The sequence below is a fragment of the Alsobacter sp. SYSU BS001988 genome (assembly GCF_054796215.1).
Genome location: NZ_JBTAMK010000014.1, coordinates 1 through 53563 on the forward strand (window position 1 = coordinate 1; position 53563 = coordinate 53563).

Genomic DNA, 53563 nt, shown 5'->3' on the forward strand with positions numbered 1-53563 from the left:
GGAGCTGTGCCCCTCCAGAACGCTCGTCCCCGCGAAACTCGTGCTCGCGCCGGCGGAGTACTCCTTGGCGGAATTCGGAATGGTGAGACCGCTCCCCGCAAAAGACGTGCTTGCCCCGCCGGGCGCGTACTCTTTGGCAGCGCTGGGGATGTCCAGTGCGCTCGCTCCCGCGAACGATGTGCTCGCGCCTGACGAGTAACCCTTGATGAACGGGGGATCCAGAGCGCTCGCCCCTGCGAATGATGTGCTCAGTCCGGGCGAGTAATCCTGGTGGCCGACCCCCGGGCGAAGATGGTCGTTTTCCAAGATCCACTTCTGCAGCTGGTCCCACTCGCCATCAATCCGATTGAATGCGCCGGCGGTCGACAACACGCCAACGACATAGCCATCGCGGTCGACCAATGGTCCCCCGCTCATGCCCTTGCCGATCGTATAGCCCCCGGTAGCGAAGTTTCCTGCACCAGTCAGAGATGTGCCGCCCCCGAACTCGGGGTAACTTTCAACCAGATGATCATTCCCCCACTGGCCAGGGTAGCCCAGCGCGTGATTGTAAGACGACGGCTCCGCCCACGGCCGAATTTGGTATGTCCCGACAACATCTCCCATGTCTTTGGAAATCCCGATCAGGGCGAGATCCCAGGCAGATTCGTTATCATTGAAAGTGGTCTTAGCTGGAATGCCGAAGAAATCCACCTGCAGCGAATCTTCGGTGAAGCTGAAAGCGGGATCGCTTGAAGGGCCATCGCGATAGGCAGCATAGATGTCAACGTCGATTGGCTCGTTATCCACGACATGGGCAGCAGTTAGAATGTCGTTCGGGCCAACAAAGACACCACTGCCTGATGTGCTCGAGCCATCGGCGTACGTCGCCACGATTTTGACTACAGGCCAATAGGACGGGTCATTCTGGCCGGGATATCCGACGCTCATCTTACCCTCCTGCTTCATTGCCCCCTTGGAAATCTGTCCCTAACCTTGCCCCCTTGCGGTGTGAGAACACACTTCCTCCACCTCCTTGGACCCGATTAGATCCTTCATTGCCGGTTCCGGCGTCCCCGCGCCGCTACCGGGTTCAGACCTGGTTTCCCAGACCGCAGCGGTACTGCCGGCCGGTGTACCCTGAACTAGGCCTAGCCTTCCTCGGTCACCGCGCGAACGGAAAGGCCAGAGCCTTGCGAGAAGTCGGCTTCGCCAGCCAGAAAGTCGCAGCGACCTGTGCGGGCGAGGTTTCTCGCTGAAATGCTGTGACAACGATGACCGGGATGCAGCGCCGAATTAGCTCCTCGGCCAGGGCGGACGTGCTGTCTCCGTCTGACTCCGGCAATGGCTTAAAAGCCGCCGAGCTAGGCCCAGCGTGTCGAAGATCTATAACGACGAAGAGCCCTCACGCACGGCTGCATGAGGGCTCTTTCGCGCAGTAGCTGCCGTTGCGCCCTGGGCGGCCTAAGCTGCCTTTCGCGGACGGCCTCTTTTCGCCTTCGGAGCAGGCGACTCGACTGGCGCAACGACGGCGCGCTTGCGCCCGAAGCCTATGCCCTTGGCAAGCGCCGAGCGCGACGCCGTGTAGTTTGGCGCCACCATTGGATAGTCGTTCGGGAGGCCCCACTTGGCGCGGTACTCCGCGGGCGTCATGCCATACTTGATTTGTAAGTGGCGCTTCAGAGATTTAAAGCTCCTGCCATCTTCCAGGCAGATGATCGCGTCAGGCGTCACCGACTTTTTGATCGAAACGGCGGGTTTTTGCTCGGGCTGGGGCTCTTCGACTTCGCCTTTCAGCGCAGAATTCAGAGCGCCGTGAACGCTGGCGATCAGGATAGGTACTTCGCTAGCCGGAACTGAATTATTGGCCAGGTACGCCGCAACGATGTCCGCAACGAGATCAAGGGTGTTTTCGGGAAGCTCCGCCACGTTGGTCTCCTGTTTCTTGTGCAGAGCTAAAGGTAAGAGGCGGCAATATCAAGGGTACTGGAATGTGGGCTTAAGGTTGGCGGAACGCGCCCGCCGAGGCTGAGGCGGCCAGGGGAACTCGCAGCACTGGCCGACGTTCTCCCGGCGCAACTGAAAGATTGCCCCCTCCAAGTTGCACCTAGGCCCCGCGGCCACGGAACTCCGCGGGGCCTTTTCATTTGGACGTGCATGCGCCCTCCTGTCCCAGCCCACAAGCGCCGTACCCCGCCAGGCTTCATTGCGCCGTGTCTCGCCTGTCCCGCCGATCGCGTCCCAAAGGGTCCGCTCTGGATCTACCAGCCGAAGCACGACGGCTTCCGGATGATCTGCCGACGCGAAGGGCCACAAGCGCGTCTGTGGAGCCGCAATGCCCTGAACTGGACCCAGCGGCTGCCGAGGATTGCCGGCGGCCTCCTGGAGCTTCCCTGTCACTCCTGCGTGCTCGACGGCGAGGCAGTCATTCAACTGCCGGACGGCCGCGACGACTTCCACGCGCTGAGGTCCAAGACCGGCGCCACGCACGCCATCCTGATGGCGTTCGATCTCCTCGAACTGGACGGGCGCGATCTCCGACCCCTTCCGCTAGACGAGCGCCGGGCCGAGCTACGGAAGCTGGTCGAGGCTGGGCCGGTCGATGGCGTCGCATTCGTCGAGGCGATGGACGACGACGGAGAGGCCCTGTTCAGCCATGCCTGTAAGCTCGGGTTCGAGGGCATTATCTCAAAGCGTCGGGACAGCCCATATCGATCGGGCCGCTCGCCGAACTGGCTGAAGTCGAAGTGTCCGGACTACGTGCGCCATGGCTGAGAACCGCCGGTTTCCGCCGCCCTGGACCGTCCACCCCATGCCGGCCGGCTTCCGCGTCGCCGACGCGAACGGCGTATGGCTCGCCTACTGCTACGGCGACACCACGGGCTATCGGAGCACGGGCAGCGTGATGATGTCGCCCGACCAGGCGAAGGCCATGGCGGAGATGATCGCCAGCATGCCGGACCTCATGCACGGCGTCGGATCGGCGGCATTCCCGCCCGGGACGCAGGGGCCGTTCTTCGTTGAGGACCGGAAAACCTGGTTCTCGGTCACCGACGCGAGCGGCATCAGGCTGGCGGTCATCTACCACAGCGACCCTGAAGCAGGCGACCTAACGCACGACGAGGCGCGGCGGACGCGCTATGGGGAGATCATCGGGTGTTGGTTCTGGGACTGCTCGTCAGGGCACATGCCGGAGGATAGTTGGAAAAACATGGCGTAACTAATCCGAAACAAGGCGCGTTGTTCCAAGATCGGCGATGAAATAAATGTGATGCGATCTACTAACGTCTGAGTCAGTTTGTTCGCCGCTTGGAACAGGAGAACGCCGATGCCTATGAATCATTTCGCCCAGAGCCTCCAGCAACGGCACCGTGAACTTGACTTAGAAATTCAGCGACTTTCAACCCGGCCCAGCGTCGATGACGTGCAGCTCAAGCTACTTAAGCTCAAGAAGCTTCATCTGAAAGATCAGCTCGATCAGATCAGAGCCGAGGCTCAGAGGACGGGATCGCACTAAAAGGCCCGCCGGGAGGGGGCCGCTCCCGAGGGGCTGACGCTCTGCAGAGGGGCCCGGTTATCCGGGCGTCTCGCACACAGCATCCTGAGCCATTGCTCGCCTCCAATCTTCAAGAGAGGCTTTCACCAGACGGACGTTCTGCCGTTCTATCCCGGATCGCCTATGCGAAGGCGCTGGCTACGCCAGCGCCGATGGGATGGGAGCCGGACCGCCGATCCATCTGTCAGGTCAGGATACACCCGATCCGCAAGCCGACGGTCGGCATGGTGTCTATCTCGGCTGGGCTACCGACGGCTTTCGCGCCACCCTGTGCGGTCGCTGAGGGCCGAGCGGACCAACGTAGTGGAACATCCACCTGCGGCGCCTCTCGCACGAGGTCCCCGCATTCGCAAACGAGGACACAGCCCGGTCCCCTCAAATGTAGAATTTGGTCTCCTCGGCGCGGATATGGAACCCCGGGGTATGTAGGTTCCCGTGGCTGAATTTCCTTGTAGAACACCCTCGCATGGACCGAGTGTGAGCATACTGCCCCGCTGATCACCTCACCCTTGCCCTCGGACCGCGCACCTTGGCTGGAGAGCTTAACGTTGGGACAGCCCACATTCGACGACGCATTCCGAGAGCGCCTGTACGACCTTTTAACGTGGCGGCGCGATGTGCGGAGATTTCGGCCGGACCGCGTGTCAGAATCTGTGCTTCAAAACCTCTTAGGTGCAGCCTGCCTAGCCCCGTCTGTGGGTTTGAGCCAGCCTTGGCGCTTTGTGCTTGTGAACGATCCGGCGCGGCGTCGCTCCATTGAAGACAACTTCGAAAGATGCAACGCGGCCGCCCTTGCCGCAGAACGCCCCGACCGAGCCGCGCTATACGCCCAGCTCAAATTATCCGGCCTGAGGGAGGCGCCGGTTCATCTCGGCGTCTTCGCCGACCCCAGCACCAAACAGGGCCATGGCCTCGGAAGGGGGACCATGCCGGAAACAATCACGCACTCTGTCGTGATCGCCATACACACGCTCTGGCTGGCGGCGAGAGCTGCGGGCATCGGACTTGGCTGGGTGTCCATTCTGAATCCAGAATGCGTGTCGGCAGCGCTCGACGTGCCACGTGAGTGGACGTTTGTGGCCTATCTCTGCCTTGGCTATCCGGAGCGCAACGCAGCAGTTCCGGAGTTGGAAGACGCCGGCTGGGAAACCCGGCAAAGAGACGTCGCTGGCTTTGTGCGGCAGCGGTGATCGAGCGGGCACCTGAGGGTTCCCGCCCGGGGCATGAGCAGGGCCCTATGTTTGTCCGGCCGACCTGTGCCGCCTGTGCAAGGCCGGCTCAATGACGGGGGCTTGGCGATAGAGGTCTTTCAGAATGGTCGTCGCGGATTTCGGGCGAGCTGCGGCCAGCGCGGCTGAAAGCCAGGCCGCTTTGGTCTGGGTGACGCGCCCCTGCGGCTGGATGCCCCAAAGAGCAAACTGCGTGACGGCGTCCACCAGATAGTCGTTCCAGTCACGGTCGGCTCGGACCAGGTCGCCATCGATGGCAAGCAGCAGCTCGGCCTCATCCGTCGTCGTGACCCGCTGTGGAAGCACGTCGCGTTGCAGCCGGCGAAGGTCGGCAAAGCCGATCCGGTTCGTCTCCAGAGCCTTGGTGGCGAAGTCGCGAAGAGCGCTCATGCGTGATCCTCCCGTGGCTTCCATGGATGACGGGCAAACCCTTGCGGGGCCTGAATGCGGATCGCAGACGGCCGGAATGTTGGCGGGGTGGTTAGGGGTTGGTGGACGCCCTGAGGATTGTCTGCGGGGTCGCCCCGGTCAACGGGAACAGACCGCGACAGCGCTGGCCGATGCCTCTTCGCCACAGTCGCGCCGGGGCTTTTGCGCCCGCAAGCCTTTGTGCCGGAAGGGCTCTCGCGAGCAACCTTTCGGGAACCATGCTGACCCAAGCCTCAGGCCACAGGAGTTTCGGTCCCTCTCCTGAATCGGGAAAGTAGGTCGGTCCCGTTTCGCGGCGGGGCCGAACTGCGTCAAGACCGAGGAAAATGGTTGGTTGGCAGGCGCCCTCCAGCGCGGGCCTTTTTCGTCGCTACAAAGGAAGCGGGATTCCGGCTTTTTCGGTTTGTGTGTGTAAGGTGGTCCAAAATACAAAGCTGGGGGCCATCAATGGGGCGATCAGTCCTTCTCCTCGTGGATGACACGGAGGCAAGTCGCTACTCGCGCAAAAGAACGCTGGAAACAGCGGGCTACGACGTGGTCGAAGCGTCCTCGGGTCAGGCCGCTTTGGACGCCTTCGCCGAGCATGACCCGGCGCTCGTCATCCTCGATATCATGCTGCCGGATATCGACGGGGTGGCCGTATGCCGCCAAATCAAAGCCGCCGATCCCTCGGCCCTCGTGCTGCACATTTCGGCCGTAGCGGTCGCCTCAGAGGATCGCATCCGCGGCCTGGACAGCGGCGCTGACGGCTATCTGATCGATCCCGTTCACCCGGAGGAGTTGCTCGCCAATGTGCAAGCGCTGCTGCGTCTGAAGGCGGTCTCCACGGAACTCGCTATCCGCAACCGCGAAGCGGACGAGGCGCAGAACGCCAGAGAAGCCGGCGAACAGCTGCTAAGGCTCGCCGCCGAGGCGGGCGGTATGGGTTACTGGGGGCTCGACGTCCGCACGTGGACCCTGCAGGTCTCGGACCTCTTAAAGGCGACCTTCGGCCGAAAAGCCTCCGCCCAATTCACCTTTGACGACCTGCGCGCGGCCATCCACCCAGAGGACAGGTCAGCCAGGGACAAGGCGATCGCGCGTGCGATGGAAACCGGCGAGCCTTACTGCAGCGAATTTCGGATCCACTGGCCAGACGGCTCCGAGCACTGGCTCGAAGTGCGGGGTCAAGCACATCGCGAGGCCGACGGCCAAGCCCGCCGGCTGGTCGGCGTCTCACTCGACATCACGGATCGGAAACACCGCGAAGAAGGGCGCGAGCTCTTGGTCCAGGAGCTCAGCCATCGGGTTAAGAACACCCTCACGCTGGTCTTGGCCGTCGCCAACGCTACGGCGGGCCATGCGACTTCGCTTCAAGACTACCACGCCAGCCTCGTGGCCCGCGTTTCCGCGATGGCGGACACTCACTGGCTCCTCACCGCCAGCCTCAACGGCGAGGTTACGCTCGGCTCGATCTTCAAGAGCCAATTGGCTCCTTTTGATGGTGACATCAAGCGCATCCATCTGGACGGCCCACCCGTGAGCCTCCCGGCCGGTGTTGCGGTTCCGGTCAGCATGGCCATTCACGAACTCACCACCAACGCGGTGAAATACGGTGCCTTGTCCGTCCCCACAGCCAAGCTCACCGTTTCATGGGATGTCGCGCCAGGCGCGTTCCTCCATCTCGAATGGATCGAAGAGGGTGGCCCGCCTGTGCAAGCAAAGCGCAAGGCTGGCTTCGGCACGCGCCTGCTCGAGCACGGTTTGAAGCATCACGCGGGCGCAAAGCTCCAGATGGACTATCGCCCGGAAGGGTTGCGCTGCGCCATGGTCATCCCGCTGCGGTCCACGTCAGCCGCGTGATCGGCGGCCGAATTCAGCAGCGTGAGCAGCTGCAGCGGCAACCACGGCTTCTGCAGAAACACGGCGGTTTCGGGCAGTTCGCCGCGGCGGCCGGCGGCGTAGCCTGACGTCACGATGATCCGGACCGTAGGCCAGGAGCGAGCGATCTCGCGGGCCAGATCCACGCCATCCAGTCGACCCGGCATTCTCACATCCGTGAACACCGCGACGACGTCCCCGGCGATCGCCGGGTCTTTGAGCAGCGCCAAGGCTTTGTCGGCGTCTTCGGCTTCGAGCGTCCGCAATCCGGTTTCTTCCACCATGGCGACCGCCATCGTGCGAACGAGGTGATCGTCCTCGACAATCAGGACGGCCTTGTGACTTTCGGTCATGTCGCACCTCAGAGGGAGCAACCACCACACCCGCCAGCTGTTCCTGCGCGCAAAGCCATTTGTCTTGAAATTTCACGGCTATGCACCGATGCTCGACGTGGGGGTCCAACAAGGGGCTGCTGACAATCCCTTCCGACGTGCGCCGCCTTGGCGCAGGCGCCTGCGTCATGCAGGCGCCTTCCTACGGGCAGGGCGTCGAAACCAACCCTAAGCCCGGCGCTGCTGCTCGTTGACCAGCCGCTCGAAGACGAGCGACCAGCCGCTCGAAGACGAGGCTCCCGCGCGAGTGGCCGACCAGTTCCCCACCCAAGCTCTCCACGCGGTCACGCACGCCGGACATGGCTGACACAACGCGGGCGCCCTCGTCCGGGTCGTCCCTGTAAAAGTCGAGCACCTGGCGCTCGAAAGCCTCGACCCGGGCCATCATCTCCTGGAGGCGGGCTTGCTCGCCGCCCTGCCCCTCGGCGACCTGGCGCAGTTCGGCCAACAAGGCGTCGATCTTCGGGATCTCACTCATGCTCAGTCTCCGGTCAAGGGGCACTCTACATCGCATGGGAACCGACCGGCCACACAAGGGCCCGGGGACGACTATCTTCAACAGACGGTGCTCCCCACCCACCCCTCTTGTTCGCGTGCATGAGCGGAGGGGGCGGCGCGGACTAATCCGGCTCAATCACAAATGTCCTTGCAAGTGTTTCAAAGATGACCTACACAGCAGCATCGACTTTGGCCGGACAATCGGGCCGTTGCCCTTGGCTTAGCCGGGCGCACGTTCAGACATTTCTCCAAATTTCGACTGCCCGAGAGCAGAAGCGCTTGCGCGTATCCTGCTTTCACGTGCGCTTGCGCTTAAGGATTAACATTATGACCATCGGCACCGTAAAGTTCTACAACGACCAAAAAGGCTTCGGCTTCATCGCTCCCGACGATGGCGGCAAGGACGTGTTCGTTCACGCCACTGCGCTTGAGCGCGCCGGAATGCGTGGTCTCGTTGAAGGCCAGAAGGTGGCTTTCGACACCGAAGCTGATCGCCGCAGCGGCAAAATGGCGGTCGGCAACATCGAAGCCGCGTAAGGCTCAAGACCACCCAGCTCCGGCTGGGCGGTGCTAAGTCCTGAGCCGTTGTCCGACCACGGATGTACTGGCGAGTTGATAGCTCGGGACACTGACCCTAACGGCCGCCGCGGGAAAAACTCACGGCGGCTTTTTCGTGCCCTAGGGCCTAAGATGATTAAGGCGAAAGTGCTTCGATTACGAGGAGGATAGTATGGCTAAGGGCGAACAGCGCGGCAACAAAGAAGCCAAAAAGCCGAAGAAGGAAAAGCCAAAAACACCAGCTGCGGCTCCTTCGCAGAAGGGCGCCACGCCTCCTGCGACGCCCAAGGCATCACCAAAAACAACGAAGTAGCGCGCTCAGGAGAGCGGAAATCTATGACTTACAATTTCCAGTTGCGACAGACCGTGCGTCTGGTCCGTCCTCCTGCCTTGGGCAAGCACGGCAGTGTTCCTAACGAATATGAGATCGTTCGGCTTTTGCCTGCTGACACAAGTGGCGAGATCTCCTATCGCGTGAGGTCCGGACTGAGCGAACTCGTAGTCCGCGAGTACGAGATCAAGGCATGAGTGGGTATAGGGACAGCTTTGATGAAGGGCGAGCGAAGGCCCATCATCTCGTTGGTCATCGGTGATCCTCTGGTCAGGTGCGTGTCCCGCAACCCGACAAACGTGCTCTGGCAGGATTTGTCCAACTGGCTACAACCCAAACGACCTGGACGCGCTCCCGTGCCTGCAGTTCGCTGCTGCTCGATCTGATCGAGTTCGGCGAGGGCGGCCTGACCTGAGGATCGGAACCAGACCTCACGCTCTTCGTTGAAAATGCACTTCACCGACGACAACGGCCCCGCAGCATCAGCCACCCTGCTGCGGGGCTTTTCGTGCCCGGTTTTTTACGGCGAAGATACCCCCGGGCTTCTGGGCCCCACGCCTAAACTTGCGGCCGCCGAATAGGATTGCTGTGCGGGACAAGCTCGCAAGGGCGGGCCCGTCAGTTCGTTGCCTTCAGAGGAGGAGAACGGCTCAAGAACACGGCGGGTTCTGTCCCCCACATAGAACGAAGCAGGCGGCCGCGACATTCTGTCCGCGAGGGGTGCGACGGCGGGGGCTGGGGCGGAGCGGATGGAACCGGACGACGACGTCATGGCTGGCGAGCAGCACACCGTGTTGATCGAGGAGGCCCTCTGGGAGTACTGGCGCGACGGCCGCCGAAGATCCTGATGCTGCTTGCTGAGCTGGCCCGTCGAGAGGGGGAGCAAATCTCGCCGACGACTTCACTGAAACCGTATCGGGATTACGAATGACCAGACTTCACCGGCGGCTGCTCATTCTCGCCGAAAAGGGACGCCTCAGATACGAAGTCGGATCGCATGCCGCAAAGTTCATGGCCCCCTTCGCGGAGGCGCTGGAGCGCAACGGTTGGGTCAAACGGTTCGCGTCGGGTGGTTTCATGGCTTTTCAGATTACTGATGAAGGTGCCCGGCATCTTCGCCGGTTGCTCGAGCTTGAGGGATAGCAGCGCATCGGGGTGCCTGCCCCGTAGGGCCCTGAGTTTCTTAAACCCCTAGGCGCGCGCGTGCACGCACGCGAGCCTACCCGCGCCGCACGTAGTCTGGGCACTTCGACTTAAGCCAGGCTTGCGACCTCCCCGACCGATACGGGCTGTCCCGGCGCTTGCTGATGATCCCTTCCAAGCCCATGGCGCAAGCGTGGCGAAACAACGCCTCGCCCTGCCAGGCACGGGAGCGCGTCGAGGTCGTTCGGATCGTAGCCATCGCGGGCCTCACGCAACTCGTCCTCCTCGGCCGCCCTGGAGGCGCTAATGGCGGCCTTCACAATCAGGCCCTCCGGCGTCGATGCCTTCTCGACCCGCATCCGGAGGGCGACGGCGGCGAGGCGGTCCCAGGCCTGCAGATGGTCGCGCTCAGCCGCAGTCGAGCCCGACAGCTCCCCTGCCCTATTCAGCGCCGCATGGTAGGCCCCGCAACCCTGGTGCTTATTCCCGCATGTGGCGTCCCCCGATCCTCGCCCGCGAGCGTCGAGCGCCGCCGCCGGGCTTCATCCTCCCCTGCCAACCCACGCTCTCGCCCCACGTCCCGACTAGCCCGCAGTGGATCCACGAGATCAAGCACGACGGCTTCCGGATGATCGCCCGCAAGGAAGGGCCGGCGTGCGCCTATGGAGCCGCCAGGCGCTTTCCTGCCGCGCATTGTCGCGGCGTCCTGAGCCTTCCCTGTGGCTCCTGCGTGCTCGAACGCCGAGGCCATCGTGCAGCGGCCCGACGGCCACGCCAAAGCTGTTGCTTAGTTACGTTTCTCATGATCGTCTCCCTTCGTTTGAAGTGAGAGATCCCGTCATGGCGACCGCGTCCACCAATCTTCTGCCGCTTACGCATACCCCACTGGACGCGGCTCTCAGCGGCGCATTTTGGCAACTGGATCAGAGCCGGACCATCACCTGGGCGCTCGGAAATAACGAAGCTTACAGCTGGTCTGATCCAGCCTTCTCAGCAGCGATCATCGGTGCCGCATTGTCCGAATACGAGAAGATTTTGAACGTGAATTTCCAGTACACTGGCCAATCTTATTGGAAAACGTCTGCAGCTGACATCACATTCAATCTTGGTGACAGTTTGCTTTTTGGTTCATCACTTGTGCTGGGTGAGGCGGTATTCCCGAACAAAGGCTTAGCCGACAGAACACTGGCCAGTTTTGGCGTTGATAGATCGACATACCTGTTTCCTGAAGGAGACATATGGCTAAACAACGATTTCTCCACTCAAGCGACATTATACCACGATCGCGGCTCCGCCGTATTCGACACACTCTTGCATGAGATCGGCCATGCGCTCGGGCTGAAACACCCGCACGATGACGGAGGCACTGGGCATCCGACCTTCGCGGAAGTGGGAGAAGTCGACGACCCCTCACTAACCGTGATGACCTACATCTCGCCACGAGGGTCTAATGTGGCCTCGGGTTGGCCGGCTACACCAGGTGCCGACGATATCATTGCGTTGCAGTATCTATATGGGGCAAACCCGTCGACAGGCGCAGGCAACTCATCATATCAAATAACAACGACGTCGGCCTTTCAGACAATCTACGACGTGGGGGGATCTGATAGAGTTGATTTCTCGGCGTTCTCAGGAAATCTTCTCATAGACCTTCGCCCTGGTTTTCTGTCAGGGCAAATAACAAATGATCGAGCTTCAATCAGGATTTCCTACGACACGATCATTGAGGAAACGACCGCAGGATCGGGAGCGGACACGATCAACGGCAACGACGGGCCTAATCGGATCCAAGGAGGCGGAGGAAACGACAGCATATATGGGGGGCCGGGCATCGATACCGCGATCTACCGCGGGCTCAGGAGTCAGTATGTACTGCAGCAATCATCGACCGGTCTGTCGGTCAGCGATGTCAGCAGCGGCCGAGATGGCACAGATACCTTGACAGTCGTTGAGCGCCTTCAGTTCGCCGACGGCATACTCGCTTTCGATACGGCCGGAGACGCCGGCCAGGGATTCCGCCTCTACCAGGCCGCCTTCAACCGCACTCCCGACAAGAGCGGTCTTTCGTTCTGGGTTCACGCGCTCGATACAGGAATGTCTATGCACGACGTTGCCTTGGGGTTCGTGAATTCAGTCGAGTTCAAGGCCGTCTACGGAGCCGGCGCCTCGAACGCGCAGATCGTCGACAGGCTCTATCACAACGTGCTTGGGCGCGCGGGCGAGCAGGGCGGCACGGACTACTGGATCGGAAGGCTGCAGTCCGGGACGAGCGTGGCGGACGTGCTGGCCAGTTTTTCTGAAAGCCCCGAGAACGTGGCTAAGGTCGCCCCACTGATCGGAACCGGAATCTCACTCGAGCCGAAGTTCTTCGCGTAACCGGGCTTCCCGCCACTGTGGCCTGAAATTCGGGAAGCCGGAGTGGCTTCCAGTGGTCTTCGCTGCAAATGCAGGACTGGATACAGCGGTGGACGGCCGCAGAGCGTCGGCGCACCAAGCGCTAGAGCCCCGGAACGCGGCCCTCTCCCTCAGGGGTTGTCGGAGTCCCAAAAGGGTTTTCGGAGCAGTACGCGCGCGCGAGGCTCGGATCCTGAACAGGCGTGAGCGCCCGAAGCCGGGCCTAGAGCCCAGCCATCCCGGCGGCGTTCTGCTTGAAGATCTGTCCCGCCTGGATGTAGCCCGACGTCGTGTCGAACTTCTTGTGGCGGAGCTGCTTCTGGATCGCGTGGCCCGGCGCATCGTTCGCCGCGGCCGACGTCGCCAGCCCGGAGCGCAGGGAGTGACCGGCGAAGCGTGCGGCGCGGGCGTTGGCCTCTTCCAGCGTGGCCCCGTCAGCCAGCGAGGTGGCGACGATCGCGCGCTTGACGATGAGGGCGACCGACTTGTCCGTGATCGCGCCGGCTCCGATCCGGCCATGCTGGCTGATGCTCCGGAACGCGGCGCCCTCGCGGATGCCGGACACCTCGAGCCAGCGCTTCAGCGCCCGGACCGGGCACGTCGCCGGATTGCTCCCGTAGGGGACGCCGATCGTGCTCCCCTCCCCTCCCTGGTCGGTCTTGGAGCGCACCAGGTGGACCAGCAGCCCATCAGCGGTCTCCTCGACATGGGACCGGCCTTCCACCGGAGAGACGAGCAGCGACACTAGTTCGGAGCGGCGCAGCGCGGCGGCGAACCCGACCAGCAGCAGCGCTCGGTCACGGATCCCGGCCAGGGTGTCGGCCGGAAGCGCGGCCACGACCTTGCGCAGGTCCGTCGTCATAACGGGAGCCTTCTTCGCCGGCGGCAGCCCCTTGGTCCGGCAGATGCCCCGCCATGTGTCGCGGAAGCCGACGTGGCCAGTGTCGAGCTGGTGGCCGGCGTAGCGATGAAACTCGCGGATGGCGGACAGGCGGCGTTGCAGGGTCGAGACCTTCACGGTGTCGGCCCGGTCGATCAGATAGGCCAGCACCGTCGCCGAGGCGGCCGGGAGCGCCGAAGCCCCCTTCCCTGCGCACCAGGCCGAGAAGTCGGCCCAGTCGGTCCGATACGCCCGATTGGTGTTCTCGGCCTTGGCGTGGCTGGCGTAGTCCCGGGCGCGATCGGAGAACGCCATGATGGGCGCGGGAAGCGAGGCCCGGACGTCGTCAACGATGGCGGGCAGGTGGTCGCTCATGGGCGGCGGCTCGCTTCCGGTAATCGCTTCTTATCGGAACCAAGAATCGCATGTACGTTGGAATACGGCAAACGGTATTTTGGGGGCTTGGAGCGCCATGTTCGTCACCGTGGGCATACTGCGGGCCGGCGTGTGCCTGCGCAGCGATCCGCCTCCCCGCATCCGGGGTGCGCCATAACCAGAAATTGAAAGGGCCTGAGATGGAGGAGGTTACTATTCGACGGCTCTCGGCCACGGATGTCCGCGATTACGTGGAAATCCGGCTCATGGCGTTGAAAGACTCTCCGGACGCATTCGGGGCGATCCACGGCGAGGAAGCTGCAAGGTCTCTCGAGGAGCACACGCGCCGGCTCGCGACATCGCTCGTGTATGGCGCCTATGCAGGTCACAGGATTGTAGGAGTCGTGGGCCTCAAGCGGGAGATTGGCCCGAAGGAATCCCACAAAGGCTACATCTGGGGCTTGTATGTCGTGGCCGAGAAGCGAGCGAAAGGGATCGGCGCAGCACTCGTGGCCGCCGCCCTTGAAGCCGCGCCGACATTGGTCGAGCAGGTCAGGTTGACCGTTGTCGCGCATAATGCTCAGGCCATTGGTCTTTATGAGCGCCTAGGGTTCTTGCGCTACGGCCTGGAGCCTCGAGCGCTGAAGGACGCTGACGGGTACGCGGACGAACTGTTGATGGTGAAGTTCACCAGCGGATCCCACCCATAGCCCCGGACTTTCGCTGTTTGCATCATGCCGTAAACGGCGAGCGGTACACGGCATGCTGTAGCAGCCGTAGCGAGTGTAGCAGCAACCTTCAGGCCGGCGAACACGGCCAGCCCGCCTGAACCGTAGCAATGTAGCCAGCGTAGCAGCCTACCCCTCCCCTACTGAAGACTGCATGTCGGACGGACACGGGAATTTCTTCGCAGTCGATGCGCGCTGCGTCATGGATGCCACCAACCAGGGCGATGGGGTCGCAACAGCGCTGGCCTATCTGACCCTGGCGCGCTTCACGTCCAAGAACCAATCGAACACCATCGCCGGCGGAGCCGCCCTAGTCCGCAAGCTGGGCCTAACGCGCGGTCGCGCCGAACTCGCCATGAAGGTGCTCGAGCGCGCGTCGCTGATCTCTGCGCCAACGAAGGGGACCGCCAGAGTCCTGCCGAGCTGGGGCGAAGTCGGCGCCCGCCGCGCCAAGGCGACCGACAGGCAGATGGCCGTCCTGAAGCGCGTCAGGAGCAAGCGCGCGCCTATCGCGCTCTCGTCAGACCCTGACTACCAGATCGCCTACACGCTCGCACAGAAGGGAGCGCTGGACCTGGTCGCCGACGCCAAGCCCGGGAAGAGCAAGTTCAAGCTGAAGGAGCCCGACTGGATCTGGCTGCCAAACTCGCTGGTGGATGGCTTCGGGGCGGGCGCCCCTCCCCTTCAGCGCCTGCGCGACATGCAGGATGTGCGAGCGATCCGGATGCTCCTGCAGTGCTACCAGCTGCAGAACCTCGCCGAGGACGGCGGCCTGAACTGGAGCGTCGTCCGGGACAGATATAAGCGCGTGAGTGTCTGCAAGTTCGGCCTTCACACGATCTGGGCGTTCGCCGCCGACGGGTCTGCGGCTGATTGGGAACCCCTAGCTGCTCCCTTCCGGCGCAAGGGGCTCTCGAATGATGAAGCGAGCGCGGAGTTCTGGAAGGTCTGGGGCTCGCTTGGCTCCGCCGGATTCCTTGAGATGGTGGGCCATGTCGTCAACGGGCTCGGAGCGGGCTCGCAAGTCCTCCACGCCTATGCCCTGCCCGGCACCGGCGAGACCGTGGAGCAGGCCGTGGCGACCGCGGCCCACACCGCCGCGCTGTCGCGACTGACCGAGGCGCAGATCGAATGGGCCAAGAACGAGCTGGGCGGAAGACGTCCGATGTTCTGCCCCGTTCCGTCCTACATCGCCAATGTCGAGCTAGTCGGAATCGCTCGTCTGGTTCACCGCCCCCACACGTCCCGGACATCAGCCTGGGCGGCCAACTTCCTGCACCGATGCGAGGCCACTGCCCTCGATTTTGCGGGTTTGGCGAAAACGCCAGTCAGATCAGCATCTTGATATGCAACATCAATGATCTGAACCTCTGCATTCAGCGCCGCGCTAGGCGCGCGTCCGGAAAGGAACAGGAGCGTGAAGCATGAGCAAGGGACAGAGCCAGAACGACTTGGAGACGCTTGCGCCCGGACCGAGCTTCTACGCGGAGACGTGGGGTGCGGATCCGTGGGCGTGGCCGCCGAAGGACGTCTGGCACCCATGGGGGAAGATCCCACCCCTGCTGCCGAACGAGACGGCGCTGGTCCTCGACTTCAGCGCCATCATTGAGAGCGAGCGCCCTGCCCCACTGAAAGGGGCATTCGAAAAGGAGCGGGTCGGCCAGTGCACCGTCTACCGGCCGACGGCGTGGCGCCGCTGATAATGCAGGACCGAATGCAGCGGAGCCCCGATATGGAGAGTTTGGAAGCCGCCCTTCGTGAGCAGTTGTTCGAGTTGACCGAAAGCGGGTCTCCGCCGGAGGAGCATGTCGGCGCCATCGCTCAGCTCAATCAGCGCGCCCCCCACTCAATCCAACTTGAGATTCCGGCCGCGGCACAGGACCCGCGACTGAACTGCTTTGAGTTCGCACTGGGGCTGGACCCGGATGACCTGAAGAAGTGTACGGACCACGTGCTGTTCGTCGGAAAGGAATTCATGTCCGAGTTCATCGCGTCGCTCCGTGAAATCAACGATCGCGATGGCGTCCCTGACGGGGCTCTCGTCATCTACCTCGACGGCGACGGTGCCCCTGTGCACGCAGGAATTTGGAGAAGCGGCCTTGTCGTCTCGAAGTGGGGCAGAGGCAACACCAACACGTGGCGGCATGCGATTTGGGAGGTGCCGGCCAATTACGGATCGAGCGTCGCCTTTTTTGAACGCCCAGCCAGCGACTACTCGCTTCAGACTTATCGGGAGTGGGAAATCGCCATCCGGCGCGCTCTTGGACACGTCTGACCAGCGGCTGCTGCTACACCTGCTACATCTGCTACGCTTCAAAGCGCCCCGCCATGGGGCGCGTGAGGAGCAATGAGGGGCTCCACGCCAGCGAAGGAGAGCCGGGATGGCAAAAGCCTATTGGGTCGCCGCTTATCGTTCAGTCAGCGATCCCGAAGCGTTGGCGGCCTATGCCAAGCTCAGTGGCCCGGCCATCGTCGCTGCAGGCGGTCGCATTTTGGTGCGCGGAACGCCGGCTCATGTCTTTGAGGACGGGCTGATGCAGCGCACGGTCGTGATCGAGTTCGACAGTGTCGAGCAGGCCAAGGCAGCTCACGACAGCCCCGGCTATCAGGAAGCCCTGGCGGCATTGGGCGACGCCGCCGAGCGGGACATCCGCATCGTTGAAGGCGTTTGAACGGCATACAGCATCCCGTTTCCTGCAAGCGGCGTACGGCGAACCGTGGCGCTCATTCCGGGCTGCTCCGATAAAGCTTGTGAACTGCGAAGATGACGGTTCCCGACTCCGGGCTGCAGCTGCACTGTTGGCGGTCATCGTGAGACCGTCGCCATGCCGCACTCCGACCAGCAAGTCATCCTAGACGCTATCGCGACCGAGATGAGAGACGCCTTCCTCGACGTTCCGGCCGAGCCAATCCCTGATAGATGCTGACGCTACTCATCCACTCGACGCCATGCCAGCGGCATTCGACCATCCTGGCCTGTATGGCTTTCGGTCTGCCGCAAACGGCTAGAAATTGGCGTCCGTAGCAGGAAGTGCGGTCCGCCCGCAGTTGTAAGCCGCGGATCGCCAACGCGGATCGATAGTACCCTTTCAGAATGACCCGCCCGTCCTGAACCCGTCCCCGCTGCCGAATGCCCCCCCCGTCGCGAAACCGTCCGGGGGTGGGATGGAGATACCTCCGCCAAAGCCGGAATCCCACGGACTTGGCCCTTGGTGAAAGCCGCCTCGCAGAACCTGCCCCAGGATCGCGCCCCCAATCGCACCCGTCAGCACACTGCCGAGCACGTTCCCGAGGGCGGCTTCGTTGCGGACCGTCCCATAGGGGGTGTCGTATCCCTGCTGCCGAAGCTCCCGCCATTGTCGCTCAATTGCGACGCGGCGCACCGCCGTCTCCTTCATCCGCCGGTGCGCTTCGACCGCGCGCCGGAGCGCTTGGTTCATGGTTGCGTCGGTGGCCTGGATGCGCCGGACGACTTCCTCGTCTCTTGGCGACGGCGTCCGTAGCGCCTCCTCATAGAGTTGATCGAGCTTTTCTTTCTGGTCTGCTGCCGCTAGCACCTCGACGGCGTCGTGGTAGGGAGCGTCTCCCTCCAGGATTGACGCGTCATAGGTGCGGTCGAGCGTCGAAAGGTTGTCCCGCGCATCGGCCAGCCGAGCTTCGGCTTGGCCGACATCCTCCCGGGCCTTGGTAGCGGCTGCCTCGACTGCCTCCATGCCGGCGTTCACCAGCGCCGTGCGCTCCAGCGCCGTCAACGCGTCCTGCGCCGCCTTCAACTCCTCAGCCATTCGCTTGGCGTGCTCGCCAAGCCGCTCGGGAATCTGGTTGAGCAGGGTGTAGTTGGCACCGGCCTTGTCGAAGCCCACAACGCGCGCAACGAGTCGGTCCATGGCGCGCACAAATCCCCGGGCGGTGTAGGTCGCGGTACCGAATCTGCGGTTCCAAAGGTACATGAAAAGCGGGTCGGCTTCATATGGCCGGCGCTTCTCGTCCCTGTCTGCGGCCGCGTCAGAGGCCTTTTTAAGAGCCTGCCGCGCATGCCCGGTCAGCTCGTCGACCCTGGCCCGGGCTGCGGTCCAGGACGGGTCGACGCTGGCCTGAGCCTCGACCCGTTTGCGCAGGTCATCGACCCGGGCCAGGGCCTCCTCGAGCGCGTCCACAGCGGCCTGGCGCGCCACCCCCGCGACTTGCACGCCTTCCTCGGCTTCGCGCCTGCGTTCCGTCAGATGCCGTAGCGCCTCCTGACGCTCGTTCAGCAAGGCGAGCGCTTGTCGTTCCGCGGCGTCCAAAGTGCTGACCACCTTGTGCTGGGTGATTGTGTCCAGCTTCATTCGGGCGAGTTCGCGGAAGGCTTCGGTGCGTTGAATGCGAAGGCGTCCGACCTCCTGCGTCGCGGCCGCGAAATCGCGCTCGAATTGCGCCTCCTGCTTGCGCGCGCTCCCGATGGTCTGCTCAATCTGCGCGAGCGCCTGCCGTCCCGTGATCATGGTTCTACCACTGGGTGATCGCGCCGCCGAGGACCGGCATCTGGTAGTTGACGTCGAGCTGCCCGCGCCGTTTCTCGCCCACGCGGTTGTTTTGCACTATGCCGTCGTCGTCCTTGTCCCGCTGCACCTGGGCGGCCGTGGCGGGGCTCACGCGCACGCCCCACTTTTTGGCTGTAACGGTCCGGCCGTCCTCCTCGCTGGTCACCGGCAGGCTCAGGACGCGGCCATCGGGGGCGACGGGCTCGACGATCAGGTAGTAATTCCGACCCGTCGGGTTCCGTTGCGGGACGCGCCAAACGCCACTGGGCTCGCCCGGGCGGGAGACGATCCGCAACACATATTCACGGCGAAGGTCAGCGCGCAGAACCTCCATGTCGTTCAGGATCTCTCGGGCGGTTTTGGCGTCGCCTTGCGCGATGGCGGCTTTCCCGTCGGCCAGGAGTTGGTCAGCCCGCTCTCGCGCCGCCGGGGTCCTTGCTTCCCTTAATACGTCCTCATGCCCTTGATCCAAGGCGACCGGGAGCCTCTGAGCGAGATCAATCCGGTTTCGTTCGGCCTGTGCCTGTTCTTGGGCGGCCCGCTCCCGAGCGGGCTCGACTACGCCGAGGCGATGAGCGCCCCAGCCGAGTGCCGCGAATGCGGCGACCGCGACGAGCTTGCGACCATGCCGCCTCCGGTTGACCCACACCGTTGCGACACTCCGCGCCAAGCCGGGCGGCGGCGGCGCGTAGACAAAGCGTTGGTCCTTGAGGGCCTTCACGCCTTCCAAGAGAACCCGGTCCGGAACTACGATTCCCTGGCCGCGATAGAGCTGGCGCAGGCGCTCCAGCAGTTCGGCGTCACGATCCTCCTGCCCCAGTTCGCGGCTGACAAGAGCGTCTTGATGGCGGATCGTGTCCACCACGTCCATGGCGAGCATCATCTCGTCAAGGCTCGGCCCAGCCTTGACAGACGCGCCTGCTATGGCGGTCGCTTCAGCCATGGGCAGGGAGCGCCTCTCCTTGTGCCACGAGCCGGGCGATGCGGCGCTTGCCCTCCTCGACCGCATCGCGGATTTCGGCCGAGTTCTGGGTTGCCAGCCGGCGCATGTCGCCGACTATCTCCAACGAGTGCTCCTGGAACGAAACCACAGAGTCGACCAGCTTTTTGACGGCGTCTGCCCGGATTGTGGGACCATAGCCGGCCTTGATGGCGGCCTCGCCCACCTGATCGCCGATCTCGGCGAGCACCTCGAGGCTGCGGGACACGCCCTCCTTCATGGCGTCGAGGCTCTGGGTCGCCTCGTGTAAGCCGAACATGCCAGTGAAAGACGCCTTCAGGGCCGTCAGCACCGAGTCGTTGGTTGAGAAAAACGTGACCGCTTGCGCATAGACGCGTTCCTTAGCATTCGTCATTTGCATCAGCCGGGCCATGATGACCTCGGAAGTGTTGTAGCTGATCGTCAGGTTGTCAGAGAGGTCCTTCGCGATCTGGTAGCGCTTCTCCTCATCCTGCGTCCGGCGAAGCTGTTCGTCCCGGGCGAGTTCGAGGCGGGCCCGGTCGGCGATCTCCTCACCCTTAAAATCGACCACCCGCGCTGAGGTGGCCTGCAGGTCAGTTCTGGCCGCGTCCAGCTTCGCCTGCGCGGTCTTCAGCACCTCCAGGGCCATCACCTCGGCGTGCTTCAGCGCCCCGCGAAAGTCGCGGTAGGCGTCAAGGATAGTCTGCTCGCGGACGATCTGATCCTTTGTCGAGCGCGTCACCTCGACGTAGGTCCGCTTGATTTCGTCAAAGCGATCGGCGACATCGCCGCGTGAGAGCTTCATCCAGACATTCGTGACACGCTCCATCACGTCGATCTTCGCGTCAGCGATCTGATCGACCATGGTCTTGGCGTCATCGCGGATGGAGTTGAAGGCTTCGGCGATCTGTCGGTAGCGCTCGCCGATCTCCATAGCCTGGGTCTGCTCGCGGACGACCTCGTTGAAAACCCCAGCCTGTCCGAGGGTCCGGGCGATCATGACGATCCGGTCCGGATCGAGATCGGATATCTTCTCGAGCAGCCCGGCGATGGGGGCCTCCACCGCCTGTGGGGGCACGATGCCGATGGCCCGCAGCGATTGCGTGGCCCGATCAAGATACTGCATGGGGGTTGTGACGAGCTCGGACATGGGCTTTTCCTTCTAAGCTCGGCGACTGAGCGCACGCCGGGGCGTGGGCCCATAGACGACTAGAGGACCGGGGCCTCAATGTGGAATTTCGGAAGCGGTTCCCCGGTTGCAAGGCAGGGCCTTATCCGACGGGCCCTCAAGGGCACTGGCCGAACGAGGGGTATGCCTTTCCCTGAGTGCTGCCCAGCATTTCCTAAGCCGTCCCAAAAGCCTGACGATTTGGCCGACTTCCGCCGACCGCGTGAGCAGGAAGCGCTTCATTGGCGTCGGTCTGTGGTACGTTGAGGCTCCGCGCTAGTTAGCCGCGACCTGTCCAGGGGCTAACGCGGCTGAGTGATACCAACCCGGACCCACCTGGATGCCGGACGTGATGCTCACGCGCACCGCCCAGCCTTAGCAATAGCTCTGGCCACTGACGCAGGAACGCCTCAGTGGCACATGAGCGGTAGACCAAACCGCATGGGCCGGGCCGAGGAGGTCGCAGAACCCGTCCGAAGGTGGGGAAAAAGATGGGGAAGCTCCGCGCCCTAGCGGAAAATTTGAGGCTGCACCTCAGATCTCAGCGCAACAATGGCGGAGACGGAGGGATTCGAACCCTCGATAGGGCTTTACAACCCTATAACGGTTTAGCAAACCGCCGCCTTCAGCCTCTCGGCCACGTCTCCAGCGCGGGAAGCTCTAGGCGATCATCGCGGTGGGGTCAACGGCGCAAACGCGGCTTGCGCCGGAGGGCCGCCGGGTCAGTGCAGCTGCAGCCACATGCGGGCGGCCCGCTGGGCGTCGGCGATCTCGGCGGAGGTCATTTCGGCGGCCACCTCGGCGCGCAGCGCCAGGGCGTCGCGGCAGCCGCGGACGGCAGCGATGTTGAGCCACTTGTGCGCGGCCACGCGGTCCACCTCCACCGAGCGGCCGGCGGCGTACATCATCCCGAGTTCGAGGAAGGCGACGCCGTCCATCTCGGGCGAGGCGATCGAGGCCATGTCGGCCGTGGACATTTCGAAACGAGCCATGGTCCTGTTTCCCTGTCGGACCCCTTACGGGGGCTGAATACTTGGGGCGCCATCGACGGATGCTCAATGTCGCCTTGAACAATCACAGTTGATCGCTTTTTCTTCAAAAGCGTCCTAATAAGGAGCGTGAATCGTTCCTTCCCGATTCCATTCGAAGTAGTTAAATTCACTCGGCGTTGACGATGGGCATGCGCCGAATCCGAGGAAACGCCTCGGTCCGGCGCATCCGGACGCATCGGCGCGTCCCGCGTCGTTTCACGCTTCATTGACTCTGGATGGCGAAGCCGGCGGCCGCCGCGGCCCATGTCGCCGCGCTCCGCTTCGCTGGAGCATGCTGCGAAAAGGCGGAAACCGGCTTTCGCGCCAGAGCATGCGACCGCCAGGACGCTAGAGCATGCGGTGTTTCCGTCGAAACACAGCATGCTCTAGACTGCCCCCAACGGCGCCGCCGGAGCGCCGGCGGGAGGACGCGGACGATGGCTGGATGGCGCAAGGCGGGATGGATCGGCGTGGCCCTGGCGCTCGGGGGAGCGCCCCTGGCGGCCGAAGCGGCCGACCCCACGGGGCTGTGGCTGCGCGGCACGGGCACGGCCCGGATCAGGATCGTGAATTGCGGCGGCGCGCTGTGCGGCGCGGTCGCCTGGCTGAAGGACCCGAACGGCCCCGACGGCAAGCCCCGCGTCGACGACCAGAATCCCGACCCCGCCAAGCGCGGCCGCCCGGCGCTCGGCCTGCCCGTCATCCTGGGCATGAAGCCCACCGGCAAGGCCGACCAGTGGAAGGGCGAGGTCTACAAGGCCGACGAGGGCAAGACCTATTCGGGCTATCTCACCGTCCTCGGCCCGCGCGAGCTGAAGCTCGAGGGCTGCGTCCTCGGCGGGATGATCTGCAAGGCCGAGACGCTCTCCAGGGTCGAGTGACGCGCCGCCGCGGGCGGAGCGGCCGCGCTCCGCCCGGACCGGCGGCCCGATCAGCGGGCCCGTTGGCCGAACAGCACGGCCTGGGCCTCCTTGTCCTTCGACAGGTCGGTCTGGGCCCGCGCCTCGGCCATCACGGCGACGCCCCGCTGGACGGCGGGACGCGCCATCACGGCTTCGAACCAGCGCTTCAGGTGCGGGAAGTCGTCCATCACCTGCCCCTGCCTTTCCCAGCCCCGCACCCAGCCGATGCAGGCCATGTCGGCGATGGAGTAGTCCCCGGCCAGATAGTCGTGGTCGGCGAGGCGCGTGTTCATCACGCCGTAGAGGCGGTTCACCTCGTTTGTGTAGCGGGCGATGGCGTAGGGCGTCTTCTCCGGGGCGTAGATGCGGAAGTGATGCGCCTGCCCGGCCATGGGCCCGAGGCCGCCGACCTGCCAGAACAGCCACTCCTCGACGGCGACGCGCCGGCGCTCGTCGGCGGGATAGAACTGGCCCGTCTTGCGGCCGAGATATTGCAGGATGGCGCCCGACTCGAAGACCGAGATCGGCTGGCCGTCCGGTCCGTCGGGGTCGACGATCGCCGGCATGCGGTTATTTGGAGAGATCGCCAGGAACTCGGGCTTGAACTGGTCCCCCTTGCCGATGTTCACGGCGTGCACCGTGTAGGGCAGCCCTGTCTCCTCCAGCATGATGCTGATCTTCCAGCCATTGGGGGTCGGCCAGTAATAGAGGTCGATGGGTTTTCCGGCGGCTGCGGCCATGCGCGTGCGCTCCTCGGGAGTGACGATGCGCGGAAGGTAGGACGAACCGGCCGCCGCCGGAAGGCCGGCGCGGGATCACGAATGCGCGCCCGCCGCGGCGCGGACGCGCCATTTCCAAGTTCCAACTTGTAATTGATGTTTTTTGTGATCCGATTGCGGTTGCGCCACGCAGCCGGCGAACCGGCTGCGCCGGCCGGCTCGAAGAACGCCGGGCCGGGAGCGGATCGCCCAGGCGCATGGAGGATTGAAGTCCCATGAAGACTCGCTTGATCGCATTGACGGCCCTGTTCATCGCCTCCGCGCTGCCCGTTTCGGCGCAGACAACCTCCACCAACCCGCTGAAGAAGCCTGCGCCCGCGGCTGCGGCCCCCGCGGCCGCGCCGGCCGCCCCGGCGGCGCCTGCGGCCGCCGCGCCCGCCAGCGAGGCCAAGAAGCCGTCCGAGGCCCAGATGGCCTCGCGCAACCGCATGAAGGAATGCGGCGCCGAATGGCAGACCATGAAGAAGGCCGGCAAGACCGAGGGCAAGACCTGGCGGCAGTTCTCCAGCGAGTGCCTGAAGAAGAAGTGACCTGAGAGGCGGCCAATTCGCCGTCTGGGGCCCCCGAACCCGTTTCGGGGGCCTTCTCGACTCAGGAGCCCGGGACCGGCGCAGCCGCCGCGGGCAGGCGCTTCTTGAAGCCCGCATGGCTCTTGGCGTAGCCGAGCCGCTCGTAGAAGCGGTGCGCGTCGGCGCGCCCGGCGTTCGACATGAGCTCGCAGACGCGCGCGCCGCGGCGCGCCGCCTCGGCCTCCGCGGCGGCCACCATGCGGGCCCCGACGCCGCGCGACCGCTGGTCTCCCCGCACCTGCACGGAGCGCAGCACGGCGTGCAGCGCGCCCCGGCCGGTCAGCCCCGGCATGAAGCTCAGCAGCAGCGAGCCGACCACCTCGCCGGCGTCCTCGGCGACGTAGAGGACGTGGTCCGGATGGTCGGCCAGGTTCTGGAAGGCGCGGCGGTAGTCGGCTTCCGACTCGGGGCTCCACGCGTCGCCCTGGCCGAAGCCGCGGTCCGCCGCGTGCAGGCCCACGATGGCCGGGAGATCGGCGGGGCGCGCCTCCCGGATCACGGCGCCGGCCGCTGCGCTCACGCGGCGGCCCGGGTCTCGGGCGGCAGGATGTCGGCGGGGTCGCCGAAGCCCGGAAGCGCCCGGAAGCGCGCCACCCAGGCGGTCAGGTTCGGGAACGGGGCCAGGTCGAAGCCGGCCTCGCCGACATAGTGGACCACCCCATAGACGTCGATGTCGGCGATGGTCGGCGCCTCCCCCACCAGCCAGTCGCGGCCGGCGAGCGCCTTGTCGAGGAATCCCAGCGCCGCCGTCGCCTCGGCGGCGTACATCTGCAGCGTGGCCTCGTCCAGCGTGCGGAACCCCGCCTTGGCGCCGCGGGTGCGGTACACGGGGGCGGCGAGCTTGTCCCAGACCCAGAACATCCATTCGCGCGCGGCGATGCGCTCCTCCAGCGTGGCGCCGCCGAACTTGCCGGTCTTGTCGGCGACATATTCGAGGATGGAGGCCGACTGGCACAGGTTGCGGCCGTTGGACGTGTCCGTCAGGCAGGGCACCTGGCCGAAGCGGTTCTTGGCCAGGAACTCCGGCGACTTGTGCTCGCCGGCGCGCAAATTGACGTGGTCATAGTCGAACGGCTCGCCCGCGAGCGCGAGCGCCAGCCCAACCTTGTAGGTGGGCCCCGAGAGATAGATGCCGTGAAGGGTGAAACGCGCGGTCATGGACGTCCTCATGCGAGGGGATGAAGCCAAGGCGCGGAGCCTACAGCTTCGCAGGCGCGCCGCAAGACGGCTGCGCGGTTGACTTCAGGCCCACGCTCACCACCTCTGCGCCGAGATCGCAGCCTGCATGCGGTTCGACGGGACGCCTCCCCTTCGTTGATCCATGCTCCGGGAGACGCCCGTTTGAACGTTCCTGACTTCGTCGAGCCCATCCTGTCCTTCATCAAGACGCATGAGGGCTGGGCCATCCCGATCGTCTTCGCGCTGGCCTTCGGCGAGTCGCTGGCCTTCGTGTCGCTGCTGATCCCCGCCACCGTGATCCTGTGGGGCATCGGCGTGATGGTGGGGGCGAGCGGCGCCGCATTCCTGCCGCTCTGGCTCGCCGCCGCCCTCGGCGCGGCCTTGGGCGACTGGCTCTCTTACTGGCTCGGCTACCACTACGCCGATCCCATCTCGCGCATGTGGCCGCTCAACAGGCATCCGGACCTGCTGCCGCGCGGCCATGCGGCCTTCGAGAAGTGGGGCTGGGCCGGCGTGTTCTTCGGCCGCTTCCTCGGCCCCCTGCGCGCCGCCGTGCCGCTGGTGGCCGGCGCATGCAAGATGCCGCAATGGTCCTTCCAGCTCGCCAACTGGCTCTCGGCCTTCGCCTGGGCCACGTGGACGCTTGGGGCGGGAGCGTTCGGAGTGGAAGCGCTGAAGGGCTGGCTCTAAGCGCTGAGGGACGCCGCCAGCCCGCTCTGGCGATCAGCACGTGTCCGTCATCCCCGGCGGCGCGAACCGCCGGGAAGGGGATCCAGGGGCAAGGCGCTCACTCCTGGATCCCTCTTCCCCTCCGCCGCTGCGCGGCTCCGGCCGGGGATGACGGCGAGACTCAAATCCCCAGCTTCGCCTTCAGGATGTCGTTCACCGCCTGCGGGTTGGCCTTGCCGCCCGACTGCTTCATCACCTGCCCGACGAACCAGCCGATCATGGTGGGCTTGGCCTTGGCCTGCTCCACCTTGTCCGGGTTGGCGGCGATCACGGCGTCCACGGCCGCCTCGATCGCGCCCGTGTCGGTGACCTGCTTCATGCCGCGGCTCTCGACCAGCTCGCGCGGGTCGCCGCCCTCGGTCCAGACGATCTCGAACAGGTCCTTGGCGATCTTGCCCGAGATCACGCCCTCGCCGATCAGGTCGATGATGCCGCCGAGCTGCGCCGGCGACACCGGCGAGGTGGTGACGTCCTTGCCTTCCTTGTTGAGCCGGCCGAACAGCTCGTTGATCACCCAGTTCGCCGCCGCCTTGCCGTCGCGGCCCTTGGCGACGGCCTCGAAATAGGCGGCCTGCTCCTGCTCGGCCACCAGCACGCCGGCGTCATAGGGCGAGAGGCCATAGTCGGCGATGAAGCGCGCCTTCTTGGCGTCCGGCAGCTCCGGCAGGTGCTGCGCCAGCGCGTCCACATAGGCCTGGTCGAATTCCAGCGGCAGCAGGTCCGGGTCCGGGAAATAGCGGTAGTCGTGCGCCTCCTCCTTGGAGCGCATCGACCGCGTCTCGCCGCGGCCGGGATCGAACAGCCGCGTCTCCTGGTCGATCACGCCGCCATCCTCCAGGATGCCGATCTGCCGCCGCGCCTCGGTCTCGATCGCCTGGCCGATGAAGCGGATCGAGTTCACGTTCTTGATCTCGCAGCGCGTGCCGAAGGGCTCGCCGGGCCGGCGCACCGAGACGTTCACGTCGGCGCGCAGGCTCCCCTTCTCCATGTCGCCGTCGCAGGTGCCGAGATAGCGCAGGATGGTCCGCAGCTTGGTGACATAGGCGCGCGCCTCCTCGGAGGAGCGGATGTCGGGCTTCGACACGATCTCCATCAGCGCCACGCCGGAGCGGTTCAGGTCCACGAAGCTCATGGTGGGATGCTGGTCGTGCAGCGACTTGCCGGCGTCCTGCTCCAGGTGCAGGCGCTCGATGCCGACCGTGATCTGCCCGCCGCTTTCCGGCAGGTCCACCACCACCTCGCCCTCGCCCACGATGGGGCTCTTGTACTGGCTGATCTGGTAGCCCTGCGGCAGGTCCGGGTAGAAGTAGTTCTTGCGGTCGAAGGTGGAGCGCAGGTTCACCTGCGCCTTGAGGCCCAGCCCGGTGCGGATGGCCTGCCGGACGCACTCCTCGTTGATCACCGGCAGCATGCCCGGCATGGCGGCGTCCACCAGCGACACATGGTCGTTCGGCTCGCCGCCGAACTCAGTCGAGGCGCCCGAGAACAGCTTCGACTTCGACGTCACCTGCGCGTGGATCTCCATGCCCACCACGATCTCCCAGTCGCCGGTGGCGCCCTTGATGAGCTTCTTGGGATCGAGCGTGCGGCTGTCGACGATGGCGTTCATCGGAGATCTCTCGTAACGATCGGACGGGCTTGCGCCCCGCTTTTCAGGTCTGCGACGCGCGGGGTCAAGAGGCGCCCGAGCTCAGCGCCCACTCGCCCGCCTTGCCCCATACCCCACGACGGCCCACCCCACCCCGGCGAAGAACCGCGCCAGGGCGTGCGCGCCGCCGAAGTAATAGCCGCCCTCGAACCAGCTGATCCCGACGAAGCGCAAGAGGAAGCTCACCGCCACGGCCGCGATCACGGCCGCGAAGCCGGCGAGCAGCAGCTTGGCGGCCTGATCGGCCTTCCAGCCGACCCACAGCCCCACCGCGATCACCACCGGGTCGACGAAGGCGAGAAGGATCACCCAGCGATAGGGATCGAGGTCCTGCCAGAAATGCGGGGGCATGGCTTTGTCCTGACGTCAGCGCGCGGTCAGCCGCCGGCCGGCGACGCCGAAGATCCAGCCCAGCAGCACGAAACCCGCCGCCATGGCGACGGTCGCGACCGGCCGCGCGTCAGCGTCGCCCCGCACCGCCTGGACCACGAGCAGCACGACCAGCAGCCCCGCCGTGAACCAGAGCAGCCATCGCAGCACGGTCAGGCACGCGGAGGCGACGACCGTGCTGAACATGGCTCACCACCACGCGTCGGGAAGCCTCGTCCGCCCCGCCGCCTGCTCGATCACCTCGGCGACGGAGAACAGCGTCTCCTCGTCGAAGGGCCGGCCGATCAGCTGCAGCCCGAGCGGCAAGCCCTCGGAGGACAGCCCGGCCGGCACCGCGATGCCGGGCAGGCCCGCCATGTTCACCGTCACGGTGAAGACGTCGTTGAGGTACATCTCCACCGGGTCCGCCCCGCCCTTCTCGCCGATGCCGAAGGCGGCCGACGGCGTCGCGGGCGTCAGGATGGCGTGCACGCCCTGGCCGTAGACCTCCTCGAAGTCGCGCTTGATCAGCGTGCGGATTTTCTGCGCCTTGACGTAGTAGGCGTCGTAGTAGCCCGCCGAGAGCACATAGGCGCCGATCATGATGCGCCGGCGCACTTCCTTGCCGAAGCCCGCCGCGCGGGTCTTCTCGTACATCTCCTGGATGTCCTTGCCGGGCACGCGCAGGCCGTAGCGCACGCCGTCATAGCGGGCGAGGTTGGACGAGGCCTCCGCGGGCGCGACGATGTAGTAGGCCGGCAGGGCGTATTTCGTGTGCGGCAGCGACACGTCGACGAGCTCGGCGCCCGCCGCCTTCAGCCACTCCGCCCCCTTGCCCCAGAGCGCCTCGATCTCGGCCGGCATGCCGTCGACGCGGTATTCCTTGGGAATGCCGATCTTCATGCCCTTGATCGAGCGGCCCACCGCCGCCTCGTAGTCCGGCACCGCGATGTCGACGGAGGTCGTGTCCTTGGGATCGCGCCCCGCCATGGAGCGCAGCAGGATGGCGTTGTCGCGCACCGTGCGGGCGATCGGCCCGGCCTGGTCCAGCGACGACGCGAAAGCCACGATGCCCCAGCGCGAGCAGCGGCCATAGGTGGGCTTGATCCCGACCGTGCCGGTGAAGGCGGCCGGCTGGCGAATGGAACCGCCCGTGTCGGTCGCGGTCGCGCCCAGGCAGAGCCGCGCCGCCACGGCCGAGGACGAGCCGCCCGAGGAGCCGCCCGGCACCAGCGCGGCGTTGGAGCCCTCGCGCCGCCACGGCGACTTCACCGGCCCGAAGGCCGAGGTCTCGTTGGACGAGCCCATCGCGAACTCGTCGTTGTTGAGCTTGCCCAGCATCACCGCGCCGTCGCGCCACAGCTGCGAGGTCACGGTCGACTCGTAGGCCGGCGTGAAGTTGCCCAGGATGTTGGAGCCCGCCGTGGTGCGCACGCCCTTGGTGGCGTAGAGGTCCTTGATGCCGAGCGGCAGGCCTTCCAGCGCGCCGCCCTGCCCTTTCGCGAGCTTCTCGTCCGAGGCCTTCGCCATGGCGAGCGCCTGCTCGGGCGTCTCCAGCACATAGGCGTTGAGGCCGCGCGCGGCCTCCATGGCCTTCAGGAAGGCGCCGGTGATCTCGGCCGAGGAGAACTGCTTCGCCTTCAGCGCGTCGCGCGCTTCGGCCAGGGTGAGGTCGGTGAGGTCGGTCATGGCTGAACTCTGGTTCTCCCGCCCGCGCCTTGGCGCAGCGGGTCGCCGCAGGGCGGCGGAAAGGATGGCGCGGTTATTCGACCACCTTGGGGACCATGAAGTAGTGGTCCTCGGTCATGGGCGCGTTGCCGACGATGATGTCGGCGATGCCGCCATCCGTCACCGCGTCCTGGCGCTTCTTCATCACCATGGGGGTTACGGAGGTCATCGGCTCGACGCCCGACACGTCGACCTCGTCGAGTTGCTCCACGAAGGCCAGGATGGCGTTCAGCTCGCCCTGGAGGTGCGGCACCTCCTCCTCGGTGACGGCCACCCGCGCAAGATGCGCGATGCGCCGGACTGTCGCCTGGTCGACGGACATTCGGACCTCTTGAATGGCTTCGGCCGAGCCCGCGCCCGGCCGCAGCGCGTTCTATCCCGCGCGCTCCCCAGCCGCAACTGGCCCCCTCTCCCCGCAACGGGGAGAGGGCTGGGGTGAGGGGATGAGCAAACGCAACCGATCTCAGCCCTGAGTTCGTTGCCACAACCCGTCGCACCGGCGAACCATCGCGGCATGCGGGGACACTCGACAACGCAGATCGGCCGCGCTCGCCGGCTGAGGCGCGAGATGACGGAAGCGGAGCGAAAGCTCTGGTACGCCGTTCGCGACCGGCGCATGGCGGGCTTCAGGTTCGTTCGCCAGGAACCGATCGGCCCCTTCGTGGCTGATTTCTGCTGCCGGGAAGCGAAGCTGGTCGTCGAGTTGGACGGCTCGCAGCATGCCGAAAGCCGCTGCGACAAGATCCGGGATGAGCAGCTTGCCCGGCTAGGCTACCGCGTCCTGCGCTTCTGGAACCACGAAGCGTTGCTGACGATGGACGTCGTGCTCGAAACGATCTTCGCGCGGCTGACCGGGCGAAGCTGACAGCCAGACACCGTCCCCTCGTCCGACCTCGCTGCGCTCGGCCACCTTCTCCCCATGCTGGGGAGAAGGGTCCGCCCGGCGACGCGGCCGCAGCCGGCTCCCTCTCCCCCGGAACGGGGAGAGGGCTGGGGTGAGGGTCGGCCCAGCCGCTCCCTCATCCGACCTCGCTGCGCTCGGCCACCTTCTCCCCGTCCCGGGGAGAAGGGTCCCTCACACCTCCACCGCCGCGCCCTTCTCCGGCACGAGCACCTTCGTGGCGCTCCCCGCCATGGCCGCCACGAACTTCTCCGCGTTGGGATCGATGATCCCGAACGAGCCGTAGTGGCACGGGATCACGGTCTCGAACTGGAAGAAGCGCTTGCACGCCAGCGCGGCGGAGGCGGCCCCCATGGTGAAGCGGTCGCCGATGGGCACGAGGCCCACCTTGGGCGCGTAGATCTCGTTGATCAGCGCCATGTCGCCGAAGATGTCCGTGTCGCCCATGTGGTAGACGGTGGGCTCGCCCGCCGCCCGCACCACGATCCCGTTGGGGCTGCCCAGCGGGAAGCCGACGCCCGCCTCCACGAGCCCGGCCGAGTGGTCGGCGCGCACCAGCGAGACCTGGAAGCCGCCGGCGTCGATCGTGCCGCCCGTGTTCATGGGGTCGAAATTCTGCACGCCCTGTGAAGCCAGATACATGCACAGGTCGTAGTTGGTGACCACCTTGGCCCCGGTCTCCTTCGCGATCGCGACCGTGTCGCCGACATGGTCGCCATGGCCGTGGGTGACCAGGATATGCGTCACCCCGTCCACGGCCGCCGCGCGGTCGGTCGTGAATGCGGGATTGCCGGTGAAGAACGGATCGATGAGCACGGCCTTGCCGGCGAAATCGAGGCGGAAGGCGGAATGGCCGAACCAGGTGATTTTCATGGTCTTCTCCTCGACGCGTCCCCAAGGGTCGGCTCAGAATGTAGCGGCCGAGCCGCCGCAGGCAATCGCCGCTTCCACCGCCCATCGCTCCCCGTCCCTGCAGGAGTTCGCCATGGCCGTCACGAACATCTTCGATCCCTTCGACATGCTGGGCCGCTTCGGCGGCGGCGTGTCCGTCCCGGTCACGCAAGACATCCGCCCGGTCTGGTTCCCCACCACGATCACCTTCGCGGGCAGCGCGCCCGTGGAGACGCGGGTCGTGTCCGACGTGGCGAGCTATGGCCGGCAGCTCGGGCTCATCACCGAGGTGGTGCTGGCGCTGGCCGAGCAGGCGAGCCTTTCGCCCGAGGCCAGCCGCTCCCGGGACCGGCTGGCCGGGATCGCGAAGCGGATCGAAACCGTCAAGAAGGCGGTCGGCGGCGAACCAAGGGCCGAGGCCGAGCTGGCGCTGGACAGGCTGGAGCGGGCGGACCCGCAGGGGTACTCGGCCTTGCTCAAACGCCGCTCCGGCCCCAAGAGCAGCGGATGACCGAACCCGGCGCCGACATCACCACCCTGCTCTCGCTTCCCCGCCACGCGCGGCTTCTCGGGCTCGACCTCGGCACGAAGACCATCGGTCTGGCGCTGTCGGACGTCGAGCGCCGCATCGCGACGCCCCTGGAGACGATCCGCCGGACGAAGTTCCAGGCGGACGCAGCCGCCCTCCTGGCCCATGCGGGCAAGCATGGCGTCGCCGCGCTGGTGATGGGCATGCCGCTCAACATGGACGGCACCGAGGGCCCCCGGGTGCAGAGCACCCGCGCCTTCGCCCGCAACCTCGCCCGGCTGACGCCCCTGCCGATCCTCTACTGGGACGAGCGCCTGTCGACCGCCGCCGTCACCCGCACCCTGATCGCCGCCGACGCCTCCCGCGCCCGCCGCGACGAGGTCGTCGACAAGCTCGCCGCCGCCTACATCCTGCAAGGCCTGCTCGACCGGCTCGCCGCGATGCAGCGGCAGGCGGCGGCCGACGAGCAGCCCGGCTGGATTCCGGAGCGCTGACGCGCCCTCCCCCGCAGGTTCGCCCGCATCTTCGCTTTCGCAGGACCGCCCGATGCTCTATTCGGCGTGCGCCCCCCGAGAGCGCCCCGCCATGCCCGCCGTCGCCGCCAGCCTGATTCCCGTCTTCCTGCTTCTGCTGACCGGCTGGGCGACGCGGGTGACACGCGTCATTGACGAGGTCCAATGGGCCGGGTTCGAACGCGTGACCTATTTCGTGCTGTTTCCCGCGCTGGTGATCGAGACCCTCGCCAGGACGGACCTCAGGACCGTGCCGCTCCTGCCGGTCGGCGGCACGCTGGTCGCCTCCATCCTGATCGTGGCGGGCATGCTGCTGGCGCTCCGCCCCGTCCTGAAGGAGCGCTGGCGGATCGACGGGCCGGCCTTCACGTCGGTGATGCAGGGCGCGACGCGCTGGAACACCTTCGTGGCGCTGGCGCTGGCGGGCAGCCTCTACGGTCCCGCCGGAACGACGCTGGGCGCCGTGGCTATCGCGGCCATGATCCCGCTTCTCAACGTCATCTCGGTCCTGGTGCTGTCGCGCTACGCCGCCCCCGCCCGGCTCTCGACCGGCGCGCTCCTGGGAACGCTCGCCCGCAATCCCTTCATCTGGTCCTGCGCCATCGGGCTGGCGCTGAACATCCTGCGGCCGCCGATCCCGGCGCCGCTGATGTCCTTCGCCGACATCCTGGGCCGGGCGTCGCTGGCGGCCGGGCTGCTGGTGGTCGGCGCCGGCCTCGACCTGTCGCGGCTGCGCCGCCCCGGGCCGGCGCTTTTCCTCGCCACGGCCCTCAAGCTGATCGTCCTGCCCGTGCTGGCCGCCGGCTTCGCCCGCCTGCTCGGCGTCAGCGGGACCGGCCTCGCCGTGACCGTCCTGTGCACGGCCGTCCCGACGGCGAGCGGGTCCTACATGCTGGCCCGGCAGATGGGCGGCGACTCACCCCTGATGGCCGAGATCCTGACGGTCCAGACCCTGCTGGCGATGCTCACGCTGCCGCTGGCCCTGGCACTCCTGGCCTGACCCCGTGCGGAGACGCGAGCATCTTTGAAAATTGCAACTCGGCGCGGCAAACGGGTTGCACAATCCGAGTTCGCCAACCTAGGAATTGCACTTTTCAACCTGCGTGACCCACTCAGGGGCTATACATTTGATAATTGTTGGGTGATGGTGCGTGCAGTTCGCAAGAACGCACTTGTAGACCCCATCGACCCAACCTGCCCGGGAGCCCGCGATGCCCGCCCTGAAGCCCTCTCCGTCGACCATGCCCAAGCCGACGCCCATCGCCTCGAACGGCCGGGCGCGCGGCTATACGCCCGCCCCTCCCGAGCCGGCCGGGACCGAGGACATCGCCCGCTACATCGCCCAGATGACCACCGAGATGGCCCTGATCGCCCGCTCGGCCAATCTCGACCTGCTCGCCTATTTTCTCGAGATGGCGAAGATCGAAGCGAACGTGACCGCCCGCCGCAGCAGCCTCACGGCGTGACGCCGCCGCCCGGCCGCAAGGACAGCAGCCCGGCGCCGTGCCGCTCGATGGCGCCGGCGACCTCCAGGTCCAGCAGGACCGAGCGCACCGTGGCGACCGGCAGGCCCGAGGCCCGCACGAGGTCGTCGAGGGCGATCGGGGCCGGGCCGAGCAGGTCCGCCACGATCGCGCCGGCGTCCTGTGAAGCCGGAGGCGCCTGAACGGCCGCGGCGCTCTCCTCGAAGGCGTAGCCTTCCACATCGACCTTCGGCGCGGCTCCGGCGGCGCCGAACAGGTCCAGTTCGTCCCAGAGCGATTCCTGGCGGGGCGCATCGTCGCCGCCGTCGCGCATGTCCCGCGGGACAGGTCCCGTCTCGATGAGCGGCAGCAGCGCCGCAATGACGTCTTCGGCCGAGGTCGTGAAGGTGGCGCCCTGGCGCAGCAGGTCGTTCGTCCCGGCCGCGCGCGGGTCCAGCGGCGACCCGGGCACGGCGAAGACCTCCCTGCCCTGCTCCAGCGCGAAGCGCGCCGTGATCAGCGAGCCGGATTTCCGCGCCGCTTCGACCACCACGACGCCGAGCGCGAGCCCGGACACGATGCGGTTGCGCCGCGGGAAGTCCCGCCCGCGCGGCTCCCAGCCCATCGGCATCTCGCTGACGCAGGCGCCGCGCTCCAGCAACCGCTCCAGCAGGGCTGCGTGCTCGGCCGGATAGAGCTTGTCGTGGCCGCCCGCCAGGACCGCGACCGTGCCGGTCTCCAGCGTGTTCTCATGCGCCCGGGCGTCGATGCCCCGGGCCAGCCCGGACACGACCGTGAACCCCGCCGCGCCCAGCTCGCGGGCTAGCCGGATGGCGATCTGCTGGCCGTTGGCCGACGCGTTGCGCGAGCCCACCACGGCCACGCAAGGGCGCAGCAGCGCTTCGGCCCGGCCGCGGACGCCGATCAGCGGCGGCGCCGAATCGGCGGCCGCCAGCGCGGGCGGATAGGCGGCCTCGCCCGAGGCGACGAAGCGCACGCCCATGCGCCGGGCCGCCTCCCATTCGCGTTCGGCCTCCGCCACGGTGCAGAGCCGGATCGGCTTGGCGCCGCGGCTGCGCAGATAGTCCGGCAGGCCGGCGAGCGCCGCGCCGGCGCCGCCGAACAGGTTCACCAGCGCCCGGAAGGTGCGCGGGCCGATGCTCTCGGAGCGGATCAGCCGCAGCCAGTCGAGACGCTGGGCGTCCGTGAGGTCCGGCGCGGCCGCGCGGCCCGGCCCCGGCGTCATCCCTTGCCGCCGATCCGCCCCTCGGTCCCGGCGAGGAGGCGCTGGATGTTGGCCGCGTGCTTCCACCACAGCGCCGCCGCCAGCGCGGCGTAGACCGCGGCGCCGAGCGGCTGGCCGACGAGCAGCATCACCAGCGGCGCAGCCGCGCTGGCCAGCAGCGCGGAGGCGGACGAGTACTTGGTCAGGAAGGCGCAGAGCAGCCACAGGCCCGCGAAGGCCAGCGCCGGAGCCCAGCCCACCGCCGTGAAGCCCAGCCCGATGAGGCCGCCCAGGAAGGTGGCGACGCCCTTGCCGCCCTTGAAGCCCAGCCAGACTGGAGCGATGTGGCCCGCGAAGGCGCCCGCCGCCGCGGCCAGCGCCGGCTCCAGCCCCCAGCGCCAGGCGATCGCGACCGCGGCCGTTCCCTTCAGGGCGTCGCCCAGAAGGGTGGCGGCCGCCAGGCCCTTGCGACCGGTGCGCAGCACGTTGGTCGCCCCGATATTGCCCGAGCCGATCGAGCGGATGTCCTGCGTGCCCGCCGCGCGGGTCAGGATCAGGCCGAACGGGATCGAGCCGAGGAGATAGCCGAAGGCGAGGAAGAGAAGGATGAGGAGCATGCGCGGGACACGGTGGATCGATCAGCCCTGCGACAGTCGCCGTCCCGGCCGCCGCCGTCAATCGCGGTCTGGGCTACGTTCAAATTCGCGAATGAAAGAGAAAATACACGCAAAACGAGAAATGGCCCGGGACTTGCGGTGAAATCTTACCGGCGTTTAACCCTGGTCCATTACATGACGTTTGCGATGCGGGACAAGCTCGAGAACATCCAGATCCTGCGGGCGGTGGCGGCCTGCATGGTCCTGGCGTCTCATATCGGCACGGAGGTCGCGGACCTCGCCGGCCGCCGCGGGGTCACGTCGAGCTTCGAGATCACGCCCTGGGCCACCGGCGTCGACGTCTTCTTCGTCCTCAGCGGCTTCCTGATGCTGGTCACCGCGGGCGACGAGGCGGGGCGGCCGGGCGCGGCGGCCGCCTTCATGGGCCGGCGGATCGCCCGCATCGCGCCGCTCTACTGGCTCCTCACCACCGCGCTCGTCCTGGGCTCGCTGGCGCTGCCCGGCATGCTGCACGTGCCGATCGGCGACGCGCCGCACGTTCTCGCGTCCTACGCCTTCTGGCCGTCGCTGCGCGGCGAGGAGATCCGCCCCGTGCTGGCGCTCGGCTGGACGCTCGAATACGAGATGTTCTTCTACGCCCTGTTCGCGCTCGCCCTGCTGCTGCCGCGGGGCTGGACCGTGCCGTCCCTCGCCGCGCTGATGCTGTGCGTCGTCGCGGCCGGCCAGGTCTGGCGGCCGTCCGGCGTCGCCCTGCAGTTCTGGTCGAGCCCGATCATCCTGGAGTTCCTGCTCGGCGTCGGCTGCGCGGTCGCCTACCGGCGCGGCCTGCGGCTCACGTCGGCCCAAGGCGGCGCGCTGGTGGCGGTGGGGCTCGTGCTGCTGCTCCTGTCGGGCGACGCCGCCGCGCAGAGGGGCTCCTGGCTGCCCCTGGCCAGCGTCGGGTTTCCGGCGCTCCTGGTCGTCGCCGGCGCGGCGCTGTCGCCCTCCGCCCGGGACGGCGCCTTCGCCCGCATCGGCGTGGAGATCGGCGCCGCCTCCTACAGCCTCTATCTGCTGCACCCCTTCGTCCTGCGCACCCTTCGGGTCGTCTGGGACCGGTTCGAGCCGCCGCTCGGCCTGTTCTGGATCGTCTCGGCCGTGCTGGCCGTGATCGGCTCCATCCTGCTCAGGCGCATCGTGGAGGATCCGATCAACCGCTGGGCCAAGGACCTGACGGCCGGCGCGCGCCGCCGCGGCCGGGTTCAGCCGGCCGAATAGACCACCGCGCCCGCCACCACCGTGTGGTGGACGACGCCCTGCAGTCGCGCCTCGTCGAACGGAGTGTTCTTCGACCGCGAATGCAGCGTGGCGGGGTCGAGCACGAAGGGCTCGTCCGGATCGAACACGATGAGGTCCGCCGGCGCTCCCTTGGCGAGCCGCCCCTGCGGCAGGCCGAGGATTTCGGCCGGTCGCGTCGACATGGAGCGCAGCAGCGCCGCCAATTCGAGCTCGCCGGCGTGCACCAGCCTGAGGCCGGCGGCCAGCATGGTCTCCAGCCCGATCGCCCCGTCGGCGCATTCGGCGAAAGGCAGCCGCTTGGTCTCCACGTCCTGCGGATTGTGGTCGGAGACCACGACGTCTACGAGCCCTTCGGCGAGCGCCTCCACCATGGCGAGCCGGTCGTCCTCGTGCCGCAGCGGCGGCGACAGCTTCAGGAAGGTCCGGTAGGGCCCGATGTCGTTCTCGTTCAGGGTCAGCGAATTGATCGAGACCCCGCAGGTCACGTCCAGCCCGTCCGACCGGGCGCGCTCGATGATGGCCAGCGAGTCCGCGCAGGAGATCATGGCGGCGTGGTAGCGCCCGCCGGTCAGCTGCACGAGCCGCAGGTCCCGCTCCAGCATGATGGTCTCCGCCTCGCGCGGAATCCCGTGCAGGCCGAGCCGGCTGGCGAGTTCGCCCTCGTTCATCACGCCGTCGCCGACGAGGTCGGGGTCCTCGCAGTGGTGCACGATGAGGCCGCCGAAGTCGCGCGCATAGGTCAGCGCCCGGCGCATCACCTGGGCGTTGGTGACCGACCGCGCGCCATCGGTCAGGAACACGGCGCCGGCCTCGGTGAGGAGGCGGATCTCCGCCATCTCGGAGCCCTTCAGCCCCTTGGTCAGCGCGGCCGCCGGCAGCATGCGCACGATGGCGGCGTCCCGGGCGCGCCGGATCAGGAAGTCCACCACGGCGGGATCGTCCACCGGCGGATGCGTGTCGGGCATGCAGACCACGGTCGTGACGCCGCCCGCCGCGGCCGCCCGGCTGGCGGAGGCCAGCGTCTCGCGATGTTCGGCGCCGGGCTCGCCCACGAAGGCGCGCATGTCGATGAGGCCGGGGGCGACCGCCATGCCGCGGCAGTCGACCACGGTCGCGCCCTCCGGCCGCGAGCCGCGCACCGCATGGCCGAAGCCGCGGATGACGCCCGCCTCCGCGACGAGGTCGCCGCCCTCCTCCCGCCCGGAAGCCGGATCGATGAAGCGGCCATTGGCCAGGACGAGTGGGGGACCGGCCTGGTTCATGATCCCGGGACCTGGTTCGGCAGGTGGCTGGCCAGCGCCTCCAGCACGGCCATGCGCACCGCGACGCCCATCTCGACCTGCTCGCGGATGAGCGACTGGGCGCCGTCGGCGACCTCGGAGGAGATCTCGACGCCCCGGTTCATGGGCCCCGGATGCATCACGAGGGCGTCGGGCCTCGCCATGGCGAGCTTCTCGGCGTCGAGGCCGAAATAGCGGAAATACTCCTTCACGCTCGGCACGAAGGAGCCGTTCATGCGCTCGCGCTGGAGGCGCAGCATCATCACGATGTCGGCCCCGGCGAGGCCCTTGCGCATGTCGGTGAACACCTTGACGCCCATGCGCTCGATCCCCGGCGGCAGCAGGGTCGACGGCCCGATGGCCCGCACCTCGGCGCCCAGCGCGTTCAGCAGAATGATGTTGGAGCGCGCCACCCGCGAATGCAGGATGTCGCCGCAGATCGCCACCACCAGCCCGCGGACGCGGCCCTTGTTGCGGCGGATGGTCAACGCGTCGAGCAGCGCCTGGGTGGGGTGCTCGTGCGCGCCGTCGCCGGCGTTGATCACCGAGCAGTCGACCTTGCGGGCGAGCAGGTGCACCGCCCCCGCCGCATGGTGGCGCACCACGATCAGGTCCGGCCGCATGGCGTTCAGCGTCATGGCGGTGTCGATCAGCGTCTCGCCCTTCTTGATGGAGGACGAGGCCACCGACATGTTCATCACGTCCGCGCCCAGCCGCTTGCCGGCGAGCTCGAAGGAGGACTGGGTCCGGGTGGACGCCTCGAAGAAGAGGTTGATCTGCGTCCGGCCCCTCAGCGTCGCCTTCTTCTTCTCCACCTGCCGCGACACGTCGACCGCCTCGTCGGCCATGTCGAGCAGCGCCGTGATGTCGTGCGGAGTCAGTCCCTCGATGCCGAGAAGATGGCGATGCGGGTACCGGGGCCGGAGCGCTGACGATGTCATTTGAAGCCACGGCTATAGGGGCAATCCGCCGAGGCGGCAAGGCCGGCGCCTCTCCGGGAGGGGATCGGGCCTGGCGTTTCCCCAGCGCTTGCGGTGGACGGCGCCTCCTGGAGCCCTCGTCCTTCGAGACGCCATGCTGCCTCAAGCGCTCCGTCATCCCCGGCGGCGCGCAGCGCCGGGAAGGGGATCCAGGAGGGTTGGGTGGGGCGCCTTTCGCCTGGCCGTTCTGGATCCCCTTCCCGCGCCTTCGGCGCGCCGGGGATGACGGAGGGGTGGGACCGGGGTGTTGGGAAGGGCCGCAGCGGGCCCCCTCGCCCCGGAACGGGGAGAGGGCTGGGGTGAGGGGGTGATTGAGCTTGGCTGGATGTCGGCCCCTCATCCGGCCTCGCGTTGCTCGGCCACCTTCTCCCCGTGCCGGGGAGAAGGGAGCGCGTTCAGCTCCGGGGCCTTTCGGCCCGGAGGTGGAGGGCGGCGCGGAGCGGCGTCGCTGGGGGCCTCACGGCGAGTGGGGTGGGTAGAGTAGAAGCCGGGAGGCCGCCAGGCCCCGCCGCTCCGCGCGCAGCGTTTGAAGGATGAAAGGAAGATCCCGGGGCGCTTTCAGCCCCTTCGCGCTTCGCTGGTCGGACCTTGTCTTCCGTCCGCCGCCTCGAACCGGGTGGTGAGCCCGGCCTTCGGCGGCCGCCGCCCCTGGTCCACGTCCTCACGCTGCAGACGCCCCTCCGTGGACCAGAGCGTCACCAACATAGGAATATTTTCTGCATCTGTCAAGCCCGGGCGGACGAATGTCGCCTGAAGACTTCCCACAACCAAAGGATGCATCGAATGCAACCCAAGTGTGGCGCCAACGACCCGCAGCGCGGGTCTTGCAAAGCGGTACGCCCCACTTCATTTGACAACGCCGAGTCAGATGACCCACTTTCCGCGCAATTAGGGCTTGCTCGACACATTTCGGGGGCTTGGGCGGCGCGCAGAACGCGCAGCCGTCGTGAAAGGCGTTGCAATGAAAGTCGTCGTCGTCGAGTCGCCGGCCAAGGCCAAGACGATCAACAAGTATCTCGGCCCCGGTTACGAGGTGATCGCGTCCTTCGGGCATATCCGCGACCTGCCGGCGAAGGACGGCTCGGTCGATCCCGAGCAGGACTTCTCGATGCTGTGGGAGATCGAGGCGAAGGCCTCCAAGCGCGTCTCCGAGATCGCGTCCGCCGTGAAGGGCTCCGAGCGCCTGATCCTGGCGACCGACCCGGATCGCGAGGGCGAGGCCATCTCGTGGCACATCCTGGAGGCGCTCAAGGCCCGCCGGGTCCTCAAGGACGTGCCCATCGAGCGCGTCACCTTCAACGCGATCACCAAGGACGCCGTGAAGGAGGCGATGGCCAACCCGCGCCAGATCGACCAGGCGCTGGTCGACGCCTACCTGGCCCGCCGCGCGCTGGACTATCTGGTCGGCTTCCGGCTCTCGCCGGTGCTGTGGCGCAAGCTGCCCGGCGCCCGCTCGGCCGGCCGCGTGCAGTCGGTGGCGCTGAGGCTGGTCTGCGACCGCGAGCGCGAGATTGAGACCTTCGTCAAGCGCGAGTACTGGTCGCTGGTGGCCACGCTGGCGACGCCCGCCAATGCGCTGTTCGAGGCCCGCCTCGTCGGCGCGGACGGCCGCAAGATCACCCGCCTCGACATCGGCAAGGGCGAGGAGGCCGAGGCCTTCAAGCGCGACCTCGACGCCGCCCGCTTCACGGTCGCGAATGTCGAGGCCAAGCCCGCCCGGCGCAACCCCTCCCCGCCCTTCACCACCTCGACGCTGCAGCAGGAGGCCAGCCGCAAGCTCGGCATGGCCCCGGCCCGCACCATGCAGGTGGCGCAGCGCCTCTATGAGGGCGCGGACATCGGCGGCGAGACCGTCGGCCTCATCACCTATATGCGAACCGACGGCGTCGACATGGCCCCGGAGGCCATCGCCTCGGCCCGCAAGACCATCGCCCAGGAATATGGCGACCGCTACGTGCCCAGCGCGCCGCGCAAATACGCCACCAAGCAGAAGAACGCCCAGGAGGCGCACGAGGCCGTGCGCCCGACCGACATGGGCCGCCTGCCCGCGCAGGTCGCGAAGTTCCTCGAACCCGAGCAGGCCAAGCTCTACGAACTGATCTGGATCCGCACCGTCGCGAGCCAGATGGAGTCGGCAGAACTCGAGCGCACCACGGTCGACATCACGGCGAAGGCCGGCGGCAAGACCCTGGAGCTGCGCGCCACCGGCCAGGTGGTGAAGTTCGACGGCTTCCTGAAGCTCTACCAGGAAGGCAAGGACGACGAAGGCGACGACGAGGATTCGCGGCGCCTGCCGCCCATGCGGGCCGGCGACGACCTCCGCAAGGAGAAGATCGAGGCCAACCAGCACTTCACCGAGCCGCCGCCGCGCTATTCGGAAGCCTCGCTGGTGAAGCGCATGGAGGAGCTCGGCATCGGCCGGCCCTCCACCTACGCGTCCACGCTCGCGGTGCTGAAGGACCGCGAATATGTCCGCATCGACAAGAAGCGCCTCCATGCGGAGGACAAGGGCATGCTGGTGACGGCGTTCCTGGAGAGCTTCTTCGACCGCTATGTGGAATACGACTTCACGGCCGGGCTGGAGGGCGACCTCGACCGCATCTCCAACAGCGAGATCGACTGGAAGGAGGTGCTGCGGCGCTTCTGGAAGGACTTCTCGGCCGCGCTGGACGGCACCAAGGAGCTGCGCGTCAGCGAGGTGCTGGATTCGCTGAACGAGATCATGGGGCCGCACATCTTCCCGCCCAAACAGGACGGCGGCGACCCGCGGCTCTGCCCGACCTGCCATTCGGGCCAGCTCTCGCTGAAGCTCGGCAAGTTCGGCGCCTTCATCGGCTGCTCGAACTATCCGGAGTGCAAATACACCCGCCAGCTTTCGGCCGGCGGCCAGGACGGCGAGGCCGCCTCGGCGGACGGCGGCGCGGGCGGGACCAAGACGCTCGGCAAGGACCCGGCGACGGGCCTCGACGTCACCCTTCGCGACGGCCGCTTCGGCGCCTATGTGCAGCTCGGCGAGGGCGAGAAGCCCAAGCGCCAGACCATTCCGAAAGGGACGCCGCGCGACGCCATCGACCTCGACTTCGCGGTGTCGCTGCTGTCGCTGCCGCGCGAGGTGGCCAGGCACCCGACGTCCGGTGAGCCCATCCTGGCCGGCATCGGGCGGTTCGGGCCCTATGTGCAGCACGGCAAGGTCTACGCCAATATCGGCAAGGACGACGACGTGCTGACCATCGGCGGCAACCGCGCCATCGACCTCATCGTCGCCAAGGAGAGCGGCGCCGGCCGCTTCGGCCGCGCGGCGGCCCAGGCCGGGCGCGTCATCGGGGAGCATCCCGAGGGCGGCCCCGTGACGGTGCATGACGGCAAGTATGGGCCTTACGTGAAGCACGGCTCCGTCAACGCCACCCTGCCCAAGACCGTGCCGGCCGAGGCGGTGACGCTGGAGCAGGCGCTCGAGCTGATCGCCGCCCGCGCCGCCGCGGCGCCGCCCAAGAAGGGCGCGCGCAAGCCGGCCGCCAAGTCCGGCGCCAAGGCCCCGGCCAAGAGCAAGGCCGCGGGCGCGACGACGGCCACGAAGGCGCCGGCCAAGGCCAAGGCGCCTGCAAAAGCCAAGAGCGCCGCCAAGACCTCCCCCTCCGCCGCCAAGCGCAAGGCTGCAGGCTGACGCGGCGCGGGCCTCTACGCCTCTCCTCACCGTCGCAGCGCCCCCTCCCCCTCAGGGCGCCGTCTCGGGCCGCGGCCCCTGGATCCCCTTCCCCTCCGCGCCTTCGGCGCTCCGGCCGGGGATGACGGAGAGGGAGCGCTTCCCAGGAAGAGGCCCGAACCTGTCCGCCGTCATCCCCGGCGCGCCGCAGGCGCGGGAAGGGGATCCAGGGGACTGGGCGCCGTTTCTGGCCGTGTCCCCTGGACCCCTCCCCCTCCGCGCCTTCTGCGCTCCGGCCGGGGATGACGGAGACAGGTAAGCCTCATGCGACGCGCCAACCCGCACCGGCGAAACTTCCGATGGAACTTCGGCCCCGGAAACCCCATGTATAGCGGGTGAACGCACCGCCAGAGAGCCGGACCAAGATCGTGCCCCAAGACCCCCACGCCATGAAGGGCGGCGACCGCCTCCCCTCCAAGGAGGACATCGTCGCCTTCATCCGCTCCGAGGGCGAGCTGGGAAACAGGGTCGGCAAGCGCGAGATCGCCCGCGCGTTCTCGATCAAGGGCGGCGCCCGCATCGCCCTCAAGGCCCTGCTGAAGGACCTGCAGGACGAAGGCGCCCTGAAGACGCGCGGCAAGCGGATGATGAAGGCCGGGGCGCTGCCGCCGGTCGTGCTGGCCGACATCACCGGGCGCGACCGCGACGGCGAGTTCACGGCCGTGCCGGTGGAGTGGGACGAGGAGGATCTCGGCCCCACCCCGCGCATCCACGTCCATCTGCCGCGCAAGCCCAAGCCCGGCCTCAAGGTCCCGGGCGTCGGAGACCGCGTGCTGCTGCGCGTGAACGCCGACCGCGAGGGCGACGGGACCGCCTATGCGGGCCGCGTCGTCAAGGTGCTCGACCGCGCCCAGGCGCAGGTGATCGGCGTGTTCCGCGCGGTCCCGGGCGGCGGCGGGCGCCTCGCTCCTGTCGACAAGAAGTCGCTCGGCCGCGAGATCCCGATCCCGCCCGGCGACGAGAAGGACGCGGCCGACGGCGACCTCGTGGCGGTGTCGCTGACCAAGATCGGCCGCTTCGGCGCCACGGTCGCCAAGGTGCGCGAGAAGCTCGGCTCGCTGAAGAGCGAGAAGGCCATCAGCATGGTGGCCATCCACACCCACGGCATCCCGCACGAGTTCCCGCAGGCGGCGCTGGACGAGGCCGAGCAAGCCAGGCCCGCCACGCTGGGCGAGCGCGAGGACTGGCGCGACATCCCGCTGATCACGATCGACCCGGCCGACGCCAAGGACCATGACGACGCCGTCCACGCCGAGCCGGACGACGACCCCAAGAACGAGGGCGGCTTCGTCGTCCATGTCGCGATCGCCGACGTGGCCGCCTATGTGCGCGCCGGCTCCGCCCTGGACCGCGAGGCGCTGGTGCGCGGCAACTCGGTCTACTTCCCCGACAGGGTCGTGCCGATGCTGCCGGAGCGGATCTCCAACGACCTGTGCAGCCTGCGCCCGCAGGAGGACCGCCCCGCGATGGCGGTGCGAATGGTGCTGGCCGCGGACGGGCGCAAGCTGCGCCACAGCTTCCACCGCGTGCTGATGCGCTCGGCCGCCAAGCTCTCCTACCAGCAGGCGCAGGCCGCCATCGACGGGCAGCCGGACGAGACCACCGCGCCGCTGCTCGAGCCGGTGCTGAAGCCGCTCTGGGACGCCTATCGCTGCGCCACGCGCGCCCGCAACGACCGCGGCCCGCTGGAGCTGGACCTGCCCGAGCGCAAGATCATCCTCAACAAGGACGGCGGCGTGGACCGCGTCGTCTCGCCGCCGCGCCTCGACGCCCACAAGCTGATCGAGGAGTTCATGATCCTCGCCAATGTGGCGGCGGCCGAAACGCTGGAGCAGAAGAAGACCCCCCTGCTCTACCGCGCCCATGACGAGCCGACGCTGGAGAAGATGCGCGGGCTCGGCGAGGTGCTGGCCTCCATCGGCATCAAGCTCACCGCCCAGGGCGCGCTGCGGCCGGAGTTCTTCAACCGCATCCTGAAGCGGGTCGAGGGCTCCGAGCACCAGCCCTTGATCAACGAGGTGGTGCTGCGCAGCCAGGCGCAGGCGGAGTACACGGCCGAGAACTACGGCCATTTCGGCCTCAACCTGCGCAAATACGCGCATTTCACCTCGCCGATCCGCCGCTACGCCGACCTGATCGTGCACCGGGCGCTGATCCGCGCGCTGCATGCGGGCCGCGACGGGCTGCCCGACAGCGTCATCCCGGACCTGCCGGAGATCGCGGCCAAGATCTCGGCCGCCGAGCGCCGCGCCATGGCCGCCGAGCGCGAGACCGTCGACCGGCTGATCGCCCACCATATGGTGGACCAGATCGGCGCGGAGTTCACCGGCCGGGTCGCGGGCGTCACCCGCTCGGGCCTGTTCGTGAAGCTGGCCGACACCGGCGCGGACGGCTTCGTACCCGCCGCCACGCTGGGGGCGGACTATTACCGCTACGACGAGGCGCAGCACGCGCTCGTGGGCGACCGCAGCGGCGAGACCTACCGGCTCGGCGACGAGGTCAGGGTCAAGCTGGTGGAGGCCGCCCCGCTCGCCGGCGCGCTGCGCTTCGAGATGCTGTCCGAGGGGCGGGAGGGCGCCGCCCGCGGCCGCCGCGGCCGCTCCGCCCCGCGCCCGACCGTCCGCGTCGCCGAACGAGCCGAAGGCGCCCCGCGCCGCAAGGGCCGGGTGAAGGTGCGACGATGAAAAGCGCCTTTGAACGCCCCTCCTCGCCGTCATCCCCGGCGGTCTGCGACGCAGACCGGGAAGGGGATCCAGGCGGGCAGGATCTTCCTGGATCCCCTTCCCCTCCGCCGCTGCGCGGCTCCGGCCGGGGATGACGGCGGGTCCCTTCGCACCATCGAGAGCTTCTGAAGGCAAGAAAGCCCCATGTCGCACACCCACCACTACGGCGCCCACGCCGACGATCCCCAGGCGCTCCCCCGGCGCGACCTCGGCCTGGCCCTCCGCCGCGGCTTTGCGGGGCGCTGCCCGCATTGCGGCGAGGGCAGGCTGTTTCGCGCCTTCCTGAAGGTCACGGACCGCTGCGAGGCGTGCGGCGCCGAGTTCCATGGCCACCGGGCGGACGACCTGCCGGCCTACATCACGATCAGCATCGTGGGCCATGTCGTGGTCGGCGGCATGCTCTACGCCGAGACCTATGGCGACTGGCCGATCCTCTGGCACGTGATCCTGTGGCCGCTGCTCACGATCGTCCTGTCCTTCATGATCATCCAGCCCATCAAGGGCGCGATCGTCGGCCTGCAATGGGCCAACCGCATGCACGGCTTCGGCGCGATGCCCGACGGCGACGACCTGCCCGTCCTGCAGCCGCACCGGGACGTCGGCCGATGAGCGAAGCCCACGCGGTCACCCTCACGAGCGCCGAGCGCGAGCGGAGATGGCCGAACGTCCGGCCCAAGGACGCCGCCACCCTGATCCTGCTCGACCGGCAGGGCCCCTCCCCGAGGGTGCTGATGGGCCGCCGCCACGCGGGCCACAAGTTCATGCCCGGCAAGTTCGTGTTCCCGGGCGGCCGAATCGAGGCCGGCGACCGGCGCATGGCCGCCGCCGGCGCGCTGGACGCCAAGGTCGAAGAGCGGCTGATGGCGCGCGTGCAGCGCCCCAGCCTGCAGCGGGCCCGCGCGCTGGCGCTGGCGGCGATCCGCGAGACCTTCGAGGAGACGGGGCTGCTGCTCGGCACCACGGATCACGGCGCCCCGGAAGGCTGCCCCGAGGGCCCGTGGGCCGACTTCGCCGGACACGGCGTCTATCCGACGCTCGAGAACCTGCATTTCGTGGCCCGCGCGATCACGCCGCCGCGCCGGCCCAAGCGCTTCGACACGCGCTTCTTCGCCGCCGAGGCCGCCGACATCGCACACCGGGTGGAGGGCGTCGTGGGCCCCGACTCGGAGCTGGTGGAGCTCGTCTGGGTCGACCTGGAGGAGGCGCAGCGCCTCGACCTGCCCACCATCACGGGCGTGATCCTCAAGGAGCTGCAGACCCGCCTCGACGGCGGCATGGCGCCCTGGATGCCGGTGCCGTTCTACTACGAGGTCCAGGGCAAGTTCCGCCGGGACGAGCTCTGACTCCACACGCTTGCTGCGTTCCCCTCCCCCTTGTGGGGAGGGAGGCGGAGCGAGGCCCGCCGGAGCCGTGAGCGGCAGGACCCCGCTTCGCGCCTTGACATCCCGGCCGCGATGCGTAGGTTGCGCGGCATGCAAGGCCGGTCCCTGGACCGGCCCGCTTCTTTCATGGACACGGGTTGCTGGGGTCGAGCCGGACAGGCTCACAGCCGCGCCAACCGCACGCCGCGCCGGCGGCATCACGACAAGGGACGACCGCCATGGCCAAGGCGACCACCATCAAGATCAAGCTCGTGTCGACCGCCGACACCGGCTTCTTCTACGTCACCAAGAAGAACTCTCGGACGATGACGGACAAGCTGTCCAAGAAGAAGTACGACCCAGTCGCCAAGAAGCATGTCGAGTTCAAGGAAGCCAAGATCAAGTGATCCTGGCCGTCCGGGCCGCGCCCGGGCCGGACCTGCTCGAAAGCCGTCCCTCGGGGCGGCTTTTTTGCTGGGGCGCGACGGCGCCGCGCCGCCTGCCTGGAATCGAAAAAGGCCCGCGTCCAGCGCGGGCCTTTTTCGTTTCGCCGATGAGGCGGAGAAAGGTGGCCGGCTGGAATTGGACCGCGAGGAGGCCACTCCGTCCAATTCCAAGCCGGCCGAACCCCGCGGAACCCAGGAGATGCGGCGGACCTGAGCACTCCGAGGGGTATTCGTGGCGAGGAGGAGACCGATCGGTCGAGCCGTCCTCGCTGCGTGAGATGAATTTATCCTATGGAACGCCGAAGTCCACTCCCACCCGATGATGAGGTCCGTTTACTCGGCGTTAAGGTAAAGGATCGCGCTCCGGCGCCTCGGCGTCAAGCCGCCCGGCCCAGAACGACCCTGTTCCGGCCCTCGGCCTTGGCCTGGTAGAGCGCCTGGTCGGCGCGCTTGAGCAGGGTCTCGGGGGTCTCGTCGAGCCGCGTGACGGCCGCGACCCCGATCGAGACCGTGACCGGGATCGCGCCAGCGCCCTTGTGGATCGAGAAGGGCTCCTGCTGGACGCGGCTGCGGATGCGCTCGGCGGCGAGCTGGGCCGTCTCGATGGGCGTGTCGGGCATGACCACGACGAGTTCCTCGCCGCCGAATCGGGCCACCAGGTCCGGACCGCGCAGGCTCTTGCGGACGCGCAGGGCGAACTCCTTCAGCACCTCGTCGCCGGCGTCGTGGCCGTGGGTGTCGTTGACGGCCTTGAACTTGTCGACGTCGAGCACGAGCGCCGAGAGCGGACGGCCGCGGTTGAGCGCGTCCTCCACCAGGGCGCCGAAGTGGCTGTCGAGATAGCGCCGATTGTGCAGCCCGGTGAGCGCGTCCACGATGGCGAGCTCGATGGTGGCGTGCACCGTCTCGCGCAACCGGTCGGCGTAGCGCTTGCGGCGGACCTGGGTGCGCACGCGGGCCAGAAGCTCGTTCCGGTCGATGGGCCGGACCAGATAGTCGTTCACGCCGAGGTCCAGGCCGCGCAGGATCCGGGCGTTGTCCTCCGCCTCGGCCAGCATGAGCACGCCGATGTGCCGGGTCGATTCGACCGAGCGCAGCTGGCTGCACAGGCGCAGCCCGTCATAGGAGGCGAGGTCCAGAGACACGATCACGAGATCGGGCGTGTCGTCGGAGGCCGAGAACAGCGCCTGCTGCGGGTCCGCCGCCAGCGTGACGACATGGTGCTGGGAGAGGGTGGACATCAGCCGCTCGGACGACCCCGGCCGGTCGTCGACCAGCAGGATGCGCCCGCCCGCGCCCGTGTCGGCCACGGCCTGCACGAGCGGGTCGCCCATGCCGGCGTCGCGCGAGGTGGCGGCGCGGCTGCGCAACTCGTCGGTGACGGATTTCAGCCGCACGAGGCTGCGCACGCGCGCGATGAGGGAGATCTCGTTGACCGGCTTGGTCAGGAAGTCGTCCGCGCCGGCCTCCAGCCCCTTCACCCGGTCGCTCGGCTGGTCGAGCGCCGTGACCATCACGACGGGAATATGCGCCGTCATCGGGTTGGACTTGATCCGGCGGGTGACCTCGAAGCCGTCCATGCCCGGCATCATCACGTCCGTGAGGACGATGTCGCACAGGCCCTGGTCGCAGATCGCGATGGCGTCCGGCCCGTTGGTGGCGGTCAGGACCTCGAAATACTCGGCCGTGAGCCGAGCTTCCAGGAGCTTCACGTTCGGCAGCAGATCGTCGACGACCAGGACGCGCGCGGTCATGAAACGGCAGCCCCCTCAGGCGTCGCCAAGATAGATGCGGACCGTTTCGATGAACTTGCCGACCGAGATGGGTTTCGACAGATAGGCCTCGCAGCCCTTGCGTCGGATCCGCTCCTCGTCGCCCTTCATGGCGAAGGCCGTGATGGCGATGATCGGGATGGAGCGCAGCTCCTCGTCGCTCTTCATCCACTGCGTGACGTCCTCGCCCGAAACCTCCGGCAGCTGGATGTCCATCAGGATGAGGTCGGGCGCATGCTTGCGCGCGAGCTCGATCGCCTCGACGCCGCTCGCGGTCTTCAAAGTCTGGTAGCCGTGGGCTTCGAGAAGGTCGTTGAAGAGCTTCATGTTGAGCTCGTTGTCCTCAACGATCAGAACAGTTTTTGCCATTGGCATATCCTCGCACGCCGTCCACAATCATAGGGTTCGGCGTCGACCTCGTCCCGGACCGTCTCTCACGATATAGCTGATACATGTTGATGAAACACAAACCCGGGCCCTCCAGGGCGGACAGGCCGGGCCGGATGACCCGCGCACTCGCCGAGGCGCTCGCCATCGAGGCGCTCGGCTACCTGGCGGCGGAGCCCGAGAGGCTGGAGCGCTTCATGGCCCTGACGGGCCTGACGCCCGACACGCTGCGCGGCGCGGCCGGCGAGCCGGGGTTCTTCGTGGCCGTGCTGGACCACCTCGCGGGCGACGAATCGCAGCTGCTCGCCTTCGCGGCCAACGCCGGCCGTCCGCCCGAGCACGTCCTGGCGGCGCGCGATCTGCTGGCCGGGCCCGACGCCATGGGGCTTCGCGAGGGCTGACGCCAATGGGGGGCGCGTCCGGGGACGACCCGAAGGGCCTGGCCGGGAGCGACGCGGCCGCGGCGCCCGCGCGCCTGTGCCGGGACTGCCTGTCGGCCTCCCCGGCCCGCCCCGGACGGGTCGGACGCTGCGCGGCCTGCGGCTCCCCTCGCCTTCTCGCCCATCCCGAGCTTCACCAGCTCTGCATCGCCCATATCGACTGCGACGCCTTCTTCGCCGCCATCGAGAAGCGCGACGATCCTTCGCTCGCCGACAAGCCCCTGATCATCGGCGGCGGCCGGCGGGGCGTCGTCTCCACGGCCTGCTACATCGCCCGCACCTATGGGGTGCGCTCGGCCATGCCGATGTTCCAGGCCCTGAAGGCCTGCCCGCACGCCGTGGTGGTGCGGCCCGATATCGAAAAATACTCCCGGGTCGGCCGGCGGATCCGCACCATGATGCTGGACCTGACCCCGGCGGTGGAGCCCATCTCCATCGACGAGGCCTTCCTGGACCTCTCCGGCACGCAGCGCCTGCACCGGGCGAGCCCGGCCGAGACGCTGGCGCGCTTCGCCCGGCGGATCGAGCAGGAGCTGGGCCTGTCGGTTTCGGTCGGGCTCTCCTACAACAAGTTCCTGGCCAAGATCGCGTCCGACCTCGACAAGCCCCGCGGCTTCCAGGTGATCGGCCGGGCCGAGGTGGCGGGCTTCCTCGCCGACAGGCCGATCGGGATCATCCCGGGCGTCGGCAAGGTCACCCAGGAGCGCCTCGCCCGCGACGGGCTGCGCCTCATCGGCGACATCCAGCGCCGCCCCGAGGCGGATCTCGCCCGCCGCTATGGCGAGGAGGGCCTGCGCCTCGCCCGGCTGGCCCGCGGCGAGGACCGCCGCGCCGTGAAGCCCGAGCGCGACACCAAGAGCGTCTCCGCCGAGACCACCTTCGACCAGGACATCGCCGACCCCGAGCAGCTCGTCCCGGTGCTGCTGCGCCTCTCCGAAAAGGTGGCGCTGCGCCTGCGCAAGGCCGATTTCTCGGCCCGCGGGCTCACCCTGAAGCTGAAGACGGCGGATTTCCGCACCCGGACGCGGGCGCGTTCCGGCTTCCCGCCGACGCAGCTGGCCTCCCGCATCTTCGAGGCCGGCCGCGAGATGCTGCTGAAGGAGTGCGACGGCACGCGCTTTCGCCTCATCGGCATCGGGGCCTCCGACCTCGGCCCCGGCGCGGAGGCCGACCGCGGCGACCTGATCGACGTCACCGCGCCGCGCGACGCCGGCGTGGAGCGCGCCATCGACAGGCTGCGGGAGAAGTTCGGCGGCGAGGCCGTCATGCGCGGCCTCGTCTTCGGCGCCCGGCGCGAGCGGGAGCGCAAGTCCGGGGACGAGTGACGCCCGCTACTGCGGACAGTCCTGAGCCTTCATGACGTCGAGGCGCTTGAGGTCGCCCGACAGGCTGAAGTCGCCATAGTCGAGCCTGAGCTTGCGCGACACGCCGTTCTCCAGGAGCTCGAAGGAGAGCGTGTAGACCGGACGCTGGCTGTCCTGCGTGCCTTCCTCGAAATAGCTGACCGACACCGGCCAGCGCGCCAGCTTGTCCCATCCGGCGTCGCGCAGCGGCTGCTCCAGCTCGCCGTCGCGCTCGTGCGGGACGGGTTTCCCGATGACCGAGAAGGTGTCGTAGACCTTCTTGCCGCCCTCCGAGCCGTCGAACAGCTTCACCGCCGAGGTGCTGGCGCCCGCCCGCGCCGCCTCGATCAGCATGCGCATCTGCGCCGTCGGGAAGGCGATGTCGCCCTTCAGCGTCGCGCGCCCGGGCTGGGGCTTCTTCAGCCGCACGGAGATGCCGTCCGCGTTCTTCTCCGCCGTGCCGTCCGTGGCCTCCGCGGGCCCCTGGCCCATGCGCGATTCGGTGTTGAAGCGGAACGTCCTGCCGTCGCCTTCCTCGAAGGTGGTGGTGCGCATGTCGGAGAGCCGCGAGCCGATGTCGCCGCCGGTCAGCTCCGTCACCTGCCGGAAGGTCAGGGCGTAGCCTTCGCAGGCCGAGCCGGTGAATTCGAAGACGATGCGCCCGCGCGCCGATTCGACGCCCTTGGCCCCGCCGGTCTTGGCCAGCGACAGGTCGTAGCTGGCGCGGTGCGGCGCCATCGCGAGCGGGCCGGCCGCGGCCGGCGCCGCATGAGCCGTCGCCAGGCACAGGCCGACGAAGATGAAGCGCGCGCGCATTCGAAACTCCTCTGGTCCGCGGCGGTGCGCGGCGTCCCTGGAACGATAGCCGTCGCCACCGGCGCCAGCAATGCGGCCCCGGCGGGGCATGCTTGCCGAGGGCCGGGCGATGCGCCACAACGGCTGCGGCGGCCGTTCGCCGCGCCTGTCGCCAACGCCGCCGAACGAGCGAGGATCCCATGAGCATCGAAGCCAAGCTGAAAGAACTCGGCGTCACCCTGCCCACGCCGGGCGCGCCCATCGCCAACTACGTGCCCTGCGTGCGCACCGGCTCGCTCCTGGTGGTGTCGGGCCAGCTCTGCCTCGGCGCGGACGGCAAGCTCGCGGACGCCCACAAGGGCAAGCTCGGCGGCGAGATTTCGGCCGAGGCCGCGACCGAGGCGGCGCGCCTGTGCGCCATCAACATCCTCGCCCAGGCCAAGGTGGCGCTCGGCTCGCTCGACGCCATCCAGCGCTGCGTGCGTCTCGGCGGCTTCATCAACGTCGTTCCCACCTATGGGGCCATCGCGCCGGTGATGAACGGCGCGTCCGATTTCATGGTCGCCGCGCTGGGCGACAAGGGCCGCCACGCCCGCAGCACGATCGGGGTGGCCGAACTGCCGCTCGACGCCGTGGTGGAGGTCGAAGCCATGTTCGAGGTGGCGTGAATGTCGGCCCCCGCCTGGCTCACCGCCCGCCCCATCGCGCATCGCGGCCTGCATGACCGCGCCCGCGGGGTCGTGGAGAACACCGCCTCGGCCGCCCGCGCCGCCATCGAGAAGGGCTTCGCCATCGAGTGCGACGTCCAGCTCACCCGCGACCTCGAGGCGGTCGTCTTCCACGACTACGCCCTGGAGCGCCTGACCATGGACGGCTCCGGCCGGGTCGTGGACCGCACGGCGGCCGAGATGGCCGCGCTTTCGCTGAAGCATACGGCGGACCGGGTGCAGACCCTGGCGGAGTTCCTCGCCGTGCTGGG

General features: G+C 67.4%; 59 protein-coding genes and 1 tRNA gene (1 of these 60 cut by a window edge). 33 read left to right on the forward strand and 27 right to left on the reverse strand.

The window, feature by feature from the left end:
- Positions 1-930 (reverse strand): trypsin-like serine peptidase (locus ACYVO7_RS20010; protein WP_460451575.1); only part of this gene is annotated, 930 nt, incomplete at its 3' end.
- A 513-nt stretch (positions 931-1443) separates the two neighbouring features.
- Positions 1444-1908, reverse strand: coding sequence for a Ros/MucR family transcriptional regulator (locus tag ACYVO7_RS20015; RefSeq protein ID WP_460451576.1), 465 nt, complete (start codon positions 1906-1908; stop codon positions 1444-1446).
- A 228-nt stretch (positions 1909-2136) separates the two neighbouring features.
- On the opposite strand from ACYVO7_RS20015, the gene ACYVO7_RS20020 reads away from it, so the two are divergent.
- The 4 genes from ACYVO7_RS20020 (at position 2137) to bluB (ending at position 4725) form a co-directional block, all read left to right on the forward strand.
- Entirely contained in the window at positions 2137-2754 is a 618-nt protein-coding gene (locus ACYVO7_RS20020; protein ID WP_460451577.1) for an ATP-dependent DNA ligase, read from the forward strand.
- A 37-nt stretch (positions 2755-2791) separates the two neighbouring features.
- Positions 2792-3199: a hypothetical protein gene (locus tag ACYVO7_RS20025; protein ID WP_460451578.1), complete on the forward strand. Its 408-nt coding sequence runs from the start codon at positions 2792-2794 to the stop codon at positions 3197-3199.
- A 114-nt stretch (positions 3200-3313) separates the two neighbouring features.
- On the forward strand, positions 3314-3496 hold the full coding sequence (locus tag ACYVO7_RS20030) for a DUF465 domain-containing protein (protein WP_460451690.1): 183 nt from the start codon (positions 3314-3316) through the stop codon (positions 3494-3496).
- A gap of 587 nt (positions 3497-4083) precedes the next feature.
- Complete coding sequence (gene bluB, locus ACYVO7_RS20035) at positions 4084-4725, forward strand: 5,6-dimethylbenzimidazole synthase (RefSeq protein ID WP_460451579.1); 642 nt, start codon at positions 4084-4086, stop codon at positions 4723-4725.
- Positions 4726-4770: 45 nt separating this feature from the next.
- Here bluB and ACYVO7_RS20040 read toward each other — a convergent pair whose 3' ends face one another.
- Complete coding sequence (locus ACYVO7_RS20040) at positions 4771-5154, reverse strand: hypothetical protein (RefSeq protein ID WP_460451580.1); 384 nt, start codon at positions 5152-5154, stop codon at positions 4771-4773.
- Positions 5155-5664: 510 nt separating this feature from the next.
- Between ACYVO7_RS20040 and ACYVO7_RS20045 the strand changes: the two genes are divergently transcribed.
- Complete coding sequence (locus ACYVO7_RS20045; protein ID WP_460451581.1) at positions 5665-7035, forward strand: sensor histidine kinase; 1371 nt, start codon at positions 5665-5667, stop codon at positions 7033-7035.
- Here ACYVO7_RS20045 and ACYVO7_RS20050 read toward each other — a convergent pair.
- Together ACYVO7_RS20050 and ACYVO7_RS20055 are read right to left on the reverse strand one after the other, a co-directional pair.
- Entirely contained in the window at positions 6972-7406 is a 435-nt protein-coding gene (locus ACYVO7_RS20050; RefSeq protein WP_460451582.1) for a response regulator, read from the reverse strand. The two genes, ACYVO7_RS20045 and ACYVO7_RS20050, sit on opposite strands and share 64 nt — an antisense overlap.
- Before the next feature lie 181 nt (positions 7407-7587).
- Complete coding sequence (locus ACYVO7_RS20055; RefSeq protein WP_460451583.1) at positions 7588-7923, reverse strand: hypothetical protein; 336 nt, start codon at positions 7921-7923, stop codon at positions 7588-7590.
- Positions 7924-8270: 347 nt separating this feature from the next.
- Between ACYVO7_RS20055 and ACYVO7_RS20060 the strand changes: the two genes are divergently transcribed.
- The 5 genes from ACYVO7_RS20060 to ACYVO7_RS20080 all read left to right on the forward strand — a co-directional run bounded on the left by ACYVO7_RS20060 (position 8271) and on the right by ACYVO7_RS20080 (position 12351).
- A complete protein-coding gene (locus tag ACYVO7_RS20060) occupies positions 8271-8480 on the forward strand; it encodes a cold-shock protein (protein WP_460451584.1) in 210 nt (69 codons plus the stop codon).
- Between the two features lie 193 nt (positions 8481-8673).
- Complete coding sequence (locus ACYVO7_RS20065) at positions 8674-8814, forward strand: hypothetical protein (RefSeq protein WP_460451585.1); 141 nt, start codon at positions 8674-8676, stop codon at positions 8812-8814.
- Positions 8815-8837: 23 nt separating this feature from the next.
- Positions 8838-9029: a hypothetical protein gene (locus ACYVO7_RS20070; protein WP_460451586.1), complete on the forward strand. Its 192-nt coding sequence runs from the start codon at positions 8838-8840 to the stop codon at positions 9027-9029.
- 730 nt (positions 9030-9759) lie between these two features.
- The gene (locus tag ACYVO7_RS20075; RefSeq protein ID WP_460451587.1) at positions 9760-9975 is read left to right on the forward strand and encodes a hypothetical protein; all 216 of its coding nucleotides are present in this window, start codon (positions 9760-9762) and stop codon (positions 9973-9975) included.
- An 840-nt stretch (positions 9976-10815) separates the two neighbouring features.
- The gene (locus ACYVO7_RS20080) at positions 10816-12351 is read left to right on the forward strand and encodes a DUF4214 domain-containing protein (RefSeq protein WP_460451588.1); all 1536 of its coding nucleotides are present in this window, start codon (positions 10816-10818) and stop codon (positions 12349-12351) included.
- Between the two features lie 241 nt (positions 12352-12592).
- Here the strand turns inward: ACYVO7_RS20080 and ACYVO7_RS20085 are convergent, their stop codons facing one another.
- The gene (locus ACYVO7_RS20085) at positions 12593-13624 is read right to left on the reverse strand and encodes a tyrosine-type recombinase/integrase (protein ID WP_460451589.1); all 1032 of its coding nucleotides are present in this window, start codon (positions 13622-13624) and stop codon (positions 12593-12595) included.
- 266 nt (positions 13625-13890) lie between these two features.
- Here ACYVO7_RS20085 and ACYVO7_RS20090 point away from each other — a divergent pair, with 266 nt between their 5' ends.
- The 5 genes from ACYVO7_RS20090 to ACYVO7_RS20110 all read left to right on the forward strand — a co-directional run bounded on the left by ACYVO7_RS20090 (position 13891) and on the right by ACYVO7_RS20110 (position 17024).
- Positions 13891-14334: a GNAT family N-acetyltransferase gene (locus tag ACYVO7_RS20090; protein ID WP_460451590.1), complete on the forward strand. Its 444-nt coding sequence runs from the start codon at positions 13891-13893 to the stop codon at positions 14332-14334.
- A gap of 172 nt (positions 14335-14506) precedes the next feature.
- On the forward strand, positions 14507-15697 hold the full coding sequence (locus tag ACYVO7_RS20095; protein WP_460451591.1) for a hypothetical protein: 1191 nt from the start codon (positions 14507-14509) through the stop codon (positions 15695-15697).
- 79 nt (positions 15698-15776) lie between these two features.
- Entirely contained in the window at positions 15777-16052 is a 276-nt protein-coding gene (locus ACYVO7_RS20100; RefSeq protein WP_460451592.1) for a hypothetical protein, read from the forward strand.
- Positions 16053-16084: 32 nt separating this feature from the next.
- A complete protein-coding gene (locus tag ACYVO7_RS20105; RefSeq protein WP_460451593.1) occupies positions 16085-16627 on the forward strand; it encodes a hypothetical protein in 543 nt (180 codons plus the stop codon).
- 106 nt (positions 16628-16733) lie between these two features.
- A complete protein-coding gene (locus ACYVO7_RS20110; protein ID WP_460451594.1) occupies positions 16734-17024 on the forward strand; it encodes a DUF1330 domain-containing protein in 291 nt (96 codons plus the stop codon).
- Positions 17025-17441: 417 nt separating this feature from the next.
- On the opposite strand, the gene ACYVO7_RS20115 is transcribed toward ACYVO7_RS20110, so the two are convergent.
- The 5 genes from ACYVO7_RS20115 to ACYVO7_RS20135 form a co-directional block, all read right to left on the reverse strand.
- Positions 17442-18836: a coiled-coil domain-containing protein gene (locus ACYVO7_RS20115; RefSeq protein ID WP_460451595.1), complete on the reverse strand. Its 1395-nt coding sequence runs from the start codon at positions 18834-18836 to the stop codon at positions 17442-17444.
- Between the two features lie 4 nt (positions 18837-18840).
- Entirely contained in the window at positions 18841-19818 is a 978-nt protein-coding gene (locus ACYVO7_RS20120; protein WP_460451596.1) for a DUF6384 family protein, read from the reverse strand.
- Positions 19811-20986: a cell surface protein gene (locus tag ACYVO7_RS20125; protein WP_460451597.1), complete on the reverse strand. Its 1176-nt coding sequence runs from the start codon at positions 20984-20986 to the stop codon at positions 19811-19813. Before ACYVO7_RS20125 ends, ACYVO7_RS20120 begins: the two co-directional genes overlap by 8 nt.
- 571 nt (positions 20987-21557) lie before the next feature.
- Positions 21558-21651, reverse strand: a tRNA-Ser gene (locus ACYVO7_RS20130).
- A 75-nt stretch (positions 21652-21726) separates the two neighbouring features.
- On the reverse strand, positions 21727-21996 hold the full coding sequence (locus tag ACYVO7_RS20135) for an SEL1-like repeat protein (RefSeq protein WP_460451598.1): 270 nt from the start codon (positions 21994-21996) through the stop codon (positions 21727-21729).
- Positions 21997-22472: 476 nt separating this feature from the next.
- On the opposite strand from ACYVO7_RS20135, the gene ACYVO7_RS20140 reads away from it, so the two are divergent.
- Complete coding sequence (locus ACYVO7_RS20140) at positions 22473-22916, forward strand: DUF2147 domain-containing protein (protein ID WP_460451599.1); 444 nt, start codon at positions 22473-22475, stop codon at positions 22914-22916.
- 50 nt (positions 22917-22966) lie between these two features.
- Here the strand turns inward: ACYVO7_RS20140 and ACYVO7_RS20145 are convergent, their stop codons facing one another.
- The gene (locus tag ACYVO7_RS20145) at positions 22967-23677 is read right to left on the reverse strand and encodes a glutathione S-transferase N-terminal domain-containing protein (RefSeq protein ID WP_460451600.1); all 711 of its coding nucleotides are present in this window, start codon (positions 23675-23677) and stop codon (positions 22967-22969) included.
- A 254-nt stretch (positions 23678-23931) separates the two neighbouring features.
- Here ACYVO7_RS20145 and ACYVO7_RS20150 point away from each other — a divergent pair, with 254 nt between their 5' ends.
- A complete protein-coding gene (locus ACYVO7_RS20150) occupies positions 23932-24246 on the forward strand; it encodes a hypothetical protein (protein WP_460451601.1) in 315 nt (104 codons plus the stop codon).
- Positions 24247-24307: 61 nt separating this feature from the next.
- Here ACYVO7_RS20150 and ACYVO7_RS20155 read toward each other — a convergent pair whose 3' ends face one another.
- Both ACYVO7_RS20155 and ACYVO7_RS20160 read right to left on the reverse strand, forming a co-directional pair.
- On the reverse strand, positions 24308-24805 hold the full coding sequence (locus ACYVO7_RS20155; protein ID WP_460451602.1) for a GNAT family N-acetyltransferase: 498 nt from the start codon (positions 24803-24805) through the stop codon (positions 24308-24310).
- A complete protein-coding gene (locus ACYVO7_RS20160) occupies positions 24802-25443 on the reverse strand; it encodes a glutathione S-transferase family protein (protein WP_460451603.1) in 642 nt (213 codons plus the stop codon). The genes ACYVO7_RS20155 and ACYVO7_RS20160 overlap by 4 nt, the downstream gene beginning before the upstream one ends.
- A 183-nt stretch (positions 25444-25626) precedes the next feature.
- On the opposite strand from ACYVO7_RS20160, the gene ACYVO7_RS20165 reads away from it, so the two are divergent.
- Positions 25627-26154 (forward strand): DedA family protein, encoded by a 528-nt coding sequence (locus ACYVO7_RS20165; RefSeq protein WP_460451604.1) that lies wholly within the window; start codon positions 25627-25629, stop codon positions 26152-26154.
- A gap of 160 nt (positions 26155-26314) precedes the next feature.
- Here the strand turns inward: ACYVO7_RS20165 and gatB are convergent, their stop codons facing one another.
- The 5 genes from gatB to gatC form a co-directional block, all read right to left on the reverse strand.
- Positions 26315-27802, reverse strand: a complete 1488-nt coding sequence (gene gatB / locus ACYVO7_RS20170; protein ID WP_460451605.1) for an Asp-tRNA(Asn)/Glu-tRNA(Gln) amidotransferase subunit GatB — start codon at positions 27800-27802, stop codon at positions 26315-26317.
- An 81-nt stretch (positions 27803-27883) separates the two neighbouring features.
- The gene (locus ACYVO7_RS20175) at positions 27884-28192 is read right to left on the reverse strand and encodes a hypothetical protein (RefSeq protein ID WP_460451606.1); all 309 of its coding nucleotides are present in this window, start codon (positions 28190-28192) and stop codon (positions 27884-27886) included.
- A 15-nt stretch (positions 28193-28207) separates the two neighbouring features.
- Positions 28208-28417: a hypothetical protein gene (locus tag ACYVO7_RS20180; protein ID WP_460451607.1), complete on the reverse strand. Its 210-nt coding sequence runs from the start codon at positions 28415-28417 to the stop codon at positions 28208-28210.
- A 3-nt stretch (positions 28418-28420) separates the two neighbouring features.
- Entirely contained in the window at positions 28421-29899 is a 1479-nt protein-coding gene (gene gatA, locus ACYVO7_RS20185) for an Asp-tRNA(Asn)/Glu-tRNA(Gln) amidotransferase subunit GatA (protein WP_460451608.1), read from the reverse strand.
- A 73-nt stretch (positions 29900-29972) separates the two neighbouring features.
- Positions 29973-30260: an Asp-tRNA(Asn)/Glu-tRNA(Gln) amidotransferase subunit GatC gene (gene gatC, locus ACYVO7_RS20190; protein ID WP_188518678.1), complete on the reverse strand. Its 288-nt coding sequence runs from the start codon at positions 30258-30260 to the stop codon at positions 29973-29975.
- Positions 30261-30452: 192 nt separating this feature from the next.
- On the opposite strand from gatC, the gene ACYVO7_RS20195 reads away from it, so the two are divergent.
- On the forward strand, positions 30453-30803 hold the full coding sequence (locus tag ACYVO7_RS20195) for an endonuclease domain-containing protein (RefSeq protein WP_460451609.1): 351 nt from the start codon (positions 30453-30455) through the stop codon (positions 30801-30803).
- Positions 30804-31013: 210 nt separating this feature from the next.
- Here ACYVO7_RS20195 and ACYVO7_RS20200 read toward each other — a convergent pair whose 3' ends face one another.
- The gene (locus tag ACYVO7_RS20200; protein WP_460451610.1) at positions 31014-31712 is read right to left on the reverse strand and encodes a metal-dependent hydrolase; all 699 of its coding nucleotides are present in this window, start codon (positions 31710-31712) and stop codon (positions 31014-31016) included.
- Between the two features lie 112 nt (positions 31713-31824).
- Between ACYVO7_RS20200 and ACYVO7_RS20205 the strand changes: the two genes are divergently transcribed.
- From ACYVO7_RS20205 to ACYVO7_RS20220, 4 genes are all read left to right on the forward strand, one after another.
- Positions 31825-32241: a hypothetical protein gene (locus ACYVO7_RS20205; RefSeq protein WP_460451611.1), complete on the forward strand. Its 417-nt coding sequence runs from the start codon at positions 31825-31827 to the stop codon at positions 32239-32241.
- Positions 32238-32753, forward strand: a complete 516-nt coding sequence (gene ruvX, locus ACYVO7_RS20210) for a Holliday junction resolvase RuvX (RefSeq protein ID WP_406853823.1) — start codon at positions 32238-32240, stop codon at positions 32751-32753. Before ACYVO7_RS20205 ends, ruvX begins: the two co-directional genes overlap by 4 nt.
- Before the next feature lie 91 nt (positions 32754-32844).
- The gene (locus ACYVO7_RS20215; RefSeq protein WP_460451612.1) at positions 32845-33771 is read left to right on the forward strand and encodes an AEC family transporter; all 927 of its coding nucleotides are present in this window, start codon (positions 32845-32847) and stop codon (positions 33769-33771) included.
- 211 nt (positions 33772-33982) lie between these two features.
- Positions 33983-34237, forward strand: coding sequence for a hypothetical protein (locus ACYVO7_RS20220; RefSeq protein ID WP_460451613.1), 255 nt, complete (start codon positions 33983-33985; stop codon positions 34235-34237).
- Here ACYVO7_RS20220 and dprA read toward each other — a convergent pair.
- Positions 34227-35480, reverse strand: a complete 1254-nt coding sequence (gene dprA, locus ACYVO7_RS20225; protein WP_460451614.1) for a DNA-processing protein DprA — start codon at positions 35478-35480, stop codon at positions 34227-34229. The genes ACYVO7_RS20220 and dprA overlap by 11 nt on opposite strands.
- The gene (gene plsY / locus ACYVO7_RS20230; RefSeq protein WP_460451615.1) at positions 35477-36076 is read right to left on the reverse strand and encodes a glycerol-3-phosphate 1-O-acyltransferase PlsY; all 600 of its coding nucleotides are present in this window, start codon (positions 36074-36076) and stop codon (positions 35477-35479) included. The genes dprA and plsY overlap by 4 nt, the downstream gene beginning before the upstream one ends.
- A 186-nt stretch (positions 36077-36262) precedes the next feature.
- Here plsY and ACYVO7_RS20235 point away from each other — a divergent pair, with 186 nt between their 5' ends.
- Positions 36263-37333, forward strand: coding sequence for an acyltransferase family protein (locus ACYVO7_RS20235; protein WP_460451616.1), 1071 nt, complete (start codon positions 36263-36265; stop codon positions 37331-37333).
- Here ACYVO7_RS20235 and ACYVO7_RS20240 read toward each other — a convergent pair.
- Both ACYVO7_RS20240 and ACYVO7_RS20245 read right to left on the reverse strand, forming a co-directional pair.
- Positions 37318-38616: a dihydroorotase gene (locus tag ACYVO7_RS20240; RefSeq protein WP_460451617.1), complete on the reverse strand. Its 1299-nt coding sequence runs from the start codon at positions 38614-38616 to the stop codon at positions 37318-37320. The genes ACYVO7_RS20235 and ACYVO7_RS20240 overlap by 16 nt on opposite strands.
- Complete coding sequence (locus ACYVO7_RS20245; RefSeq protein ID WP_406853830.1) at positions 38613-39575, reverse strand: aspartate carbamoyltransferase catalytic subunit; 963 nt, start codon at positions 39573-39575, stop codon at positions 38613-38615. The genes ACYVO7_RS20240 and ACYVO7_RS20245 overlap by 4 nt, the downstream gene beginning before the upstream one ends.
- A gap of 1000 nt (positions 39576-40575) precedes the next feature.
- On the opposite strand from ACYVO7_RS20245, the gene topA reads away from it, so the two are divergent.
- From topA to rpmG, 5 genes are all read left to right on the forward strand, one after another.
- Positions 40576-43278, forward strand: a complete 2703-nt coding sequence (gene topA / locus ACYVO7_RS20250; RefSeq protein ID WP_460451618.1) for a type I DNA topoisomerase — start codon at positions 40576-40578, stop codon at positions 43276-43278.
- 428 nt (positions 43279-43706) lie between these two features.
- A complete protein-coding gene (rnr, locus tag ACYVO7_RS20255) occupies positions 43707-46001 on the forward strand; it encodes a ribonuclease R (protein WP_460451691.1) in 2295 nt (764 codons plus the stop codon).
- Positions 46002-46184: 183 nt separating this feature from the next.
- Positions 46185-46649 carry a DUF983 domain-containing protein gene (locus ACYVO7_RS20260; protein WP_460451619.1) on the forward strand — a complete coding sequence of 155 codons (465 nt, stop codon included), beginning with the start codon at positions 46185-46187 and terminating at the stop codon, positions 46647-46649.
- Positions 46646-47383: an NUDIX hydrolase gene (locus ACYVO7_RS20265; RefSeq protein WP_460451620.1), complete on the forward strand. Its 738-nt coding sequence runs from the start codon at positions 46646-46648 to the stop codon at positions 47381-47383. Before ACYVO7_RS20260 ends, ACYVO7_RS20265 begins: the two co-directional genes overlap by 4 nt.
- Positions 47384-47640: 257 nt before the next feature.
- Entirely contained in the window at positions 47641-47808 is a 168-nt protein-coding gene (rpmG, locus tag ACYVO7_RS20270; RefSeq protein ID WP_406853837.1) for a 50S ribosomal protein L33, read from the forward strand.
- 416 nt (positions 47809-48224) lie between these two features.
- Here rpmG and ACYVO7_RS20275 read toward each other — a convergent pair whose 3' ends face one another.
- The gene (locus tag ACYVO7_RS20275) at positions 48225-49601 is read right to left on the reverse strand and encodes a PleD family two-component system response regulator (RefSeq protein WP_460451621.1); all 1377 of its coding nucleotides are present in this window, start codon (positions 49599-49601) and stop codon (positions 48225-48227) included.
- A 15-nt stretch (positions 49602-49616) separates the two neighbouring features.
- Positions 49617-49988 carry a response regulator gene (locus ACYVO7_RS20280; protein WP_406853839.1) on the reverse strand — a complete coding sequence of 124 codons (372 nt, stop codon included), beginning with the start codon at positions 49986-49988 and terminating at the stop codon, positions 49617-49619.
- A 134-nt stretch (positions 49989-50122) separates the two neighbouring features.
- Between ACYVO7_RS20280 and ACYVO7_RS20285 the strand changes: the two genes are divergently transcribed.
- Both ACYVO7_RS20285 and ACYVO7_RS20290 read left to right on the forward strand, forming a co-directional pair.
- A complete protein-coding gene (locus ACYVO7_RS20285) occupies positions 50123-50407 on the forward strand; it encodes a DUF3572 domain-containing protein (RefSeq protein ID WP_460451622.1) in 285 nt (94 codons plus the stop codon).
- Between the two features lie 5 nt (positions 50408-50412).
- Entirely contained in the window at positions 50413-51771 is a 1359-nt protein-coding gene (locus tag ACYVO7_RS20290; RefSeq protein ID WP_460451623.1) for a DNA polymerase IV, read from the forward strand.
- 6 nt (positions 51772-51777) lie between these two features.
- Here ACYVO7_RS20290 and ACYVO7_RS20295 read toward each other — a convergent pair whose 3' ends face one another.
- Positions 51778-52605: a cell envelope integrity EipB family protein gene (locus ACYVO7_RS20295; RefSeq protein WP_460451624.1), complete on the reverse strand. Its 828-nt coding sequence runs from the start codon at positions 52603-52605 to the stop codon at positions 51778-51780.
- Positions 52606-52784: 179 nt separating this feature from the next.
- Here ACYVO7_RS20295 and ACYVO7_RS20300 point away from each other — a divergent pair, with 179 nt between their 5' ends.
- Together ACYVO7_RS20300 and ACYVO7_RS20305 are read left to right on the forward strand one after the other, a co-directional pair.
- Positions 52785-53252, forward strand: a complete 468-nt coding sequence (locus ACYVO7_RS20300; RefSeq protein WP_460451625.1) for a RidA family protein — start codon at positions 52785-52787, stop codon at positions 53250-53252.
- On the forward strand, positions 53253-53563 hold the 5' portion of the coding sequence (locus ACYVO7_RS20305; RefSeq protein WP_460451626.1) for a glycerophosphodiester phosphodiesterase. The gene runs 439 nt beyond the window's last position; only the first 311 of its 750 coding nucleotides appear in the window; the start codon lies at positions 53253-53255; its stop codon lies off the right edge, out of view. It abuts the gene before it with no gap.

Coding starts and splice junctions, on each gene's coding strand:
- ACYVO7_RS20020 (WP_460451577.1), top strand. CDS start 2,137: ATGCGCCCTCCTGTCCCAGCCCACAAGCGCCGTACCCCGCCAGGCTTC.
- ACYVO7_RS20025 (WP_460451578.1), top strand. CDS start 2,792: ATGCCGGCCGGCTTCCGCGTCGCCGACGCGAACGGCGTATGGCTCGCC.
- ACYVO7_RS20030 (WP_460451690.1), top strand. CDS start 3,314: ATGAATCATTTCGCCCAGAGCCTCCAGCAACGGCACCGTGAACTTGAC.
- ACYVO7_RS20040 (WP_460451580.1), bottom strand. CDS start 5,154: ATGAGCGCTCTTCGCGACTTCGCCACCAAGGCTCTGGAGACGAACCGG.
- ACYVO7_RS20050 (WP_460451582.1), bottom strand. CDS start 7,406: ATGACCGAAAGTCACAAGGCCGTCCTGATTGTCGAGGACGATCACCTC.
- ACYVO7_RS20055 (WP_460451583.1), bottom strand. CDS start 7,923: ATGAGTGAGATCCCGAAGATCGACGCCTTGTTGGCCGAACTGCGCCAG.
- ACYVO7_RS20060 (WP_460451584.1), top strand. CDS start 8,271: ATGACCATCGGCACCGTAAAGTTCTACAACGACCAAAAAGGCTTCGGC.
- ACYVO7_RS20065 (WP_460451585.1), top strand. CDS start 8,674: ATGGCTAAGGGCGAACAGCGCGGCAACAAAGAAGCCAAAAAGCCGAAG.
- ACYVO7_RS20070 (WP_460451586.1), top strand. CDS start 8,838: ATGACTTACAATTTCCAGTTGCGACAGACCGTGCGTCTGGTCCGTCCT.
- ACYVO7_RS20075 (WP_460451587.1), top strand. CDS start 9,760: ATGACCAGACTTCACCGGCGGCTGCTCATTCTCGCCGAAAAGGGACGC.
- ACYVO7_RS20080 (WP_460451588.1), top strand. CDS start 10,816: ATGGCGACCGCGTCCACCAATCTTCTGCCGCTTACGCATACCCCACTG.
- ACYVO7_RS20085 (WP_460451589.1), bottom strand. CDS start 13,624: ATGAGCGACCACCTGCCCGCCATCGTTGACGACGTCCGGGCCTCGCTT.
- ACYVO7_RS20090 (WP_460451590.1), top strand. CDS start 13,891: ATGGCGTTGAAAGACTCTCCGGACGCATTCGGGGCGATCCACGGCGAG.
- ACYVO7_RS20095 (WP_460451591.1), top strand. CDS start 14,507: ATGTCGGACGGACACGGGAATTTCTTCGCAGTCGATGCGCGCTGCGTC.
- ACYVO7_RS20100 (WP_460451592.1), top strand. CDS start 15,777: ATGAGCAAGGGACAGAGCCAGAACGACTTGGAGACGCTTGCGCCCGGA.
- ACYVO7_RS20105 (WP_460451593.1), top strand. CDS start 16,085: ATGGAGAGTTTGGAAGCCGCCCTTCGTGAGCAGTTGTTCGAGTTGACC.
- ACYVO7_RS20110 (WP_460451594.1), top strand. CDS start 16,734: ATGGCAAAAGCCTATTGGGTCGCCGCTTATCGTTCAGTCAGCGATCCC.
- ACYVO7_RS20115 (WP_460451595.1), bottom strand. CDS start 18,836: ATGATCACGGGACGGCAGGCGCTCGCGCAGATTGAGCAGACCATCGGG.
- ACYVO7_RS20120 (WP_460451596.1), bottom strand. CDS start 19,818: ATGGCTGAAGCGACCGCCATAGCAGGCGCGTCTGTCAAGGCTGGGCCG.
- ACYVO7_RS20125 (WP_460451597.1), bottom strand. CDS start 20,986: ATGTCCGAGCTCGTCACAACCCCCATGCAGTATCTTGATCGGGCCACG.
- ACYVO7_RS20135 (WP_460451598.1), bottom strand. CDS start 21,996: ATGGCTCGTTTCGAAATGTCCACGGCCGACATGGCCTCGATCGCCTCG.
- ACYVO7_RS20140 (WP_460451599.1), top strand. CDS start 22,473: ATGGCTGGATGGCGCAAGGCGGGATGGATCGGCGTGGCCCTGGCGCTC.
- ACYVO7_RS20145 (WP_460451600.1), bottom strand. CDS start 23,677: ATGGCCGCAGCCGCCGGAAAACCCATCGACCTCTATTACTGGCCGACC.
- ACYVO7_RS20150 (WP_460451601.1), top strand. CDS start 23,932: ATGAAGACTCGCTTGATCGCATTGACGGCCCTGTTCATCGCCTCCGCG.
- ACYVO7_RS20160 (WP_460451603.1), bottom strand. CDS start 25,443: ATGACCGCGCGTTTCACCCTTCACGGCATCTATCTCTCGGGGCCCACC.
- gatB (WP_460451605.1), bottom strand. CDS start 27,802: ATGAACGCCATCGTCGACAGCCGCACGCTCGATCCCAAGAAGCTCATC.
- ACYVO7_RS20175 (WP_460451606.1), bottom strand. CDS start 28,192: ATGCCCCCGCATTTCTGGCAGGACCTCGATCCCTATCGCTGGGTGATC.
- ACYVO7_RS20180 (WP_460451607.1), bottom strand. CDS start 28,417: ATGTTCAGCACGGTCGTCGCCTCCGCGTGCCTGACCGTGCTGCGATGG.
- gatA (WP_460451608.1), bottom strand. CDS start 29,899: ATGACCGACCTCACCGACCTCACCCTGGCCGAAGCGCGCGACGCGCTG.
- gatC (WP_188518678.1), bottom strand. CDS start 30,260: ATGTCCGTCGACCAGGCGACAGTCCGGCGCATCGCGCATCTTGCGCGG.
- ACYVO7_RS20195 (WP_460451609.1), top strand. CDS start 30,453: ATGCGGGGACACTCGACAACGCAGATCGGCCGCGCTCGCCGGCTGAGG.
- ACYVO7_RS20200 (WP_460451610.1), bottom strand. CDS start 31,712: ATGAAAATCACCTGGTTCGGCCATTCCGCCTTCCGCCTCGATTTCGCC.
- ACYVO7_RS20205 (WP_460451611.1), top strand. CDS start 31,825: ATGGCCGTCACGAACATCTTCGATCCCTTCGACATGCTGGGCCGCTTC.
- ruvX (WP_406853823.1), top strand. CDS start 32,238: ATGACCGAACCCGGCGCCGACATCACCACCCTGCTCTCGCTTCCCCGC.
- ACYVO7_RS20215 (WP_460451612.1), top strand. CDS start 32,845: ATGCCCGCCGTCGCCGCCAGCCTGATTCCCGTCTTCCTGCTTCTGCTG.
- ACYVO7_RS20220 (WP_460451613.1), top strand. CDS start 33,983: ATGCCCGCCCTGAAGCCCTCTCCGTCGACCATGCCCAAGCCGACGCCC.
- dprA (WP_460451614.1), bottom strand. CDS start 35,480: ATGACGCCGGGGCCGGGCCGCGCGGCCGCGCCGGACCTCACGGACGCC.
- plsY (WP_460451615.1), bottom strand. CDS start 36,076: ATGCTCCTCATCCTTCTCTTCCTCGCCTTCGGCTATCTCCTCGGCTCG.
- ACYVO7_RS20235 (WP_460451616.1), top strand. CDS start 36,263: ATGCGGGACAAGCTCGAGAACATCCAGATCCTGCGGGCGGTGGCGGCC.
- ACYVO7_RS20240 (WP_460451617.1), bottom strand. CDS start 38,616: ATGAACCAGGCCGGTCCCCCACTCGTCCTGGCCAATGGCCGCTTCATC.
- ACYVO7_RS20245 (WP_406853830.1), bottom strand. CDS start 39,575: ATGACATCGTCAGCGCTCCGGCCCCGGTACCCGCATCGCCATCTTCTC.
- topA (WP_460451618.1), top strand. CDS start 40,576: ATGAAAGTCGTCGTCGTCGAGTCGCCGGCCAAGGCCAAGACGATCAAC.
- rnr (WP_460451691.1), top strand. CDS start 43,707: ATGAAGGGCGGCGACCGCCTCCCCTCCAAGGAGGACATCGTCGCCTTC.
- ACYVO7_RS20260 (WP_460451619.1), top strand. CDS start 46,185: ATGTCGCACACCCACCACTACGGCGCCCACGCCGACGATCCCCAGGCG.
- ACYVO7_RS20265 (WP_460451620.1), top strand. CDS start 46,646: ATGAGCGAAGCCCACGCGGTCACCCTCACGAGCGCCGAGCGCGAGCGG.
- rpmG (WP_406853837.1), top strand. CDS start 47,641: ATGGCCAAGGCGACCACCATCAAGATCAAGCTCGTGTCGACCGCCGAC.
- ACYVO7_RS20275 (WP_460451621.1), bottom strand. CDS start 49,601: ATGACCGCGCGCGTCCTGGTCGTCGACGATCTGCTGCCGAACGTGAAG.
- ACYVO7_RS20280 (WP_406853839.1), bottom strand. CDS start 49,988: ATGGCAAAAACTGTTCTGATCGTTGAGGACAACGAGCTCAACATGAAG.
- ACYVO7_RS20285 (WP_460451622.1), top strand. CDS start 50,123: ATGACCCGCGCACTCGCCGAGGCGCTCGCCATCGAGGCGCTCGGCTAC.
- ACYVO7_RS20290 (WP_460451623.1), top strand. CDS start 50,413: ATGGGGGGCGCGTCCGGGGACGACCCGAAGGGCCTGGCCGGGAGCGAC.
- ACYVO7_RS20295 (WP_460451624.1), bottom strand. CDS start 52,605: ATGCGCGCGCGCTTCATCTTCGTCGGCCTGTGCCTGGCGACGGCTCAT.
- ACYVO7_RS20300 (WP_460451625.1), top strand. CDS start 52,785: ATGAGCATCGAAGCCAAGCTGAAAGAACTCGGCGTCACCCTGCCCACG.